Consider the following 55822-nt stretch of genomic DNA (forward strand, 5'->3'; position numbering starts at 1 on the left):
AAAGATAAAATATCACCAAAATTCCGTGCTTTTTGTATGTGGATGGTTGCACTTGGAACAAATATTTCCGCGCTTTGGATTATCACAGCAAATGGTTTCATGCAAAATCCTGTTGGTTATGTAGTACGCAATGGTCGTGCTGAATTAGATAATTTCTGGGCTCTCGTTACAAACCCATATGCATGGCATATGTTTTTCCATACAGTTGTTGGTTGTTATATCGTTGGTTCTTTCTTTGTTATGGCAATTAGCGCATATCATTTATTACGTAAAAACGATGTAGACTTCTTTAAAAAATCATTTAAATTCGGGCTTATTTTAGGTTTGTTTGCAGCAACTGCAACACCTTTCATTGGCCATCAATCCGGTGCTTATGCAGCAAAAATGCAACCTGCAAAAGGTGCGGCAATGGAAGCTGTTTGGGAAACTGGAAAAGGACAAGGATTCTCTATCGTTCAAATTCCTGATGTAGAAAATGAAAAGAACTTTGAATTATTCACAATCCCGAAACTTGGAAGCTTCTTCTATACAAATTCATTTGATGGGGAAATTGTTGGCCTAAAAGATATCCCAAAAGAAGATCGTCCAAACGTAAACCTTGTTTACTATAGTTTCCGCTTAATGGTTGCACTTGGCGTATTCTTTATGGCATTAACTTGGTTTGGTTTCTATTTAAATCGAAAAGGAAAATTAGAAAACTCAAAACGATTCTTAAAGATTACAATGTGGTCTGTCTTACTTCCATATGTTGCAATTAACGCTGGATGGATTGTTGCTGAAGCAGGCCGTCAACCGTGGACAGTATATAAATTAATGCGGACAGCCGAAGCTGTTTCTCCAATTTCTGTACCACAAATTTGGTTCTCACTTCTTAGCTTAGTTTTATTCTATACATTACTTTTAATTGCCGATGTATACTTGATGTTGAAATTTGCTAAGAAAGGGCCAGCTGCGTTAGAAGAACCTGTTACTAAGGGAGGTGCAGCTCATGTCTCATGATATGCTTGCAGTGATTTGGTTCGGTTTATGGGGCGTGATTTGGACTGTTTACTTTATTCTCGATGGCTATGCACTTGGAAACGGCATGATCTTCCCTTTCGTTACAAAAGATCGAAAAGAACGCAACCAAATGCAAGAAGCAATCGGGCCTTTCTGGGGTGGCAATGAAGTTTGGTTAATTACAGCCGGAGGAGCAACTTTTGCTGCCTTCCCAATCACTTATGCAAATATGTTTAGCTACTTATATACACCGTTATTTTTAGTATTACTTGCTCTTTTCGCTCGTGCAGCGGGGCTTGAATTTATGCATAAAGATGATTCACCAGTTTGGCAAAGCGCTTGTAAATGGGCTTTTACCATCGGTAGCTTCCTTATCACTTTCTTATTTGGTGTTACATTCGCTAACTTATACTACGGATTACAAATTGGTAAGGATGGTTATGAAGGAACGTTATTTAGTTTACTAAATCATTACGGTATTTTAGGCGGTCTCTTCTTCACGGCAATCTTCGTTGTATCTGGATCGCTTTGGGTTATGATTAAAACGTCTGGCGAAGTATCAGATCGCGCTTATAAAATTGCAAAACCATTTTCAATGACAGCTGCTATTTTACTAGCAATCTTCTATGTAGCAACTGCAAATCGGACAAACTTGTTCCAAAACTTCACGGAATATCCCGTACTATTCATTGTCCCAGCTCTTGCTATGGTATTAAGCGTTGTAACAATTGCGATGGTATACAAACATAAAATTGGTTTTGCCTTTACAACGGTTTGTTTAACAATTGCAACGTTTATGGCAACTGGCTTTATCGGCATGTTCCCGCGCATGTTACCATCGCGCATTAATGACGCATACAGCACAACGCTATATAAAGCAGCTGGAAGTGAATTAAACTTAAAAATTATGTTTTTCGTCGCTTTAATCATGGTACCAATTGTTATTGGATATCAACTTTGGAGCTATAGTATCTTTAAAGAAAAAATCCATAAAGACTCTGCCAAAGGATATCACTAAAATATGAAAAAGACACTCTTTTTAGAGTGTCTTTTTCTGCCTACACGTATGATTTTCGATTAGAAGTTATGTGTTAAAACCTAACAACTATGACAAAGAAAATTACCAGCAGCTCTCATTATGATTATATCATACACAATCCTTATCAATTCTATGCAATTTTACATATTTAGATTGCAAAAATAAACTGCATTCCTTAATCAGTGCAGTACGAGTTCTATTATTTTCCTGCTTTCTTTCGTTCACAAGCAATGCCATCACCATCTCGGTCTAAATGCTTACCGTAATATGGGCTTTCTTTCGTAATATCATAAATACCAGCAGCGTTTGCTTCTTTACAGTTCGCAAAGCGGTTCGGCTTTGTTTCTGGCTTTACGACTTGATTTGCAACTGGTCTTTTTTCAAAAGGTAATGTCGCATTATATAAAAATTGCACATATTGCTCACGACTTACATGCATTTTTGGTGCGTACATCCCATTCCCTGTTCCACTAGTAATACGATTGGACTGCACAGCACTAATTGCATCATTTGCCCATGATTTTCTATCTACGTCTGAAAAAGTATGTTCTGACCTTACTTCTAATTGAAACGCCCTTGTTAAAATTTGCGCCATTTCTTCACGAGTTAGTGAGTCTTTTGGCCTAAACATTCCTTTTTCATCTCCTGCAAAAATACCCATTTCTGTTAAAGCTAAAATTTCTTTTTTAAACATAGTTGAATGGTTGCTCACATCTTTATACGGGTTATGATAATATTCTTTTTCCGCTGGTTTGAAATGACGGAACATAAGCGCTGCAACTTGTTCACGCGTTACATCATCTCCCAATCCAAAACTTCCATCTCCATATCCAAGAACAATATTTTTATTTGCTAATTCGATAATCGCTTTGTACGCCCAATGATGATTCGGAAGATCTTTAAAAGTAATTTGCGCTTGTGCGTTTCCAATAGACGTGAATGTCGTCGTAGCAACAATTGCACCTGTCATCAATATTTTTTTGAAGTTCATTTCTATGTCTCCTTTACTAAAAAGTACTATTATATCTCTTTAACATAATAACAAGTTATATATATGTTTTTTGTCATATGTTGTCGAAAAAACAAAAGAGGAATCATATGACTCCTCTTTTGTTAAGGCATAAATGACAAGTATGGAGACAGCTAACTTTTTCAAAAGTTTGTTAGGGGTAGTAATTTGAAAAAGAAAGTCTTTTCAGATTCAATGTAACATCAATGGAAGATATAGTAAATTGATAATATTTATACGGAAGATTGCTAATGTTTAGTATAGATATTTATTCCTATTCTTACAGTGAAAACCAATAGCATCCTTAATCTGAAATTAAAAAAAGCCCCTCTTATCGAGATGCTCCTTTCTCTATTTGTACCTCGTCCTATAAAACAGAATAAGTTGGCAAGAGACCTAAGCTAACTAACCTATCAAGAACCACTCTGCTTTATCGTGCATCTACAAATCCAAGTTTTTTCTCTTCCTCCCATTTTTCACTTAAAATAAAGTGAAACTTTAATCAGTGGGGGCTTTCTTCATCCCCCACTGATTATGAACCCTCACCAATCTTCCTTGCTTCTCTCTGGATCTTGAAGTGGGAGTCTTATTGCCTTAAAATAGCAAGATAAACAATATCATTTCCGCGATATAAATAGAAAAGACACTCCGTAGAGTGTCCCAAACCATTTTACTTTTAATATATCGCTTTGAATACATTATATCATATTATTCCATACTATTTGTTGAGAAAATTCTAAATCCTCTTTTTTCTAAGAACTCTCTTTTTTATCATGTAATATAATTCTTGTGATAAAGTGAAGCTTTAATTAGTAGTGGAGCTTTCTTCCTCCTCACTGATTATGTTCCTCTCATCAATGAGGATTGCCATGAAATAGCGGATCAATTCACACAAAGATTATAAAAAAATTGAGGTGTATATTACTTGATTATTTTTGGGATGATTCCTCTTATTTTATTCATTATTTTTCTTTATTCTTATTTAAAAGATCCAAGAAAAATAATCAATGGCTTTTTATTTAATACGTTTTTCTGTTCATTTCTCGTTTTTTGTCTTATTGTCACTTTTCAGTTTGATAATGAAAACATACAGTGGATTATTTTGATACCTTTTTTAGCTTTTATACTGATGATCCCTTTCGGAATAGTTGCTTTAGTAATAGGATTATTTCTTAATGCAAAAACATTAATGAAAAAAGAAGGACGACGCTTTTCTAATTGTTTAACACTCTTTTTAGGTATATTCATTTTACTATGGATACTACTGGCTATTTTTGATCCAACAAGCTTATTTTCTTCTCATTTTCAACCTATATTCGGCGCAATTTCGCTTATTATTCTATACTTTTTTATACATGTTTTAAATTTCTTCACTGCCTATCTTCTTTATCAATTTAATAGGCCAAAACGCAATCAAGATTTCATTATCGTTCTCGGCAGTGGTTTAATTCGTGATAAAGTTCCACCACTACTAGCAAGCCGTATTCATAAAGCAATTGATTTCTATCATAAGCAGGCTGCAGTTGCTTCACCACCTACAATTATTTTTTCCGGTGGACAAGGACCTGATGAAAACCTTCCTGAAGCTGAAGCAATGCAAAAATATGCTGTGGAACAAGGAATTCCGATTGAACATACCGTGCAAGAAAACCGATCAGTTAATACGTACCAAAACATGCTGTTCTCCAAACAAATTATGGATTCATTAAAACCAGCTGGAAATTACAACAGCATCTTTGCAACAAATAACTTCCACCTATTTCGCGCTGGTTTATATGCCAAACAAGCTGGTCTAAATAGCCAAGGAATTGGTTCAAAAACGGCATTCTATTATTGGCCAAACGCAATGATTCGTGAATATATCGCAATTGTTGTCATGGGGAAAAAACGCCATATAAAAGTTGTAGGGGGTATTTTAGGAATTGCGATATTCTTAACTGTTCTAAGGTTTATATTTAATTAATATACAGCCAAGGCCATTCTTAAAAGCATAAGAATAGCCTTGGCTTCTTTATTGCTATGAAATAATCGATAATTGATTACACGCAAAAAAAGCCTCAATTATCGGTACTCTTTCTTTAAAAGCTAAATGAATATGACGATATTGTTTCTGCCTTAATCTTTTTATTTCAATGTCTTTATGCGATTTAAAAAACAACTCAGGACCCATTGTAATTCCAATATTTTGTGAAACCATATTCACAATCGTTTCACAATTTAGTACTTCTAATACAATATTTGGATGTACTTGATAATCATCTAAATTTTTTATCACTAATGACTGATATGGCCCTTTCGGCATTATAAAGTCCATTCCATCGATTTGTTGAATATCTACTATTTTTTCATTCATCAACGAATGATTCTTCGGTAATCCTAATACAATTTCGTCTTTGCTAACTGGAATTGATTGAATTTGTTTATTTACATTTGATTCTAAAACGAACCCTATGTCCACTGTTCCATTATCAATCCATTCTCTAACTTCCTCATATGTACCCTCAAATAATAAAATTTTAATACCAGGGAAACTTTGTTTAAGCTGCAATAACATAGACGGTAATATTTGTGCTGCCGCGCTTGTAAACGCCCCAATTTTGAGTGTACCTGTCAACCTCTTATTTTGCATAGATACTTCTTGCTTAATTGCCGATTCACTCTTTAATACATTTTGAATATGTGGAAAAATACGATTTGCAAACTCCGTTCTTCTAATTTCAGCTTGCTTATTTCTATGTAATAAAGGATGACCAAACTCTTTTTCTAAACTAGCAATCGCATGACTTACAGCTGATTGTGTCATATTTAATTGCTCTGCTGCTCTCGTGAAATTTCCTAACTCCACTACTTTTTGAAACACTTCATATCTCGCTATCGTCATGAGTTTTACTCATACCTCCTATTCAAAATATGAATTTCACTAATCTCATTATATCTTTTACGATAACAATAGAGCAATTTACCAAAAGGAGGAGTCACTTTGAATAAAATATTGTTATTAACACTTGGAATGTTTGCATTAGGAATAGATGCTTATATAATGGCAGGTATTTTACCACAAATTGCGAATGATTTTCATATTTCCATTGGAACAGCTGGGCAAACCGTCAGCATATTCACAATCTGCTATGCCTTTACTGCACCTCTATTCGCTACATTTATGAAAAAGACAAATGTAAAACGCACATTATTAGCCGCTTTATTTCTTTTTACAATTGCTAACTTTATAACCGCTGTAACTCATCATTTTATCATTCTAATCATTTCTAGAGGTCTAGCAGGAATAGGTGCTGGTCTATATTCACCATTAGCATCATCTGCTGCTGTTACATTCGTTTCTGAAAAAAGAAGAGGAAGAGCTTTAAGCACTGTTTTACTTGGAATGAGCGCTGGCACTGTAATTGGTGTTCCACTTAGTATCTATATTGCTTCCTTGTATGGATGGCGCCTAGCAATCTGGCTTATTGTTATCATTGGAATGATTGGGATATGTGCTCTCTTCACAAAATTTCCTATAGTAGAATCCAGCCCTTTGCCAACATTAAAAGAGCGACTAAGTATGTTCAAAAACAAACAAGTTTCTCTTGTCATGCTGATTACAATGATCTTGAGCTTTTGTAGTTTAGGTTTGTATACGTACTTATATTCCATCATTACAGCATATGGTTTCCACAATTTTATCGTATTTATTTGGATGTGGGGAATCGGCGGAATTGCCGGAAGTTTTCTCATCGGGTTTATCATAGATTTCTATAGAAAGCCAAAGGTCCTATTACTGTATGTAATAGGAATTATGTTTCTCTCATTTATATGCATGGGGATTTTCCATAAATCTGCATTATTAGTAGCTATCTGCTTAATTCTTTGGGGGAGTACAGGATGGGCAACACTCGCTATCCAACAAAAAACGCTTGTAGAAATTAGCCCAAAACACGCTATCATTTCAATTGCTTTGCTTAGCTCTATTAATTATTTTTCTGGTTCGATCGGGACAATGGTAAACGGAATTCTTTTAGAAAAAGGAATTTCCCCTATTACCTTACCTTATGTAACAGCTGTTATGTTGCTGTTAGCTATAGGGGGACAGATTTTTTTTATCAGCAAGAGAACTGTACTCGCGCATCAGTCTCACTGAATTATTTTTCCGAAACAAAAGCCCTATCTTCTAAGAGAAGTACTTTTCTCTATCCCGCATGCCTCTAATATAAAAATTCCGCTTCAATATTCGAAGCTATCGTTATATTTATAAAGTGAAATTCCCCTAAAATAGCGGGATAAACAAGCTACTGAATAATCCAAGAAATAAAACGAAATCTTTTATAAATAGTAATTGACCGCTTCCTCCTTATACAAAAAAGCCCAAGAAGTTGATAACACTCTTCTTGGGCCTTTCTCACTATCTTCTTTTCGTAATTTTCCCTGCACCACCAACCCGTGTTTTAGGGGGAGATGTATTCTTTGGCGGAGTTTTAATGGATGATTTTGGCTTCACATCTGAGCTATTACCGCCTGGCGATTTTGTAATTGTTCCTTTCTTTCCTGTAGATGGTGGAACTTTCTTACTCTCTTTTTTCGTAATACTTCCTTGATCTCCTACAGATGGTTTGGAATCAATTTTATCACTTCTTTTAATAATCGATCCTTTTCCCTCTTTTGTAATAGGCGGTGGTGTTTTCTTTTCCTCTTTTGTAGGTGGTCTTTCCGGGATAACTGGCTTATGATTTTGTCTATCATTATATCCGCGATAATCACCACGCGACGATTTATACGAACCAAATATATCATTTAAAATACTTCCGACAATATACCCTTGTAAAAAAGATGGTTGATAATTTTGGCGAACAAATTCTTTATTGCTAATTTCAACTAGTGTATCCGATGGTTTTTCTTTATCTTTTTGAAGGTTATAAAGCTTATCAGAATACACAAGAAACATTTGATTTTCGTCTTCTTTTGACACTTGCTTTGGCTCTTTTTCATCCATCAATTCCTTTGCAACTTGAGGAACTGTTTTATTGGCAGCCCTGTATACATATGATTCTTGCTTACCATCTTTTGCAACTGATTCTAATGGGTAGCGGTCTTGAATGGACTGTTCATTTCCCGCTCCCAATAATATGTAGCCAGCAACTATAAGTATTCCAATAATTACAAAAGTAGCAATACCGAGCGATTTAATCATGGTAAACAATCGGTTTGACATGATTACCGCCTCCTTATGTTGCCCTTATAATTTGTACATCCGCAGAAAGAATCACTTCTCCCTCATACATCATTGTGCGTCCATCTTGCCATTCGATACGAAGTAATTTTCGATTATCCGATTGAAATTCCCATACATATTGCTCATCTGAAACAGCAAACGGTGTTTTTCCCATGACAACAACACGTCCACTATAGCGCTCTTCTAGATGATACTCGATACCATCCATTTCAATTGTTGTTGGAATCTCATCTATCGAATCTAAACGTCCATCAATCGGTGTATATAATTTATAATGCGTACTTTCACGATTTTCAATTTTTAAATAACGAATTGTTTTCCCATCTTGCAAAGTTAGTACAATTTCATTACGAGAATGCATGCTTGTTTTTCCAATTAACTCATACATCATTAATGAAACTTCAATCATATCTCCAGGTGCTAACGTTAATAACGATCGTTCTGGTTTAGCAGGCTCTGGACTTTTTATTATATTTTTAATTCGTTTAAATAAACTCATACTTTCTTCCTCCTCTTTCCGTTATAGACATGCTGCTAAAATAAGTGCGCCAACAATATGTAATGAACCCGCTAATAAAGCATGCGCAACATGCCCTTGCTTTGTTCCTTCTTCTAAATCTAATCCGATTATTTTTCTTAAAATGAATTCAATCAACATTTCTACAACTAATAAAATGACAAATGATACAACTGAGGCTAAAAGCGCTTGCCATAAATCATTCGATTTTGTAATCGATTGTGACAAAATATATCCTTGTGCAAATAATTTCATAATAAAGCGTGTTGTCACAGCTATATTTCCTTTTTTCATTTCTGCTACATCGTTATATTTTGTAAAAATAGAATCAATCCACATCAGTACAAATAAAAGAATAGCGCTTGCACCTGTCCAAACAAACATCGCTAACACATTCATCCACGTCATACAAAAACCTCCTCTAAGAACATAATAAGAAAACCGACATGATTACTTTTCATGTCATGTCGGTTCTTTTATCTTTATATCTATGTTCATTCCCTGTATCGAAATACAAATAAAATAAATTACTTTTTTACAGCATGAAATGCTGCGTCTATATAAAGCTAAACCTCTTTCTCCTAAAAAAGAAAAATTTTTCTTCTGTATTATTTCTCGTACTGCTTCATGATACGCGCTAATTCGTCCTCTACAGCTGAGTTTTTATTTAAAGCTGCAAATTCCTCATCTAGCGACTTTTCTTTTTTATAAATTTCACCGCTTGCCTCTGCTTCTGCTTCTAATTGAAGAGCTTTTTCTTCCATGCGGTTAAGCCCTGCCTTTGCAGTATTAGCATCGAATCCAGACATTGCTTGATTGATACTTTTTTGTGCTTTTGCTGCATTTACACGCGCAACAAGTGTTTCACGTTTATTTTTCAATTCTGTTAATTGCTTGCGCATTTCTTCTAATTTAGCACGAAGGTTATCCGCAGCCGCTTTATTTTGTTCATAACTTGCTTTATATTCATTCATTTTTTGCTCTGCATTTTGCTTCTCTTCTAAAGCGCGACGCGCAAGGTCAATATTATTTGCTTGAACAGCCATATGCGCTTGTTCTTCACGTTTTTTAACAAGTGCTTCTTGCTCTTCAAATAATAATTTAAACTTTTTCTCAAGCGCAATTTGAGCTGCTACACTTTTCTCAGCTTCTTGTACATCCTCTTGCATATCGCGTAAATATTGATCCGTCATCTTAACTGGATCTTCCGCTTTCTCAATGAGTGCATACACGTTTGACATCGTTAAATCTCTTAATCGCTTAAATAAAGACATTTCAATTCCTCCTATATATGAAACCATATTTCAAATCCCCTACTTAGAAACCTTAAAAATCTCCCTTTACAGTAAAAATATTCATTTTTATAACCTTGTGTACATTATATCAAACTCACTATGCCCTTACATCTTATTTTTTAAATATACGAGTAATAATCTGACATTCTTATTACAACATATGTATACAATCCATTATGTTTGATTCCCCTTCTTTTTGTTACTTCATTACATATTTGTCATGTTGCTGTAAGAAAAACCGATCGTTCATATAAAGTTATTCTTATAAAATGAAACCAGAAGTTCAGATTACATTTCAAAGAGCAGTTTGCTTCTTATCATTAGGACTTTATACAATGGATTTTTATTTTTCTACAATCACATCATATTTAGTATAAAAAGGAGATAGGAAACATGAAAAAATTAATCGGAATTGGATTGGCCGCAGCAATATCTTTTGGAGCATTATCAGGTTGTTCATTATTGGGAGAAAAAGCAAATGGTTTCGTATTATATGGTACTGAACAACAAGTTCAACAAATAGCAGACAAAAATAAAAAAGATGTAACAGAAAAAGATGTTTATAAAATGAAACTTGTAACATTAGAAGGAAAGAAAGTACTTGTAATGGATAAAAAAACGGGTGAAGCGCTAGTAAAAAAAGAATTGCTAAAGAAAGTTGAAAAAGATGATGAAACAAAGGCACTTGATACATTACCAACTGTAACGGCAGAACAAGGTGTATTATTTGCGAAAGAAAAGATAGAGAATACGAGCATTGATCATATAAAACTAAAATATGAAGGAAACACAATTATTGGCGATGGCCGTAGCTATGCAGATATGTTTGCAATTGTAGAGAATGCTGCATATGACAACATAAAAGGGGAAGAAAAAACTGTAGGTGTGCTGAAATTTGATAAAGACCCTAGCAAAGAGTTTCCAGGAAGAAACGGAGTAGACGCGGCACAGCTTGTTAAAATAAAAGAATAAATAAAAAGCTTTGCAAATTTCGCAAAGCTTTTTATTTATTCACAGTATGATTCATATTCGGACTACAAGTTTTCGACTGACAAGATTGATTTAAGGAACATGCCGCACATTTTCCTTTTTTACTTCTCTTTACAAAATGAAATAACGTATATACTGCATAACCAAAAATGACAGCACCAATAACAATATTGACTATCATTATTATACATCTCCTTCTAGAATCCGAGTAACGACCCAACTTGATATATGACAAATGTTAATACATAAGCAACAATAAGTGGATACACAACAGAGAAAATCGTCCATTTTATCGACCCTGTTTCCCGGCGAATAACAGCTACCGTTGCAAGACATGGAACGTACAACAAAAGAAAGAACATAAATGCATATGCGGATAAAGCTGTATAGTGCGCTCCCATAATATTTCCTAATACATCTTCTTTTACTGCATAAATAATTGCCATGGTCGAAACAACGACCTCTTTTGCTAAAAATCCTGTTAACAGTGATGCTGCTGCTTGCCACGTTCCAAAACCGAGAGGTGCTAACAGCGGTGCAACGACTCCACCAATCATCGCTAAGAAACTCTCTCCCATCTCAACGTCAAACCCAGATGGACCAGCATAATTTAATAACCAAATCATAACTGATCCACCAAAAATAAACGTACCCGCTTTACGGACAAAGCCTTTTCCTTTTTCCCATGTGCTAAGCCATAATGTTTTCGCTTGCGGCATGCGATAAGGCGGCAATTCCACAACAAAAATAGATTTTTCTTCTTTTAAGATTGTCATAGACATGATTTTTGTAACAAGTAAGGCAAGTACAATCCCAGTGATGTATAACGAAAACACAACAGTCGCCTGGCTATAAGGAAAGAAGACCCCTGCAAATAATGCATATACAGGTAGACGTGCTGAACAAGACATAAATGGTGTTACGAAGACCGTTAATAGTCGTTCTTTTTCTTGTTCAATTGTTCTTGCAGCCATAATTCCTGGAACGTTACAACCGAAACCAATAATCATTGGAATAAACGCTTTCCCATTCAAACCAAAAAACTCCATAATTCTATCCATAACAACTGCGATTCGCGCCATATATCCAGAGTCTTCTAATAATGAAATAAAAAAGAATAAAGCAAAGATTTGCGGGACGAATACTAATACAGCACCAACGCCAGCAATAATTCCTTCCGTAATAAGCGCTTGAATAAAAGCAGAAGCTCCTATATGAACCAGTCCAGCCGTAACCCAATCTGTAAGTTGTCCACTAAAAAATTCATCGAGCATATCCGATAGTGGTGTGCCAATCCACGTAAACGTAACCTGAAAAATGAAAAACATAACTGCTAAAAAGATTGGAAGTCCAAAAATTTTATGTGTAATCAACTTGTCTATTTTTTCTGAAAAAGGAATTTTCCCTTCCTGTTTATGTTGAATGACACTTGTTTTTAACTTTTCAATATACGTTGCACGTGTATTATAAATATGTTTTTCTAACGTACAATCCAGTTTTTTCTCTAACTGAGAGCGTATTGTTATTAATTCATGATAAATGGACAATCCCATTATCTCTTGTTCCACTACTTCGTTATTGCTTAAAAATTGAAGCGCTAGCCATCTTGAATGCTCATAATTTTCTTTCATAAAAAGTGTCATTATATTTGCAATTGCTGCCTCTACTTGTTCACCATATGAAAGAATAAATGAGTTCATTTCCTTCCTATTATTTTCATGAAGAGTAGCTAGTAATTCATCACAGCCTTTCCCACTTCTTGCAACAACAGGAACAACTGTTACTCCTAATATTTCTGATAATCTTTTTACATCAATCACAATTCCGCGTTGCTTCGCCACATCAATCATATTTAAACCAATAGAAACGGGCTTACCAAATTCTAAAAGCTGTAATGTTAAATGCATATTACGCTCAAATTGAGAAGAATCAACAATATTTAACATATAATGAAATTCCTCTGTTAATAAAAAGTGAGTAACTACTCCCTCATCTCGAGAAACAGGATTTAAATCATATACACCTGGTAGATCAATTAATGTTCCTTGTTTATCTTTCAATTTCCCAATCTTTTTTTCTACCGTTACCCCGCTCCAGTTTCCTACATATTCATAAGAACCTGTTAACGCATTAAATAATGATGTTTTTCCTGTATTTGGATTTCCTAGCAATGCAACTTTATTCACACTAATTCCACCTTTATCATTTTCGCATCGCAATGACGAATACTAATGAATTGTCCGCGGCACTCTAGTGTAAACGGCCCTTTGAACATCGCCTTTTGTTTCACACGCAATTCACTTCCTTCCGAAAGACCAAACGCAGCTAATCTCCGTTTTAACAATTTATCTAATGCCTGCATACTTTTCACTAATACTTTTTCACCGACTTGAATATCAACCAAACTCATAATCTTCCTCCTCAAAAGAGAATGATAATTATTTTCAACGAAATTATAGCATACTGTATAAATCGTACACTATAGCTTTTTCTATTCTATTTGTTAACATTTTCGCACACTTATATTGAAATAATGGCAATACAAGATTCATTTGCCATCCTCATCCATTTCGATTAAAATGAATCTAACAAATAAAGAATTTCGTTATCACAGGGGGAGCTATATTGCTGAGAGGGAACAATTTGTTCCGACCCTTAGAACCTGTTAGTTAATGCTAATGTAGGAATTGTGCAAACGTTAAAATACATATCCTCTTCTTCATTACGTATTTTATATCTCCCTATGGTACATAATTCTTTTTTGTGCAACTTGGATTTAGGGGGAATGCCAACATGCGTAATACCAATTTACAAGCGATGATTGAATCTGCAATTCTTGCAGCCTTCGCCTTAATCATCGACATTTTACCATTATCAATTAAAATCCCAACAGGCGGTTCTGTTTCATTTGCTATGATTCCTATTTTTATTATTGCTTATCGCTGGGGATTCAAAATGGCTTTTTTAGGAGGGCTTATTTGGGGATTATTACAAATTGTCGTCGGGGATGCCTATATTTTAACGCCAATACAAGCATGTATTGAATACTTCATTGCTTTTGCTTTTATTGGATTTGCTGGTTTATTTCATCGCCCAATTCAAAAAGCCATTTCAAATAACCACTATGTAGCTGAAGCAAAAGATGATGTTGGGAGTCGCAAAGAAAAAGTAACAGAAAAAAATAACCAAGGAAAAAAAGCTCTCTTGTATATAATCCTAGGGACATTTATCGGCAGTTTTGCACGCTATTTCTGTCATTTTATTGCGGGAATTATTTTCTGGGGGCAATACGCACCAAAAGGACAATCAGCCTTTCTGTACTCTTTCATTGTAAATGGTAGTACAATGCTTGCTTCTTTTGCATTATGTACCGTATTGCTATTGCTTCTATATACAACTTCACCACGTTTATTCCAAAGCATTCGTGCGTATCATATCAATTCAAAAAATAAGAGTGCCTAAATGATATTCTTTAGGTTGTAGGGAAAGCATTCTCTACAACCTTTTTTATTAACAAAATGGAAAAGGCACTGTAGATTTTCTCTATAGTGCCTTTTCGTGTCTCAGTACTTAATTGTTACTTTCACGCGATTCTAGAGTAGGAGAATCCGAAGAAAATTGTCTCGGCTCAGTTTTCTTTAAGTGATTTTTGACGTTACACTTATGATATTGAACACTCCATGCTTCAATCGGGTTAGTAAAGATGAGTCTTTGCTCTTGATTAGGGGTCCCTTCTTCCAAATTACAATGTTCGCCCCATTTACACCATCTCATTGTAAATGTTGAAGAAGTTTCATTATCTGATTGATCAAATAAGTGAGAAAGAGTCATCTCTCCATCTAGTATGATAGTATTACTAGTAGATAGAAAAGCAAAGTTTGTCCAACGTTTCTTCATTCCCCCCTACTCCTTTTCGCATAGAATACCTAAAACTACATTTACCTAAAATGTGTTTGTGTTTGTCTTTTTCTTTACACTTTCTATGGTACCTGAAATAATATCACTCAACTATCGATTATTCTTACAAATCACCTTACATTTTTGTAAGAAATGAAAAAACCTCCATCTCTTATAAATGAAGGCTTTACATTATACTTTATTTTTTATTATCATGTAATCCCGCTTCATATAATTGACGCATCATTCCATGAGAAATAGCTCCAAGAATTAAAGTCATTCCAATTAATGAAACTCGAAGCACAGGAATATCAATTATATAAGCTAACAACCCAAGAACAATTGTTAGAAATAATGCTTTTATAAATGTAACACTTGTGTACTGTTTCTTTTTCATGACTCTCACCTTTTATGAAAACGTTTTCTTTGTCATCATTATATCATATCATCAGACCTTTTGTGGAGGATTTTGTTAAAAAATATTGAATTTTCACTTCTCATTATCATTTTTTGACTTTTCTTTCTCTATCCTTTACAGTCGAAATGTTCATAAGTTTTATAACGCAGGAGGATTCTCATGAATATTAAAATAAAAGATACATTAATCTCCGAAGAAACACTGCAAGCAAAAGTCAAAGAATTGGCACATCAAATCGAGCGTGATTTTGCTGGGGAAGAAATCATTATTATTGCTGTATTAAAAGGTTCTTTCGTCTTTGCCGCTGATTTAATTCGTCATATTAAAAACGATGTAACCATTGATTTCATCTCTGCCTCTAGCTATGGTAACCAAACTGAAACAACCGGGAAAGTTAAATTACTAAAAGATATCGATGTCAATATTACCGAAAAAAATGTCATCGTTGTAGAAGATATTATTGATTCTGGTTTAACACTTCATTTCTTAAAAGATCATTTCTTCATGCATAAACCAAAAACATTGAAATTCTGTACATTGTTGGATAAACCAGAACGTCGTAAAGTAGACTTACAAGCAGAATATGTAGGATTCCAAATCCCTGATGAATTCATCGTTGGATATGGTATTGACTGCGCAGAAAAATATCGTAACTTGCCATATATCGCTTCAGTTGTAACAGAGAAGTAAGTTGACACTTCCATGAAGTGTATTTCTATCATGCATTATTACTAAAGAAGCAAAGGGAGAGATACAAATGAATAAGACAAAGTTTGAAAAAGTTCTACTCATTGTCAATCCAAAAGCAGGACAAGGGGATTTACATACAAATCTAGAAAAAATTGTCCCGCCGCTAGCAGCCACTTTTCTCGACTTACGGATCCTTCATACAAAAGAGCAAGGAGATGCGACGAAATATTGTAGAGAATTTGCAAGTGAAGTTGATTTAATCATTGTCTTTGGCGGTGATGGAACCGTTTTTGAATGTACAAATGGCCTAGCTCCTCTTGAAATAAGACCAACTCTTGCCATTATTCCAGGAGGAACTTGTAACGACTTCTCTCGTACACTTGGCATTCCGCAAAATATTGCTCATGCAGCAAATATGATTGTAAAAGGGGATACAAAGCCAGTTGATGTTGCAAAAGCAAATGACCAATACTTCTTAAACTTTTGGGGAATTGGACTTGTTTCTGAAGTATCTCATAACATTGATGCAGAGGAAAAAGCAAAGCTTGGGAAAATTGGTTACTATTTAAGTACACTTCGTACAGTTAAAAATGCTGATACTTTCTCTGTCAAGATTACGTATGATGGACAAGTATACGAGGATGAAGCTGTCTTAGTAATGATAGGAAATGGAGAATATCTTGGTGGAATTCCTTCCTTCATTCCGAATGTACAATGCGATGATGGTTCCCTTGATATCTTCGCTGTAAAATCAACAGGTTTCCAAGCATTTAGAGATTATATTAACAAGAAACTCTTTGAAGACACTGATGAAAATGATATTTTTCATGTAAAAGCAAAATCTATTCGCATTGAAACGAAAGAGGAAAAAGAAGTTGATACAGATGGAGAAAGTGCCCTGCACACACCATGCCATATTGAAATGTTACCTGGACATTTTACAATGATATATAACCCTAATACAGTGCGATAAAGTGAAACTTTTATCAGTGGGGATTTTCTTTATTCCCCACTCATTATGAACCCTCATCAATCGGACTGTTACGAGCAGCAAGACGCCCACCTATCTTCTTATCTTGAGGTGGGCGTCTCATTCCTATTTATTTACTACCGTACTTTTTTTCTGTATGCACAAATACGAAATACTAGCAATGATAAACATGATACCACTAAAATAGATTCCATACTTCGTCGCCATTTCTACAATTGTTTCAATATGTTTTCCAAACAAAGAACCCAGTATAAAGTAAAATAGTGTCCAAACAAATCCTGTCGTATAAGAATATAAGACATATATTTTAAATGGCATATGATTCATCCCAACTAAATAAGGTACGATATGTCTAACAACAGGTATAAAATAACTTATTACTAATGCATAATGTCCATACCTTCCAACCATGTCTTTTGATCGGAAAATGTATTTCGTTTTTTTCTTTTTCAAGAACTTATCAAGTACTTTTGTGCCAAATATCTTTCCTAGCACATACCCTAAAGAAAGGCCCGAAACAACGCCTAAATAGGTTATCAAAAAAGCAGAAATGATATGTAATATCCCCAGTGACGATGCAAACCCACCGCTCATCACGATCATTTCGTCTGGAATCGGCATTCCAACAATCCCAAGCCATAAACAAAAGAAAAGCGCCACATAACCATACTGCTCTATATAAGATATGAATTCATGTAACTCCATGACTTGTTTCCCCCCTCATTCTCTTTCGACAATTGAAAACATGAGCTGGCGGAAGATTTAGCCAAACTTTTTTAAATGAGATTTCTTGAAAAAAGTGTTGAATAAATGCTTTCTTTGCAAGTGAATATTGGAATGTTATAAACTCACCATCCTCACGTAACGATTCCATTACACTTGATAAAATGCGAGATGACACATCTATTGGTAAAGACGTAAAGGGCAATCCTGATAATATATAATCAACTTTCTCTATTTGTAACTCCTTAATATATTTTTTTATATTTTCAGCTGATCCATGTATAACGAAAACATTTGAATCATTCTTAAATTGCTTTTGTAAATTTTCATAAAAGACTTCATTAATTTCAATCAAAATAAATATAGTATGTTCTTTTTTTCGTTTTATAATCTCCTTCGTAAATGCACCTGTCCCAGGCCCTAGTTCTAGAATGTACTTAGCTTCTTCAAAATTAATTGTACCTACCATCTTTTTAGCTAATCTATTTGAGCTAGGTGCAATTGCTCCAACATTTTTCGGATGCTTCACAAATTCGGTTAAGAATGTAATAAATTTCATTTTCAACCTCTCCCGTTCCTTCAATATCATTTCATATAGCCAAAGTGTATCAATCATTTTTTAAAAAATAGCATCGAAAATTCTTAAGATTTTATGAAGAAGTAAAAAAGACTTTGCGCACATCCGCAAAGTCTTTCTCCATTTATAAACCAAATATTTAATTGTATGAATCAACTAAATAGAAATGGAATGATCATTCAAATGGGCATATATTTGTCTATTCCTTTAACTTTCCGCTATATGTTAGATTACGCTAGCTAATATCACGGGCCGCTCCTCCAGAAATAGCAGACATTACATCTACAACTTGTTGGAAAAATTGTTTACGTTCTAACTCACCACGGTGTAATTCTTTATATAATTGTCCATCCTTCATGAAGATAACACGTTTACAGTAACTTGCCGCAAAGGCATCATGCGTCACCATTAAAATTGTTGCATGATCATATTCATTCAATGATTTCATACTTTCTAATAAATCAGTCGCTGATTTTGAATCAAGCGCCCCTGTTGGCTCATCACCCAAAATCATACTTGGATTTGTAACAATGGCACGAGAGGCTGCGCAGCGTTGCTTTTGTCCGCCAGATATTTGATAAGGAAATTGATTTAAAATATGATTGATTCCAAACTTCTTCGCAATTTCAAGTACGCGTCGGTCAATTTCACTTGCTTTTATCTTCGATAATGCAAGTGGTAACGCAATATTCTCTTTTACCGTTAACGAATCTAGTAAATTGTACTCTTGGAAAATGAAACCTAAATGATTGCGGCGAAATAAAGCCAATGTATCATCATTCATCTTCACAATATCATTTCCATCAATGAAAATCTCACCGCTCGTCGCATGATCAATTGTAGAAAGAACATTTAAAAGAGTCGTCTTACCGGAACCAGATGGTCCCATAATGCCAACGAACTCACCTTCTTTTACTTCCAAATGAATACCCTTTAACACTTCAAATTGATTTCCACCTGTATCATATATTTTTTTTATATTTCTCGCTTCTAGCACTGTTTTCATCTAGCATCCCTCGTTTCTTCTATTCTTTCTTTCTACTCTATCTACTCTCTACTTTTGCCACTATCGATGTTTCGTACAAAAAGAGGTCAGTTATGTAACGGCTTTTAGTAGAAGAAAACGAAATGTAACTTTGTAAAATGACTACTTTACCACTGTAACATCAGGGATCAGGAACCATCCATTCATTCTTCTTACAGGAACATTACATTTCTGTAAGATTAAAAAGTACCTATACTTTTAAGACACCTTTACAAGGATGTTAGCGAATAAAATGAAAGATACAGCAGAAACATACTCAGATTAGTATGTTTCTCCACAGCCTGTTTTTGTGTCTGAACCTCGTTTGATTTGTCAACACTGATAAAAAAGAGGAGAAGGAGAGGTTTCTTATGATGGGTGCCTTAAAAAATCATCGTGATGAGCGTGTCACAGTTTCTGTAGAAGAGCTTGTTCCAAAAGATCATTTTCTTCGTACCATTGAATCTACAATTAGCTTTGATTTTATTGAAGAAAAGTTACGTCCTTACTACTGCGAAAACAACGGTCGTCCTTCTATTCATCCGATTGTTTTATTTAAAATGATGTTTATCGGTTATTTTTACGGGATTCGATCGGAACGTCAGTTAGAGAAAGAGATTAAAACCAATATTGCTTACCGTTGGTTTTTAGGATTTTCTTTATCAAATACGATTCCAGATCATTCTACGATTAGCTGGAATCGTCGTACTCAATTTCTTCATACCAATATTTTTGAAGAAATCTTTAATGAAATTGTGCGTCAAGCGATGGAACATCGTATGGTGGGAGGACGCGCGTTGATGACAGATTCTACTCATGTGAAGGCGAATGCAAATAAAAATAAATTTGTCAAAAAGATAAAACAAGAACGTCCGAAAGTATATATGGAAGAATTAGAGGCAGCCGTAACAGAAGATCGTGAGAACCACGGAAAAAAGGATTAAGCCCAAGAAAGGAACGTGATACCCCAAACAAAGAAATATGTATTAGTACAACAGACCCAGATAGTGGATTTTTAATGAGAGATGGGAAACCAAATGGTTTTCATTTCTTAGATCATCGTACGACAGATGCCAAATATAATATTATTACAGATACTTTTATTACGGCTGGAAATATAGCAGATTCCGAGCCGTATTTGTCACGCCTACAAACTCAGATTGAGAAATTTGGATTTGAAGTAGAAGCGGTGGCGCTGGATGCAGGTTATTTTACAGGCTACATTTGTAAGAAACTATCTGAACAAAATATATTTATGGTGATGGGGTATCGCCGATTTGGAAAACGAAACAAAGATGTACCAAAAAGTCAATTTCAATATGAAAGTGAAACGGATGTATTTTCTTGTCCAATAGGATGCATATTAGAATACGCAACAACAGATTGGGAAGGATATCGGCACTATAAGTCAAATCCAGAAGACTGTGCGGTTTGTCCGTTACGTGACAAATGTTTTTCAGCGAAACAAAAACAAAAGTTCTTACTCATCATATTGGGGAAGAATATAAAGATATTGCAAGAGAGAACAAACGAACAAGGACAGGAAAAAATTGTACAAAGTAAGATGTTCTACGATTGAACGGAGTTTTGCGGATGCCAAAGAACTTCATGGCTATCGATACGCTCGGTTTCGAGGGCTGAAGTCTGTCCAAATGCAGGCATATCTCACCGCATCCTGCCAAAAAAGGGTTATTTTCTGATTTCTATTGTTTTTTCTTGTTTTTCACACATAAAACCTTCAATTCTTACCAGAGTGTCGGAAACCCTAAAGGGTTTCTCAACACTCTGAACGATATAGTAAAAATCGTTATTTCTGTTTTCTATTTACAAATTTTCAAATATATCTTTATGCAGCTTTAAATATATTAACTTTATAATTATGCAACACCTAATATTTTACTTACTATTTGAACAAGTAAACCACTCGCAGTATTTTGAAAGAGTTCAGATAAGAATTCTTTATTATATTTTTTAATAATTGATTCAAAAAGAGAAATATCTTCTTTTTTACTCGCAGCAAGAGCTTCAATACTTGCTTTTTTTACATCTGAATCGATTTTGATAGAAGATATCACTTTTTCTAAATCAGAAATAATTTCTTCCCAATTAAAATTAGAGGGAATGCTACTGGTATTTAAATTGTTATTGTTACCGAAAATCGCTCCTTGTATAGAAGTACCTTTAATATCTCTAATGTTTACAGAATTATCTTCATTATGTTTATTAAAACTTTTTGCATTATGTGAATTTACATTAGAGTTTTCTTGAATAGTTGCATCAAAAACATTATTATTTCCGCTTACTTGATAATCATTTCCATAAATTATTTTTTGTTCTTTTATATTTACTGTAGATTCCATATGTTTATTGTTAAAAGCTTTCTCTACAACAGATTTGGCTTCTTCTAAAAAAGACTTATCTGAAAAATAAATTCGATAATATTTTCCCGAATTCATTTGAAAATTTAAGTATTGTCTATTACTTGAATATGATTGATACATTAACCATATATATACACCAGAAAGTCCACATCCAATTAATCCAACCATTAAAAATTCAAATAATATAAATAAAGAAATTAAAAAAATAAAAATAGCGATAAATGGCACTTTAAATTTCTTTTTACCTGCATATAAAAGTGCTATATTACTTAAATTTAAAGTAATATCATTAAATTTTAAAATGTTATCTTTTATAGTAAAAGACTCAGTTATAATTTCCTTATCATCAGAATTGATGAATGTTTGAAAATTTTTCTCCATATTAATTAGCTCCTTAATAAATATTAATTTTGTATTATCGTTTCGAGAAATTTGTACATTTAGACACATTTTAAACATTTACTGCACATTAAGAGATATCTGTCCAGAAAATCTTATATTTATAAAGTATATAAACAAATCAATGAGCCATTAAACTTAGATTATTATTTTTCTGAACATGTTTGTAATGATAAAAGTTTGTAGTCCTTATCATACGAATTTCCCATAATGATATAGTGATTCCTCTTACTAAACCGAGATAAACAATCCAACCTTTTTTTCCATTATATCGATAATTCAACAAAATAACTAAAGAAAAATTACTTTATTACTTAAGCAATATACTCTTAACAAATCCCAAAACCGTATCCAATTAATCATTACATTATAATGATAAAACGATATTTTTTCGTTATTTAATACTTAAGGTAACAGAATCTCTATTAATAAATAATATTAAGATGTTAATTTTTTTACCCATTTAATAGCTAACTCATCATTTAAATAAAACTTAACTTTTCATATAAAATTTAATCAGATTAGCAATTTAAGAAAAGATGTTCTTACCATTTTAGCTTCTATTCAAATCTATCGATTTTATAATTTTTATTCTAGATTCTTTTATATAATTTTTTTATTCACTAATGTTGCATTAAAATATCTTTGAGTTTAAAAGTACTCAAAATCTTCGATATTTTTTTGTGCACAAAAAAGTCCTTTATAAATGAATAAAGTCAGCTGGTATCCTGTCCAAATCCATTAAAAAGGAACAAACTCATGAACAAGATTACACGAAAAACATCCTTTGGGCAATGGTTTTCGCCAATAAATTTCTCATTATTTGAAGAAAACATGAAAACAATGAAATTAGACCACTATACGAAAAAATTAATGATAGATTCGTTTCTAAAATTACTGCTTTTTGCGCAACTACATGAAACGGAAAGCTTGCACGCACTAAGCGATTGTTTATTTGATGACCAACTTCAAGAGGAAATACGATTAGATTCAATTAGTGTTTCACAGCTATCACGCCGATTAAACGGAATGAATCCTGATATATTTCAACAGTTATTTCTGAATTTAGTTACTCAAATTCATTAAAAAATGCGTGATTCAAAAATGAATATGCCTGTAAAGATTATGGATTCGAGCACACTACCGCTTAATTTAACACATCATAAATGGGCGAAATTTCGGAAAACAAAAGCCGGTGTGAAGCTCCCCTTACGTCTCCTGTTCATGGAAAAAGGCGAGCCATACTCAGAAAAAGCCGTGCTCACAAATACGAAGGAACATGATCGCGGTCAGCTTGAAGTGATGGTAGACGACAAATCATGCATGTACGTGTTTGACCGTGGTTACTTAGATTACGAGCGGTTCGATTGCATGACAGATGACAGCTATTTTTTCTTAACCAGACTGCGAAAAAATGCGGTGCTACAGAAAGTTTACGATTTTACAGTTCCCGAAGGTTCCTCTGTTCTCTCTGATCAAATGGGACTCATCGGTACGACACAAAATCGGGCGAAAAACTTTTTCCGCCTACTGAAAGTCATCGATTCAAAAGGAAATATGCTTCATTTATTAACGAGCTGTTTTGATTTAGAAACCGAATAAATTTCGGATATGTACAAATCACGGTGGGCCATTGAGCTGTTGTTCAAATGGATCAAACAACATTTATACATAACGAATTGTATTATTGAGTGCGACACCTAAAAAAACAAAAAGCCCCCTCCTCGCTTTGAACTGTTCCCCGAATTGTGGACACTAAAAAAGTTCATGATTCGGGGGACTGTTCAAAAAGGAAAAACAGCTTTTCATTTGTCCCGCTATTTTAGAGCAGTAACAGCCCGATTAATGAAAACTAATAATCAGTGGGGATTGAACCCCACTGATTAAAGTTTCACTTTATATTTTTTCAACTTCTCTTTTATATACAACATAAGAATATCCCATTGTTAGTACCACTGCTCCGATAATAATCCCAAGCATCAAGAACGATTTCCAGGCCACCGGTGCGAAAACGCTGATTATCATGATAAGTCCTAATATAACAAATACCTTTCCACTAAAACGATGTGTCTTTCTCCATACTTCTTCATTATTTAATGTCCACGGTGTTCTTATACCTACAAAGTAATTTGGTTTGCATTGTGGTAAATAGTTGCCGATGACTATAAATAAAACACCCACTAATAATTCTGGAACTCGATTAATAAATATGTTATATCCTAGTCCACTTGTGATAATATCTATATTCCCCACAAATAGTAGCAAAAGTATTCCGTTATTCATTATCATAAAAGCTTTAGAAAATTTCTCGTAATTTGCTTTCCTTGGATCAATCTTTGGTATCACATTTAAAAAAATATATAATGCAATCATAATTCCAACCATGGAAATCATGCCATACCATTTAGAAGAATATCCATCCACCTTCCCACCGCTCCAGTGCGTAGCAATTGTATTCGGTAAATGTGGCCAAGCAAATGCCCATGCTAAACAAGCAGTAACAATCAATATAACAGCAAACCAGTGCTTTTTCATTTTCCCTCTCCCCCTTTATTCGTAAACGTAAACACCCACGCTAATAAATCTTGAAATACAGTCGTGTTTAAAGAATAAACAACAAATTGTCCCCTTTTTTCATCTTGAATCAGTTCCGCATTTTTAAGCGCATTTAAGTGATGCGAAATACTTGGTTTTGTCATATTGAAGTGTTCGGCAATTTCCCCAGCTGTTAAATCACTTTCTTTTAATAAGTCTAATATTTTTCGTCTTGTTGGATCTGCTAATGCTTTAAATGCTTGGTTCAATGTCTTTCTTCCTTTCACTAGTTAGACATTTAGATATTTATCTAAATATTAAACCGAAACTAAATGATTGTCAATTATTTACATGCGAATTTTTACTTTTTCCACTTTTGCCCTATACTGTTTATTGGCGCTCGTTGCAACATAATGAAAAGACAAGAAACACATGTTACACTATAGCTACAATGGCTTTTCGAGGAGGAGTATACATATGTATAAAGTTTTAATCGTTGAAGACGATCCAAATATTTCATCTTTGCTTCAATCTCATATTCAAAAATACGGTTATGAAGCTGTTATTGCGGAAAATTTCGATGATATTCTAGAATCATTTAACGCTGTCAATCCACATCTTGTCTTACTTGATGTTAATTTGCCAAAGTTCGATGGTTTTTACTGGTGTCGTCAAATTCGTCATGAATCAACCTGTCCTATTATTTTCATCTCTGCTCGTGCAGGTGAGATGGAACAAATTATGGCAATTGAAAGCGGTGCGGATGATTACATTACGAAACCATTCCATTATGACGTTGTGATGGCAAAAATAAAGGGACAATTACGACGGATTTATGGCGATTATGCACCAAATATTTCTGAGCGAATCGTTGAAGTAGAAGGATTAAAATTATTCCCTGAACGACCAGAAATGCACTTTAAAGCTGAGCAAGTTCTTCTTACAAAAAAAGAAGCCATTTTAGCAGAAATGCTTCTAGCGAAGTTCCCACGCACAGCAAGCCGTGAGGATTTACTAGCTGCACTTTGGGATGATGAAAGCTTCGTAGAAGAAAATACATTAAATGTAAATATTACACGCCTTCGTAAGAAATTTAATGAACTTGGCATTGAAAATGGAATTGAAACTGTGCGCGGATTAGGATATCGCTTAAATGCAACTTGGAGTGAATAAACATGAAGTTATTTTTACGTGATCATTTTGCATTTTTTCTACTATATGCTTTAAATTTCGGTATCATTTTCATATTATATGATGCTGTCGATGGATTTCAAAATAACAAATTTTATTTTATCGTATTAAGTTTATATTTATTTATTTGCTTCCTTGCTTATCGCTATGTTCGCAATCGGAGAATGTATCACCGTTTAAGTGAACCACCCGATAAAATGGAAGATGCATTTATTGAAAGAGCAACAGCTCCTATGCCTCATAGTGTAAACGAGCTTGTTCGCACACAATATCGTTTGTTTCAAAAAGAACTGCAAACGTATGAAGTAAAACAACAGGAACATCAATTATTTATTAATCACTGGGTACATCAAATGAAAACGCCCGTTTCTGTTATGCAGCTTATGGTTCTGGAAATGGAAGATGAGCACTTAATTCCTAAGTTTAAACAAGAACTCGATAGATTAAATCAAGGGCTTGATATGGCTTTATATATGGCAAGATTAAATAACTTCCACGAAGACTTCCATGTTGAAACAATATCATTGAAAGAGCTTGTAACAAAAAATATTAATGGATTAAAAGAGCTATTTATTCGCAATGGAGTCTTCCCTGTGTTAGAAGTGCACTCTGAGCTTAAAGTTGCTTCTGACGCGAAATGGCTGAATTTCATCATTTATCAATTAATGACAAACGCTGTCCGCTATTCGGGCGAGCGGGGAAAAAAAGTTTTCTTATCTGCCTACCCAAATGGAACAGACATTGTTTTAGAAGTGCGCGATGAAGGTGTCGGTATTCCAAAAGAAGATGTTCGCAGGGTATTTGAACCATTTTATACCGGAAAAAATGGTCGCACATTCGGAGAATCTACCGGTATGGGCCTTTATATTGTAAGCAAAATTTGTGATTATTTAGGCCACTCTGTAACGCTCGATTCTGAAGTAGGCAAAGGCACTTCTATTAAAATCATTTTCCATCATGCTGGAAATATCGTATCTGATGAAAACGAGACGGTGATGAGTACATGACAATAGCATATTTCACAAAAATGTATGAGGACTCATTCTCATACATTTTTTACAGCAAGATGGTTTGTTCTTTTATTAGGAGGTATACAGCATGACATTTTGGCAATTCGCATTAAAAAATGTAACGCGTAACTCAAGAGCTTATTTCGCTTATTTTGTAAGCAGTGCGTTTTCCATTGCCACTTTCTTTTCATTTGCAGTGTATTTATTTCATCCTCGATTACAAAATGTGAGTACATCAGATGCAGTGATAGCTTTAATGATTTTATCAGAAGTGATTATTGTCGGTTTCTCATTTTTATTCCTGCTTTATTCAATCGGTACTTTTTTAAAAGTTCGCAAGAAACAGTTTGGTATTTTAACCGTCTTAGGAATCTCCCAAAAACAATTAAAGCGGCTTGTATTTATGGAAAATATGCTAATTGGAGTATTGTCTATCTTTTTTGGGATACAATTCGGACTCGTTTTTTCACAATTTTTCTTGCTTGTAACAGCTAAAATCACACACTCATCTGGGCTATATTTATATTGGCCCACCGGTGCGATTCTTTTAACAATAATAATCTTTCTTGGTCTCTTTATTGTTGTCTCAGCTTTTACTCCTATGCTTATTCGAACAAGAAAAGCAGTACGCTTACTAAAAGAAGGAAATATGAAGCAGAAGGAACGTAAGCCTTCTATATTTATTTCTCTTTTTGGTATTACTTGTTTACTTTTCGGATATATATTAGCTGGCAATCCAAAATACTTTCTATCACTTAGCTTAGAAATCGGGACCATATATATTGCTTCTAGCATTTTTGTTATTCCAGCACTCGTTACGATGGGAACATATCTTTTCTTTTCTCAAATTAGTTTCCTGCTAATTCGCATATTAAAAAAACAAAGAACATTTTATATGAAACGGATTAATATGCTGTGGATTTCTGATTTAGCAAGTCGTATTCGAACAAATATTAATATGCTCTTTATTGTAGCAATGCTCTCTACTCTTGCATTTACAATGATTACATTCATATATGGATTAGGAAAATTTATGAAATTTGATGTAGCAAATAATAAACCATTTCCTTTTACCTATATTTCATATGATGCCAATCCATTTGTCTCACAGCATATGAATTGGTTAGAAAAACGACTTCGTGAAGAACAATTTTCCTATAAGAAATTGAAAACGGATCTATATGAAATTTCATTGCAAAAAGACGAAACCATCCCATACGACCGGCACGCATATGTTCTAAAAGAAAGTGATTATAATAAACTGGCAGATGCTTTAGGCTTGAAACATCTTTTTGTAAAAGACAATGAAACATATATACTACCTGGATATGGTTATCAAAATGTACTCCGCCCTCTGCAAGAAGAGCTCAAGCAAAAAAACGTTACGCTGTCCCAGGCTTCACTTACATTACAAATAAAAGGATATAAAAATTTCAATGTAATACCTACTGGATTAACATCACAATTACTCATTTTATCTGATGATACGGTACATGCCTTATCCACCCGTATAAAGCATATGACACTATACAACTTTACTGTACAAGATTGGGAAAGGACACACATAATTGCCGGGGAATATCTTAATAAATTAAGAGCAGATCGAAAAAGTATTGCATCAGAAGAGCCTTTATATAAGATGGAAGAAGCAAGTGATACATTATATCAAATTAAATTAGGTGCTGCTTCCTTCTTCTTAATTGGTACGTTCCTTGGTGTCATTTTCTTTATTGGAGCTGGAAGTGTTCTTTATTTCCGTATGTACAACGACTTAGCAAATGAACAAGAAAAATATATTACCATTACCAAAATTGGTCTAACCGAATTAGAGATGCAGCAATCGGCCACGATTCAACTTGCTATCTTGTTTTTTGTTCCTTATATTATGGCTTCCATTCATACAATGTTTGCAGCGAAAATGCTACAAGAAGTGATAAACTTATCATTATTTACTGAAGTTATAGTTGTGCTCATTATATTTGGAACGGTCGAAGTTCTCTTTTTCTTCTTAATTCGTTCCTTGTATGTGCAAAAATTATCGCAGCACATTAAGCTTTAAAAAAATAGAAAGGTGAATTCTTATGGAAGAAGTATTGCATATAAAAAATGTCTCAAAAGTGTATGAGGGTAAAGTCCCTCATACTGCTTTAAAAAATATTAATTTACATGTAGATAAAGGAGAATTTGTTGCCATTATGGGGCCTTCTGGGAGTGGAAAGTCCACTTTCTTAAATGTAATTTCAACGATTGATTCCCCTACTGCTGGTGAAGTATTTATTAATGGCAAACAGCCGCATACGTTCCGGCGTGAAAAGCTTGCTGTATTCCGCCGTCAAGAATTAGGTTTTGTCTTTCAAAACTTTAATCTTCTAGACACATTAACAATTGGAGAAAATATTGTCTTACCATTAACACTAGACAATGTTCCTTTAAAAGAAATGGATGAAAAACTTGATAGTATTTCAAAGAAACTTGGAATTGATCATATTTTAAATAAACGAATTTTTGAGGTTTCTGGTGGACAAGCACAGCGAACCGCAGTAGCGCGTGCGGTCATTCATCATCCATCTCTTCTACTTGCAGATGAACCGACGGGAAACTTAGATTCAAAAGCAGCCATCGATGTTATGGAATTGTTTACAAAACTCAATAGAGAAGAGAAGGCTACGATTTTAATGGTAACGCACGATCCTTTTGCAGCAAGTTATTGTAATCGCGTTATCTTCATTAAAGACGGAGAGCTTTATAATGAATTACATCGCGGATTGTATCGCGAGAAGTTCTATCAAGAAATATTAGATGTATTAGCATTACTTGGAGGAAGACGTAGATGACGTTTTTGCAATTTGCATTTAAAAATGTAACGCGCAATTCGAGAGCTTATTTTGCTTACTTTGTAAGCAGTGCATTTTCCATTGCGATTTTCTTTTCATTTGCTGTGTATTTATTTCATCCAAAGCTTAAAAATAGTGAACTCAATCACGCTCTTAACGCCTTGATTGCTATTTCCGAGGTCGTCATTGTCTTCTTTTCCTTTTTCTTTTTACTATATTCTATTGGTACCTTTTTAAAAGTTCGCAAGAAACAATTTGGTATCTTAACTGTTTTAGGCATATCACAAAAACAATTAAAACGGCTTATATTTATGGAAAATATGTTGATTGGTGCTTTATCTATTTTTTTCGGAATGCAATTAGGACTTGTGTTTTCACAATTCTTTTTATTACTTACTTCTAAAATTACTCATATACCAGGTCTTTATTTATATTGGCCAACGAAGGCTATTATGTTAACTATAATCGTTTTCCTTGTCCTCTTTATCATTGTATCGTCTTTTACGCCGATGTTAATTCGCACAAGGAAAGTGATACGATTATTAAAAGAAGGAACTATTAAACAAAGAGAACGAAAACCGTCCATACTCATTTCTTTATTCGGTGCCTATTGTTTGCTGTCTGGATATGCTTTAGCTGTAAGTTCTAAAGTCTTTATATCTTTCGGTGATTTTGTTGTGATTTTTTATATTATTTCTAGCATTTTCATCATTCCACCACTTGTTGCAATCGGAACCTATTTTTTCTTTTCACAAATTAGCTTCTTACTAATTCGCATTTTAAAAAGTAGACGGAAGTTTTATATGAAACGAATTAACATGCTATGGATATCTGATTTAGCAAGCCGTATACGGGCAAATATTAATATGCTCTTTATTGTAACGATGCTCTCTACTCTTGCATTCACAATGATTACCTTTTTATATGGATATGGAAAATTTAATAAGTTTCATGTTGTACAGAAAGATCCATTTCCATTTTCATATTTATCACACGATGAAAATACGTTCTCTTCCCAACATTTAAAATGGTTGGAACAACGACTACATGAAGAACAATTTCAGTATCAAAAGTTTACAGTACATTTATTTGAAGTATTTGAGAACGGACAAGAATCCACCCCTTATTACGCTATAAAGCAAAGTGAATATAACAAACTCGCTACTGCACTCGGACGAGAAAATTTATTTGTCGACCATAATGAAGCGTATATGTTTTTAGGATATTTACGGGAAGGAATTTTGGGGACGATTGATGAAAGATTAAAACGAAAGACCATTACACTCACCCAAAACTCATTACACTTGCAAGTAAAGGGTTACAAAAGTGATAATGTAACACCATCTAGTCTCATTCCGTATGTAATTGTGTTATCTGAACAAGATGTATCTCATTTATCAAAAAATACAAAGCATATGACATTGTATAGTTATCGCGTTCAAAATTGGGAAAAAGCTAACAATATTGGAGCTGCATACATAAGAAACGTCCAGCGTGATCTCGAATCAGTCCAGACAGAGCATCCTCCATTTCATGCTACTGAGGCTAGCAATTCACTGTATCAAAGCAAATTAGGAGTTGCCTCTTTTTTCTTAATTGGTACATTCCTTGGTGTGATCTTTTTCATCGGTGCTGGAAGTGTTCTTTATTTCCGTATGTACACCGATTTAGCAACTGAACATGAAAAATATATTACCATTACCAAAATCGGTTTAACAGAATACGAGATGAAACAATCTGCTACCATTCAGCTTGCCATCCTATTCTTTGTTCCATATATTATGGCTTCTATTCATACATTTTTTGCAACGAAGATGCTGCAAGACATATTACTCTTATCCTTATCTGTCGAAATTACAGTTGTGCTAACGATTTTTGGATTGGTCGAAATTCTCTTTTTCTTTTTAATTCGCTCTCTATATATGCAAAAATTATCACATCATATTAGATTATGAATAAAATAGCCTTGTGCGTCACACACAAGGCTATTTTTAATAGTTTTTGTTAGCAGCCGTAACCATATCCACCATATCCATAGCCGCCATATCCACAATAACCACCGTAGCCACCACCGCCGAAGCAGCTAGCTCCGATAATAATTAATAGGATAAACAATACAATTAGAAGCGCAAAGCCGCCTCCGCAACCATGATGTCCATGACCATGTCCATGTCCATGTCTGTTATCGCACTTTTCACTCATTTGCTCTATTCCTCCTTTAATATCATTCGTAGCAAGATCTCCAATCTTGCTCTAAATGAGGGGATTCAATTTATATTATGTTTTTGGGGCAAATGGGAAGCTTGTTTGGTACAAAAACGGGCTTGTACTCTTATATATAAAGAAAAAGAGGATCCGCTACAATGAATCCTCTTTTTATCTCTTATATATAATATGTTGCTTTGTTATTTCCTCTAATCTCTCGCGGTTCACAGCATATCCAAACCCAGCAGCTTTCGGAACGATCACTTTTCCATTCTGAAGCGTTACTTCTGGCAAAATAATATCCTTCTCCCAATGTCTATTAGAAGCAGAAATATCCCCTGGAATCGTAAAGTTTGCAAGCGATGCTAGTGCAATATTTTGCGCGCGTGAAATTCCCATTTCAACCATACCCCCGCACCAAACTGGAATGTTGTGCTTCATACAATAATCATGAATTTGAATGGATTCCGTAAGCCCTCCAACTCGGCCCGGTTTAATATTCATAATGCGACAACTTCCAAGTGTAATTGCTACTCTTGCATCTTCCAAGCTATGAATACTTTCATCTAAACAAATTGGGGTTTCCATTTGTTTTTGAAGCTTAGCGTGATCTAGAAAATCGTTATCCGCTAACGGCTGCTCAATCATCATTAATTGAAATTCATCAAGCCTTTTTAACCGCTCAATATCCGCTAACGTATACGCAGAATTCGCATCTACCATGAGTGGTATCTTTGGAAAAGCTCTTCGTATTTCCTTTAGCAATTCATAATCAAGTTCCGGCTTAATTTTCACTTTAAAGCGCTGATACCCTTCTTCTGCGTACATTTCAATTCGTTTTAACATATTGGGAACTATATCTAATCCGACTACAACCCCTACTTCAATTTCTGACTGTGTTCCTCCAAGTAAAGTTGCTAATGACTGATTATGGCGTTTCGCATATAAGTCCCATACAGCCCCTTCTATTCCCGCTTTCGCCATATGGTTCCGTTTTATATGTTGAAAGAGGCTAGGAATTTCATTTGGATGCATAATTTCAAGCTTTAGCAAATCTGGCAATAAAAAATCTCGAAGCATATGAAGTGCTGTTGTTATTGTTTCTTCCGTGTACCATGGTTCTGAAAAGGCAACAACCTCTCCAAAACCGATATATCCGTCCGTATCCTCCAGTTCAACTACAATACTTTCCCGTCTTTCATATGTGCCATAACTCGCAGCAAAAGGAATAACAAGCGGCATTTCTGTTACATAGAGCGTTGCCTTGTTAATTCTCATTTATCTCTCCTCCAAAAGCTGCCTTAGTTCACGTCTTAATAATTTCTTTGAAGCATTACGCGGTAGCTCATGTAAAAAACAAACCGCTTTTGGCACCTTATACCTTGCCAATTTCTCTTCACAAAAACGAATAATTTCTTCCTCGGTAACATGCCCCCCTTTTACAACAAATGCAGCTGGTACTTGTCCCCACTTTTCATCAGACTTTCCAACAACACCTGCTTCTAAAACGAGCGGATGAGAAAGTAATACCTCTTCAATTTGCGCTGGATAAATGTTTTCTCCGCCTGAAATAATTAAATCACTGCGGCGATCTAATACATATAAAAATCCTTCTTCGTCTAAATAACCAAGATCACCCGTATGAAGCCAGCCATCTACAATTGTTTCACGCGTTGCATCTTTACGTTTAAAATATCCTCGCGTGACGTTAGGACCTTTCACAACAATTTCTCCTTCTACATTTGCAGGCATAACCTTACCATCCTTCTCAATACGAAGTTGACACGGGAAAAGAGGTTTCCCTGCAGACCCAACTTTTGTTAACATATAATCAGCAGAAAGCGTACAAATTTGTGAAGATGTTTCTGTCATTCCATATGTTTGATATACGGGAATTTCCTTCTCTACACATGCTTCTAAAAGGGGCTTTGGTGCTGGTCCCCCGCCTAATAACATGCAGCGTAAAGAGCTTGGATATGTTTCATTTCCTAGTCTCTCTAACAAATCTGTCAACATCTTTGCAACAACTGATATAATTGTTACCCCTTTTGTTTGAATGGCTTGATGAATAAAATCCGGGTCATATTTTGGAACTAGCAATACTCGCATACCGTACATAATGTTTTTCATTAAAAGAGATAATCCGCCTACATGAAACATTGGCATACATGCTAACCAACAATCATCATCGCGAAGCCCTAAATTCAGCGAAGAGCCTACAGCACTTGCCCAATGGTTCCCATATGTTAAAATAACTCCTTTTGGCTTGCCAGTTGTTCCAGATGTATAAATGATTGTCATTGCCTCAGCTAAAGAAAATTCCTCTTGAATCACCACAGATTGCTTTGGTCCGTTCTTCACTTCCTCAAATGTGTAGACAGGTACCTGCTCTGTTTCAAATGTTTGGTCTGTTAATAAGCAAATCACTTCAGCATCTTCCATTTGCCAAAGTAGCTCTTCTCTTGAAAGACGTGTATTTAGTAATACAGCTACAGCTCCTATATAAGATAGCGCATGAATTACCGCAATCATTTCCATACCATTTTTCATCAGAACAGCCACTTTTTGACCTTTTTTTATTTGTAAGTAAGCAAGATTTTCACAAACAGATACTACTTTTTCATGTAATGCGAAGAAAGTAATTTTCTCCTCTTTTGTTTCAATTGCGATGCGATCAGGTGTTAAAAATGCACGTTGCATTAGCCAATTGGGCATTGTCTCCATTTCCTATTCTCCTTCCATGAAAGAAAGAGACTTGATGTGTATCAAGTCTCTTGTTCTGAACGAGCTGCTTCCGCATGAGAAAGTAACAATCACTTGCTGCGCGAAAGAATCTTAGCCGTCAGGAATAAACAGTCGGCTCCGCTTTTGATCAAGGGAAACGAGGGAATTGACCGAAGTCTGGACGGCGTTTTTCTTTGAACGCGTCGCGACCTTCTTTTGCTTCGTCAGTTGTGTAATACAATAACGTTGCGTCTCCCGCTAGTTGTTGAATACCAGCTAGGCCATCTGTGTCTGCGTTGAATGCAGCTTTTAAGAAACGTAATGCCATTGGGCTCTTTTCTAAAATTTCTTCTGCCCATTTTACTGTTTCTTCTTCTAATTGATCTAATGGTACAACTGTATTAATTAAGCCCATATCAAGCGCTTCTTGTGCATTATATTGGCGACATAGGTACCAAATTTCACGAGCTTTCTTATGACCTACCATGCGAGCTAAATAACCAGCACCGTATCCACCATCAAAGCTTCCTACTTTTGGACCAGTTTGTCCAAATACTGCGTTGTCTGCTGCAATTGTTAAGTCACATACGATATGAAGTACGTGTCCACCACCAATTGCATAACCTGCTACCATTGCAATAACTGGTTTCGGAATTGCACGGATTAAACGTTGTAAATCTAATACGTTTAAGCGAGGGATTTTGTCTCCTCCTACATATCCACCATGACCGCGAACTTTTTGGTCGCCGCCAGAACAGAATGCACGTCCACCTTCACCAGTTAAAATGATAACGCCGACATTTTCATCATCACGCGCATGTGCAAAAGCATCGATTAACTCCATTACCGTTTCAGGACGGAATGCGTTATGTACTTCAGGGCGATTAATCGAAATCTTTGCGATACCATTGTATGTGGAATAAATAATATCTTCGTAATTGCCTTCTTTTATCCATTCGATAGCCATTACTCTTACCTCCTTTTTATTATGCTAATGATTATATTAGCCACTTTATAAGTTCAACTTTCTCTAAAAAAAGAAAGCATCACTGTATGGTTTTTAGAAATCCCTCTACTATTGTACCAAACTTTTGCGGTTGTTCCACATGAATTGCATGACCTGCTTTATCAATTTTGACAAATTTCGCGTTTTGGATGCGTTTTTGCATATTTTTTAAGATCCAAAAAAACTTTTTGTCATATTCTCCACTTAGTAACAGAACAGGCATCTTCAGTCCTACCAGTTCATTCCACCAAGAAGGCTGAGCGCCTGTCCCCATACCTCTTAAACTATTCGCAAGCCCCCTCGGATGATTTAGGAGCCGCTCTTTTCTTACTGCCTGCTTTATACATTGTGGCAATATTTTTTGCGTTTCAAATAAAGGTATGTTTTCCCAATGATTTACAAAGGCTTCGATTCCATCTAATTCAATTCTCTCTGCCAATTGTTCATCCTTCATACGGCGCGCTTTTCTGTCCGCCTCTGTTTCAAGTCCAGCTGTACAGTTTTCTAATATAAGCGATTTGACGCGCTCCGGATACAAACACGACATTGTAATGGCAAGTCTTCCGCCCATTGAATATCCAAGTATATGTGCCTTTTCAATTTGCAAGTAATCGAGCAACTTTATCATCTGCACCGCCACATTTTGAATGTCATAATGAACTAGGTTTTCAGGGCTTTCCGTTTTCCCATGTCCTACAATATCAACAGTAATCACTTGAAATTGTTTGCTCCATGAAGGAAGAAATGAACGCCACGTTTCCATGCTTCCTGTAAAACCATGAAGGAGCAATAATGGCTCTCCACTTCCAGCTACTTCATATTCATACGCCACACCTTCTAGCATTACTTTCATTCCGCGTCACCTTGCAACATGTCTTTGACTTCTATTGCGGATTTTGCCCACAATTTACGATGCAACTGTAAGTTTTCTTCTCGATTCGTACAAATTTCCACAACATGTAATCCTCTTTCTATTGTTCCTTTTTGTACTTCCTCACGAAATGCTTCCCAGCCACTTACGCGAACAAATGAACCACCATACATTTTTACAACATGCTCATAATCAAGGCCAAGCGGTGTTCCAAATAGCGATTCAAAATGCTCTTTTGACTCATATTGTGGTAAAAATGAAAAAATGCCACCACCATCATTATTCACAACAACAATAGTTATATTTAAATCATGTAATTTCGCTGCTAAAAGACCATTTAAATCGTGGTAAAATGATAAGTCACCAATCACTAATACAAGCGGTTCACAAACAGTGCTTGCCCCTAATGCTGTGGAAATAATTCCATCAATACCATTCACACCACGATTTGCCATCACATGAATTTTTTTATCGTTTGTAAATAAAAATGTATCGGTATCACGAATTGGCATACTGTTACTTGCAAATAATGTTGTACCTTCTGGCAATACACGAACAATATCTGTAATCACTTTTCCTTCAAAAGCAGTTTCATATGTTTCAACTTCACGAAGTGTTTCCTTTGTTTTATCGTTTATATGTTTCCATTTTTTGAACCAATCATTCTGTTCTCGTTTTTGCATAGGTTCTATCATCGCTTTGCAAAATGCCACATCGCTTGCACAAACAACTTCTGTTGCCATTAAAGCTGGGTCTCGCCAAGTTCCAGATTCATCTACAATAATATGAACAGCAGACTCTTGTTTTTTTATATATTGCGTTAATGCTTTTGATACAGGCATACCACCAAAACGGATGATGATATCTGGCTTCCACGTATCTTTTAACAATTCATTTCGCAAAAAGGTGTCATAGCAATCGATAATCATTGTTTGATCATGGCTTCCAGTCCGAAGATTTGAAAGTGGGTCCGCTAAAACTGGGTATCCTGTTTTCTCCGCAAACTCCGCAATCACTTCCACAAGCTCTGGGTGACTATCGTCTCCACAAACAATAAGCCCCTTTTCTATATGTGAAAGGCGCTTGATCAGAGAACGGATATATTCACTCGTTAGCGTCATGCTTCCTTGTTGAGCCCTATTCATATATTCTCCGCGTCCTCGTTCCCACAATCCATCTAATGAAAAGTCTGGAATGAGAGGTTCGCGAAGTGGGAAATTCATATGGACAGGTCCCATTGGTGCAAAAGATGCACTTGCCACAGCACGTCCAGCTGCCATGCGAACATATTGATACATTGGATCTCTTGCCTCTGGAAGTGCCATTTCCATAAATTGTTTCACAAACGAACCGTATAAATTAAATTGATTCATTGCCTGCGGTGCTCCTACACCTCTCAATTCATGCGGTCTATCTGCAGTTAAAACGAGTAAGGGTACTCTTGCATGATATGCTTCACAAACAGCTGGATAATAATTCGCTGCAGCTGTTCCCGACGTACATAATATCGCTACAGGCTGTTTTTTCGCTTTCGCCATACCGAGCGCGAAAAAGGCAGCGGACCGTTCATCTACATGTAAATACGTTTTTATTTGTTCATGCTGCTCCATTAATAAGGCTAGCGGTGTTGATCGCGAACCTGGACTAATGACAACATCACATACATTTAGACGCGCTAGTTCGTCAACAAACGCGCCTAAATAATATGATAATGCTTCTATATGATTATTCATTTCATCAATTCCTCCAAAGCACCAAGCATCGGTCTAAACTTCAAACTTGTCTCTTCATATTCCAGCTGTGGGACAGAAACCATTACAATGCCACAGCCTGCAAATAAGGATGCCTTTTCACCATTTAATAATCCACAGCGCAATGCCACTGCAAATTCTCCGTTCCCTTGCTCATCCATCCAGCCGATTGGCGCCCCGTACAACCCTCTATCTAACAGTTCGACATCACGAATTAATTTCATCGCTACGTGACGAGGTGTGCCACCAAGAGCTGGCGTTGGATGTAATTCTTCTACCAATGTTAAAAGGGAAGCATCCCCCTCCGCTTCAACAGGCGTATATAAATGAATTAAATTTTTCGTTGTTAACAATCCTGGACTCTCTGGAATATTAACAACTTCGCAATGTTCCTGTAATACATTGCGGATCATATTTACTACATAACCATGCTCCACTAAATTCTTTTCATCATGAAGGAGCATTTCGCCATTTTTTTCACTCTCTTCTATAGAACTCCCCTGTCCGATTGATCCAGCAAGGCACATAGAAGTAAACTTATTCCCTTCTTTACGGATTAATCGTTCCGGTGTCGCTCCTAAGAAGCACGCTCCTTTATAATCAAAAGAAAATACATAGCAATCCGGCTGCCCAATACGAAGTGCTTCTAGCACGCGAGCAGAATCAATTTGTTGGTCCATTTCTAATTTAAGTTCTCGCGCTAATACAACTTTCTGTACGTTTCCTTTTCGCATTTCCTCTTGCACTTTTTCAATTGCATGCATCCATCCTTGCGGGTCTACTTCCACTTTAGAAGCAACCACTAATCGCGATTCTTCAAGCGGATATTCACTTTCTTGTAAAATTCTTTCCTCGAAAGAAGAAATTTCTTCATATTTCTTATCCGCAGAATCTTTAGCCGAAACAAAAGTATTTATCGTAAGCCATGCTTTTTCATTTTTTACTGTTAATAAAAAGGCTGGTAATGAAAATGTTGTATCTTTAAATTCCTTCCAAAGTTCCGTTTGTTCCTTTTCTGGATCAAATGAAAAACCGCCAAATAAAAGCGGACCTGTCCCAAATTCATACGCTTCTCTTTGAATAACCGCCTTCTCTTGTACTCTGTTCCACTGCTGACGAGCATCTTGAAAGCGTTCATTTGAAGAATTTGCTATAGTGAAAACAGAACCAATCCCCGCAAATATAACGCGCTCTGCTGGATCTGCAAAATAACATCTATGCTCGGATGCAATCCTTTTTCCTGCCACATAAAACAGCAACGGATCTATCCAATCTATTTGTTTTACAAAACTAACCAATGTTTGTTCATCTGTACTCTTTTCAATTGCTGTAGCGAGTACTTCTTGCAAGTCTTTTTGTTTTGTTTGAATCACAAAGTCTCCCCCCTATGGGCGAAAAATAGTCATAAATACGCTTGATTTTAAGATACACCTCAAACGAAAGTCATGTCAACGATTAGCATTTCTGAGAAATTCGTCTTCTCTTCCTAAAAAATAAACGTTGACACTATATGATGCTTTTTTCTACACTTAAGTGTGTATATTATGTGACCAAGGAGGAATCAACATGGAAATGAAAGTCGAAACGAATTCCTCTCCTATGGCGCCAAAACCAAACAAACAGACAGGTTGGCGCATTTGGTGGAGTTTATTACGTCCTCATACATTAACTGCTGCGTTTGTTCCTGTTTTTATCGGAACAGCTTATGCAATGCAAGTCGGCGGTATAAATCAAATACACCTTCCTCTTTTCTTTATCATGCTTCTTGCTTGTCTTCTCATTCAAGCAGCAACAAACATGTTTAATGAATACTTTGATTACAAAAGAGGTTTGGATCATGAAGGTTCAGTTGGGATTGGTGGAGCAATTGTCCGCGACGGTATTAAACCAAAAACGGTATTGAACTTAGCCTTTGGATTTTTTGGTATTTCCATTCTATTAGGCGTTTATATTTGTATGAATTCTAGCTGGTGGCTTGCTGCAATCGGTCTTATTTGTATGGTTGTTGCCTACCTTTATACAGGAGGCCCACTTCCAATTGCGTACACACCATTTGGGGAATTAACAGCTGGATTATTTATGGGCGTTATTATTATTGGAATTTCATTCTTTATTCAAACTGGGACTGTAACATCAGAAGTTGTTCTCTTATCTATCCCAAATGCGATATTAATTGGTGCTATTTTACTTTCAAACAATATTCGCGATTTAGACGGAGATAAAGAAAACGGTCGTAACACATTAGCAATTATCGTAGGACGTGAAAAAGCAATTGGTGTTCTCGCTTCGATGTTTATCGTTTCTTACATTTGGACAGTTGCACTGATCATCGTTGGAATCGTATCTCCATGGATGCTCATTGTATTCTTAAGTGCCCCGAAAGCATTTCAAGCAACAAAAGGCTTTATTGGAAAGAGCATCCCAATGGAAATGGTACCGGCAATGGTAGCAACAGCGAAAACAAATACAATTTTCGGCTTCTTAATGGGGATCGGATTGCTACTTGGATATTTCTTATAAAAAATGAGCTGCTTATGCGGCTCATTTTTTATTTATCGGCGGTTCACTACCTCTTATCGGCGATTCGACACGACTTATCGACCAACCGACAAATTTCAACATAAAAATCCACCTCATAATTCCTACATGCAAGGCTCATACTACATAAGGAAACCGAATTGTAGGAAGGTGGATACGATGTTAACTCCACAACAAATCAATCATTTTAGAGGCATATTAGAAAAGCAAAAACAAGAATTAGAACAGACGTTGCAAAATCATGAAAATGAAGATCGCGCTTCTGAGCGGGAATCAGTTGGCGAACTATCCGCTTATGATAATCATCCAGGGGATATGGCAACAGAATTGTATGAACGTGAAAAAGATTTTGGACTCATTGAATTTTGGAACAAACAGCTCCAAGATACAAATCATGCTCTAGAAAAAATCGAAGCAGGCACATATGGTATTTGCGAAGTCTCGGGCGAATCTATTCCGCTTGAAAGGCTAGAAGCAATGCCTACTGCCACAACATGCATCGAGCACACAACAAATCAATTCAATACAAGAACGCGGCCAGTTGAAGAAGAAATTCTAAAACCATCATTTAGTAGACACGACAAAGATCGTTCTGTCCAATACGACGCGGAAGATGCTTGGCAAGATGTCGCCAATTATGGAACATCAGAAACACCTGCTGATTTAGAAAGACGCGATTCCAAAAACTATAATGAAATGTACATCAATGGCGAAGAACACGTCGGATATGTCGAGGATTTCGAAAACTTTATCGGGACGGATATATATGGAAAAAACCCACAAGTTTTTGCGACAGAAGAACATGAAGAATATGAACAGATGCTGGATGATTTTGAAGAGCGTACTTTTAAAGGTGAATTATCTGTTAATGAATCGAGCTCTAAAGAATAATTAAAAAAGCATTCCGAAAGTCGGAATGCTTTTCTTCGCTAGCTAATTAGTTTTTTGTAACGTTAGCAGCTTGTGGTCCACGGTTACCTTCAACGATTTCGAAAGATACTTCTTGACCTTCTTCTAAAGTTTTGAAGCCTTCGCCTTGGATCGCTGAGAAGTGAACGAATACATCGTCTCCACCTTCAACTTCGATAAAACCGAAACCTTTTTCGCTGTTAAACCATTTAACTTTACCAGTTTGCATGTTCATGTACCTCCTAATTAAAAATGAAACTATGAATCCACATGAAAAGGTGGATATAAAGGACATGAATGCATAACAAGCGTAAAGCTAGAATTCCACGTGCTTTATTTCCGTACCACATTATGTAGCTCAATAGTGATTTCACTATATCACGCTATACCGAAAACGTCAAATGACAACACTTTCATTCTCAAACTTTTTTATACATTCCGCAGCACATTACTCCGTGCAAGTGTATATTTTCTATAAATTTACAAAATATTTATTTTATTATCGACTTATTTTTTTGTCCAATAATACTATCCATTACATATGAGGTGAAAAAAATGAGAGCTCATGAAATTGAGTATAAACTATACGGCGATGATATGCAGTTTGTAGAAATTGAATTAGATCCAAAAGAAAGCGTCATTGCAGAAGCTGGCGCAATGATGATGATGGAAGATCACATTGAAATGGAAACAATTTTCGGTGATGGTTCCGGCCCTTCTCACGGTCTATTCGACAAACTAATGGGCGCTGGTAAACGTCTTATTACAGGTGAAAGCATGTTCATGACTGTGTTCACCAATACTGGTCATGGTAAGCGTCACGTATCATTTGCTGCACCATATCCCGGAAAAATCATCCCTGTCGATTTAACAGAATATCAAGGGAAAATAATTTGTCAAAAAGATGCGTTTCTTTGTGCAGCGAAAGGCGTTTCCATTGGAATTGAATTTACAAAAAAACTAGGAAGCGGTTTCTTCGGTGGCGAAGGTTTCATCATGCAAAAACTTGAAGGTGATGGCCTAGCTTTCATGCATGCAGGGGGGACAATCTATAAGCGAGAGTTACAGCCTGGTGAAAGATTACGTATTGATACAGGTTGCCTTGTTGCAATGACAAAAGATATTCATTATGATATTGAATTTGTTGGTAACGTAAAAACAGCACTATTTGGTGGAGAAGGTCTATTCTTCGCAACGCTAGAAGGCCCAGGAACAGTTTGGATTCAATCTTTAACACTTAGCCGCTTAGCAGGACGAATTGCAAGCCCTGCGGCTCAAAGCAGCGGTGAAGGTAGCGTTTTAGGTGGATTAGGTCGACTTTTAGATGGAAAAGAGTAAACATAGGAGCCCGCCAAAAGTATAACTTTTGGACGGGCTCTTCTTCTATTTTTTTTAGTAGCTGCGAAACAAAAAATTTGTTAATTAGTCAACACATTGCTTCATTTGTTTTTATCCCGCTATTTTAGGCAGTAACAGCCTGATCATCAGTAGGGACGAAGAAAACCCTACTGATGAAAGTTTCACTTTATCTTAAAGCACGCAAAGAATGATTTCCTTCTCCCTCTCATATATTGAATTATACTTCTTCTTAAGGAGGGCTTCTTACATGCGAGCTCCTTTATCCTTCGACAAAGATACTGCTATATTGCTAGCCTCTTGCTGTGAGCTAGCATATGAGCAATATAAATATAATGGGATTTTCAAAATACCTGACGGGTTTCAATATGTACAAGGCATTCAAGCAAAAGCGCTTCAAACGACAGAATGGTTCGGCTTTATAATAGAGTCTGAAGATACGATTATCGTGGCATTCCGAGGGACACAAACAGAAACAGATTGGATTACAGACTCACTTGTCCACCAAAAACCATATCCATATGCGCTAAATAGTGGCCATGTTCATCATGGTTTCTTGACTACTTATGAATCTTGCCGCGACACGATTATGGATATGCTTGTTTCCTTACCGGCACATAAAAAACTTCTCGCTACAGGGCATAGCCTAGGAGCAGCACTTGCTACACTACACATATTAGACGCACGCATGAACACTGCTTTTTCCCAGTACGGTCTCTATAGCTTTGCCTCACCAAAAATTGGTGATATGACCTTTCGCAACTACTATAAATTACAAGTCGCTAGCAGCTTTCGATTCGTAAATTTATTTGATGTAGTCCCTCTTCTTCCCCCACGAAAAGTACATTTTAATGAACAAGATTGGGAATATACACACGTTCATCACAATATGACATTTACTAAAAATACAAAATCCATTACAAATAACCACTCTATTACAACATACAAAACTTGTCTGACTTCTCATTTTTAACCAGGTGATAATTGGAAATGATAGCTCAGTATATTATAATAATATATGTAACTACTTTTGGATGAGGGGATCACGCATGGTTAAATATTTCTTTGCACTTTTTCTAATCGTCATTTTTGTTGTTACAGGTTTCTTTACATTCTCATATTTTGCTACAGAGGAATATAGTGGTACTGGTATATTATATTCTATAGTAAACAACACAAAACCAGCTTTGTAACTCTAAAGCTGGTTTTATTTATCATTTATAAGAACGAATCAAACGATTAAAGTGTACTCAAATAGTAAAGTACAAGTATCATATACTTCTTATGATTGCGTTACTTTATCCCCTATTCCCCAAATCTCCTTACTATACTGTAAAATGGTACGGTCACTTGCAAAATGCCCTGATTGTGCAATATTCATAATCGACATTTCAAGCCATTTTCTTCTATTTTCATACGCTTTTCCAACATCTTCTTGTCTTTCAGCATACGGGCTAAAATCACGAAGAACAAAATATTCATCATTTTGGATGATGAGAGAGTCGTAAATCACTTCGAATTCTGCTCCAGCTTTTGCAAAGAAACCATTTGTTAACTGATCGACTACCTTTTTAATATGCATGTTATGATGATAATAATCGTTCGCACGATATCCACCATTTTGGTAATAATGAAGCACCTCTTCTGCTGTTAACCCAAAAATAAAGCACGCCTCATCACCAACACGATCTCTTATCTCAATATTGGCACCATCTAACGTTCCGATTGTAATCGCACCATTCATCATAAACTTCATATTCCCTGTTCCTGATGCTTCTTTACTCGCCGTAGAAATTTGTTCACTTACATCTGCTGCTGGAAATATGTCTTCTGCTAAGGAAACTCGATAGTTTTCTAGAAAAATAACTTTCATATATCGACTAACATAAGGATCATCATTTACTTTTCTAGCAAGTTCATTTATTAATTTAATAATCTTTTTTGCATAGTAATAACCTGGTGATGCTTTTGCTCCAAATATAAATGTACGCGGATAAAATGAAAAACCAGAATCTTCCTTTAAACGATTATATAGATATAAAATATGTAAAACGTTTAAAAGCTGCCTTTTATATGCATGTAATCGTTTCACTTGCACATCAAAAATAGAATATGGATCAACAGGAATCCCCATTTTATTTTGAATACGTTCTGCCAAAATATTTTTACGCTGCTGCTTAACTGCATGTAATTTTTCTTGAAAAACAGTATTATTTTTAAAGCTTTGTAATGCTTCTAACCGAACCGGTTCTTTTTTCCATCCTGTTCCAATCGCTTCTGAAATAAGGGTAGTCAGCTCTGGATTTGCTTTCATAAGCCAGCGCCGATGTGTAATCCCATTTGTCTTATTATTAAACTTATCCGGGTAAAACTCATAAAACAAACGCATTTCACGCCTTTTTAAAATTTCCGTATGAAGTTTAGCTACACCGTTTATACTATAACTTCCGACAATCGCTAAATGAGCCATCTTGACAAGATCATGCGCAATAATCGCCATATTTTCAATCCGCTTCCATTCATATGGATATCGCTCCCAAAGTTCGTGACAAAAACGCTCATTAATTTCTGCAATAATCATATAAATCCGTGGTAATAGTGGCTTAAAAATATGGACAGGCCATTTCTCAAGTGCCTCTGATAATGTCGTGTGATTCGTATAAGAAATAGTATGCGTTGTAATATACCATGCCTCTTCCCAAGAAAGCTTTTCCTCATCTAGCAGTATACGCATAAGCTCTGGAATTGCTAAAACTGGATGCGTGTCATTAATATGAATTGCAATTTTTTCATGTAAATTCTGCAGCGTTCCATTGCGTTCCCTATGCATGCGAATAATGTTTTGTAAACTGGCGGATACTAAAAAATATTGCTGTTTCAAACGCAATATTTTCCCCTCATCATGAGTATCATCGGGATATAAAAATTCTGAGACAACCTCAGTATCACGCTTATACTTTAAAACATCTTTACAATGTTGCGGAAACGGAACTGGCTCTGCATTCCAAAGCCGCAGTGTATTTACTGTATCTGTTTCATATCCTACAACCGGAACATCATAAGGAACAGCCATAATTACTTCAGCACCTGTATGCCGAAACTCGAGACGACCATTTTGTTCTATCGGCTCTACATGTCCAAAATAACTCACTTCTACTGCTTGATCATACCTTCTTACTTCCCATACATTCTCATGAAGAAGCCATTGTTCTGGTAATTCCACTTGGTAACCATCGACAATTTTTTGATCAAATAAACCATGCTTATACCTGATGCCACATCCATGTCCTGGAAGATTTAACGATGCTAATGAATCAAGAAAACAAGCGGCAAGGCGTCCTAATCCTCCATTTCCTAACCCTGCATCTGCTTCACTTTCTTCTAACTCCTTTAATGAAATCCCAAGTTCCTTAAGTCCTTGTTCACATATATTACGGATGCCTAGATTAAGTATATTACTTCCAAGTAAGCGTCCCAAAAGAAATTCAATAGACAAATAGTACACTTGCTTTTGATTTGCTGCTCGATATTTTTCATTCGTCGCAATCCATTGCTGATTCATATACTCACGTACCATGTGACCAAGTGTATGATATTGATCTCGACTTGTAGAATCTTTAAAACTTTTTCCGTACATCGTTTCTAGTTTTTCTAAAAAAGCTGCCTTAAAGCTTTCTACATGAGTAAACATGTTTTCACCACCTAAGAAAGTTTCAGCAAACGATTATATAAATCCTTATAGGCAAGAGCTGATGTTTTCCAGCTATGGTCTTCTGTCATCGCTTGCTTAACAAGCTGATTCCATACTGCTTGATCCTCGTAATACCTCAGTGCACGCCTCACTGTATACAACATGTCATGTGCGTTAAAGTTTGTAAACGTGAAACCATTCCCAGATTTCGTCTCCACATGATACGACTTGACAGTATCATTTAATCCCCCTGTCTCCCGCACAATTGGAATGACACCATATGCTAATGCAATAAGTTGTCCAAGCCCACATGGTTCGAATAACGAAGGCATTAAAAATAAATCACTGCCTGCATATACTTGATGTGCTAATTCTTCATTAAATCCGATGTACACCTTTACCTTTTCTGGATATTCATACGCCATCCACTCAAAAAATTGCTCGTATTCTAAGTCTCCTGATCCTAAAATAATGCACTGCACATCTTCTTTCATGATTTCTTGAAAAACAGCGCGTACTAAATCAAGGCCTTTTTGCTTTGTCAGCCGCGTTACCATTGAAATAATCGGTGTATCCTCTTTTTCTGGCAAACCGAAATAACGCTGTAATGCCCATTTATTTTCCTGTTTGGCATATAATGTATCCACATCATAGGTGGCTGTAATATAAGGATCTAGACGTGGATTATATACACTCGTATCAATTCCATTTACAATGCCACTCAATTTATCATTGTATTTACGCAATAAACCATCTAACTTTTCACCAAAAAATTCATATTGAATCTCTTCCTTATATGTTGGACTAACTGCTGTAATATGGTCCGTTGCAATAATGCCGCCTTTCATAAAATTAATATTCCCATAAAACTCTAGCTGTTCACTATTGAAATATTCATCACCAAGCTCTAATAAATCATGGATCACTTCCCGCGGAAACACCCCTTGGAATTGTAAGTTATGGATGGTATACACTGTTTTGATTTTTTCATATAACGGGTTATCTCTATACTTTTCATACAGTAAGAAATTGACCATCGCAGTATGCCAATCATGACTATGAATAAGATCCACTTCAAAATCAAGATATGGAATACTTTCTAATACAGCTTTTGAAAAGAAAGAAAACCGCTCTCCATCATCGTAATGACCATAGAGAGAATCTCTTTTAAAATAGTATTCGTTGTCGATTAAATAATACGTAATCCCGTCTTGTTCCCCTTTTAAAATACCGCAATATTGATTTCGCCACCCAAGCGGCACATTGATAACTTTATGAAGTTTGAAAGATTCTCGTAAGTTTGCAGGGATAAGACTATAATTTGGAAGCATAATCCGAACATTTACTCCAAGCTTCTTTAATTCTTTTGGGAGCGCACCTGCAACATCTGCTAATCCTCCCGATTTAATAAACGGTACACATTCTGATACTGCAAATAAAATATTCACGTATTATCCACTGCCAAAAAGCGTATATTTATTCCGCCCTTCTAGCAGCTTCCTCCCTTCACATTTTCATTCCATTCTTTATGAGCAAGTAAATCCCTATTTCATAGGGATTTACTTGCTAGAATATTTACGAATAGCTCTTCATTGTTTGACTTCTTATTTGTCCCTTCTCTACAACAAGCGGAGAATCAGACGCCCCTGTCAGTACTACACCATCATCGATTTTAACATCCTTATCAATAATAACCCCATCTAATATACAGTTATCTCCAATTTGACTCTTTTGCATAATAATACTATTACGAATGATTGAACCTTTTCCAATCTTTACAGAACGAAATACGACACTATTCGCAATTTCTCCTTCAATCATGCTGCCATTTGCAATCATTGTATTTTTCACTTTCGCTCCCTTTAAATAACGTGTTGGCGGTTCATCTTTTACCTTAGTAAAGATTGGAGCTTCCTTTGTGAATAATTGTTTCCAAATAGCAGGCTGCAAAATTTCTAAACTATGTTTATAATAACTTTCAATTGAATCAATTATCGCGACATACCCAGTATGCTCATATGTAGCGATATATAATGATTTTCCTCGTTTCTCTTTCACTACATCAAATAAACTATAATGTTCTTTATCTTTATATGTCTCAAATAAATCTACTAATAACTGTTTCTTCAGCACGTAAGTTTGCAAAGAAATACCTTCGTGGCATACTTCAGTAATATCTGCCCCTATATGTATATGCCTCTCTAACACTGCTTGAAAATTGAAAGACGTAACAAGATGACTATTTGTAATCACCACATATTCTTGTCTACTGCGTAAAAAATAATCAATATGTCTCCGAAAATGTGCAAAAGATCCAAATTCCTCTTGATCACATTGGCAATTCGGGGGAAATAAAAATAAGCCGTCACGTTTTCTATCTAAATCCCATTGTTTCCCTGATCCGAGATGATCCATTAAGGAACGATTTTTATGACTTGTAAAAATCGCTACACTATGGATATGGGAATTAACCATATTAGAAAGCATAAAATCAATCAGACGATAACGTCCTCCAAACGGTAATGCTGCAAGCGAACGATGCCCTGTCACGTTCCTTAAAGAAGGAAAGCTTCCTGTTGCATTAATAATTCCTAACATTGTTTCTCCCATCCATCTCATCCCCCTTATCTATATTCCTTCTGCAATCAATACAACATCATCGATATTTTTCTCTGATCGAATCACCTCTCCATCTTCAATGACCATACCGGGCCCAACAATTGCTTTTTCAATGACAACATTTTTACCGATATGAGCCCCAGGCATAACAACTGAATCGATTACTTTGCTTCCTTCGTCTACTGTTACACCTTGAAAAAGCACAGAATGCCTCACTATCCCCTCAATCACACACCCTTCATTAATCAATGATTCTTCTACTTCGGCTGTCTCAGAAATGAACTGCGGTGGTTCATTTGGGTTAACAGAATATACGCGCCATTCATGATCATTTAACTGTAATAAAGACTCATCACGAAGTAAGTCCATATTTGCTTCCCATAGGCTCTTTACTGTACCAACATCCTTCCAATATCCTTGAAATGGATACGCAATTAATTTTTTCCCTTCCTCCAATAAAAGTGGCAGTACGTCTTTTCCAAAATCATTACTAGAGTCCGGGTTTCGTGCGTCCATCTCTAAATATTCTTTTAAAATGGCCCAATTAAAAATATAAATGCCCATTGAAGCTAAATTACTTCTCGGAAATTGTGGTTTTTCTTCAAACTCCACAATTTCCATCTCCTCGTTTGTATTCATAATACCGAAACGACTCGCTTCATCCCATGGCACTTCAATAACAGAAATCGAAACATCCGCTTCTTTCGCAATATGGTAATCTAGCATTTTGCTATAATCCATCTTATAAATATGATCCCCTGATAAAATCAAAACATATTCAGGATTATATTGCCGTAAGAAATTCAAATTTTGATAAATGGCACTCGCTGTGCCCGTATACCATTTCACCCCAGATGATTCTGCGTACGGAGGCAAAACCGTTACTCCGCCATTCACTCGGTCTAAGTCCCATGCATTTCCAATCCCTATATAATTGTGTAGCTCTAATGGTTGATATTGCGTCAAAATCCCCACTGTTTCAATTCCAGAGTTGGAGCAATTACTTAATGTAAAGTCAATAATTCTGTACTTACCACCAAAAGGAACAGCTGGCTTTGCTAAGTTTTTTGTTAATGCACTTAAACGACTACCTTTTCCTCCTGCTAGTAGCATTGCTACGCAATTCTGCTTTTTTACCATCTTGTTTTTTGCTCCCCTTTCTCGTTTTCACTGGTCTTAAAATGGATACGCCAAATGGTGGAATGGTAATTTCTACATGAGCAGTTTGATTATGATATGGCTCTGAAATGCTTTTTAAACGCTTTTTGTTTATTCTTCCTGAACCACCGTATGCTATCGCATCACTATTTAAAATCTCGTTATAATATTGAAACTCTGGTACGCCAACCTTATACTTTTCATACACAATGTTAGTAAAATTACATATCACAATTAGAACATCATCTTCTCTATCTCCTTTCCGAATAAACGAGAAAATACTTTGCTCTTTATTATCAGCATCAATCCATTGGAAGCCTTCACGGGAATAATCGAGCTGCCAAAGTGGTTTAGAACGCTTATACAATGCTATGAGTTCTTTAAAGTAATCATGCATATTACGATGCATTTCAAATTCATGTAAATTCCAATCTAAATCTTCAAGATCTTTCCACTCATCAAATTGACCAAATTCGCCTCCCATAAACAATAATTTCTTTCCTGGATGTGTAAAAAAATATCCATATAATAAGCGAAGCTGTGCAAACTTCTCCCAATAGTTCCCTGGCATTTTGTTCAACAATGATTTCTTTCCATGAACGACCTCATCATGCGAAAGAGGTAAAATAAAATTTTCTGAGTAAGCATATAATAAAGAAAATGTCATTTTTTCATGAATATATTTTCGATACTCTGGGGCACACTCCATATATTTCAAAACATCATTCATCCACCCCATATTCCACTTATAATTAAATCCTAATCCCCCTTCATAAGTTGGAGCAGTTACAAGGGGCCAAGCTGTTGAATCTTCAGCAGTCATAAGAAATTCCCCATCTTCTGCAAATATTGCTTCATTTAATTCACGCAAAAAAGAAACTGCATATTCATTACTCTGTGTTTTTCCCTCTTTCTCCCAATACAGCATATTCGCAACTGCATCAACACGAAAACCATCGATATGATAATATTTCATCCAAAATAGTGCATTTGAAATTAAAAAATTCCTTACCTCTCGCTTTCCTAAATCAAAGTTTACCGTTCCCCAAACACGATTTTCTTGTACGTCTAAGTCTCTATATTCATAGGTTGGTCTTCCATCGAATAAATATAAGCCATGAGCATCTTTGCAAAAATGTCCCGGTACCCAATCTAAAATGACACCGATTCCATATTTATGACATTCATCGACAAAATACATAAAATCATGCGGCATGCCAAAACGACTTGTCACTGCATAGTATCCCGTCCCTTGATATCCCCATGACCGATCATACGGATGTTCAACAAGCGGCATAATCTCAATATGAGTAAAATGATGATTTACCATATAAGGAATCAATTCCTCTGCCATTTCACGATATGAGTATAAAGAACCATCTTCTTTCTTTTTCCATGATCCAAAATGCAATTCATAAATTGCCATTGCTTCTTTATAAATTGATTTTTTTTTCTTTTTACGAAACCAATTTTTATCATTCCATTCGTATCCCTCTATATCAAAAATAACAGATGCCGTATTTGGTCTTACTTCTGCATATGTTGCATAGGGATCTGCTTTCAGAATCACTTCACTATTGACGGTCTCAATAGCATATTTATATATTTCTTTTTTTTCTATTTGAGGAATAAATAGCGACCAAATCCCCGCTTCTGTCACTTTTTGCATTCCATGTTGCTTTTCATTCCATTCATTAAAATCTCCAACAACACTTACATTTTTAGCATGAGGAGCCCATACAGTAAAACGTACACCTTGCACTCCATTTTCTGCTGCGAGATGTGCTCCAAATATTTTATAACTCTCATAACTTTTCTCTGTATGAAATTGTTCTAAACTTTCTTCTAAACAATGTATGACACGCAATATGTTCACCTCACTAAGATGACAGAATTTTTCAATACCTTCAACATTCGCTACATAACTGAAATATCCTTGTTCCTTTTGAAATAAATATCCGTTTTTTCATAATAATTGAGAGAAAAAATGACCATGATATATCGGCAATTTCAACAATTTTCGTTACTTGGCTACCACTCAAAAAAGAGTCCGCCCAAAAGTTATACTTTTGGGCGGACTCTTTTTCATCCTTCTCCAGCAAAAAGGGGGTATATTTTAGGGATATACAATGAGAACTAGAAAAGGAATTTATATGAAAATTTAGAAGCCGGAAGCAGTCCCCCGCTTCTAAATCATTTATGAACTATCTTATAATACTGGTGCCATTGTTTCTTTTAATACTTTTACAGAATGAGCGAATTTTGCTTTTTCTTCTTCATTCAGCTCAAGCTCAACAATTTCACGTACACCTTGACGATTAATAATAGCTGGAACACCTACATAAGCATCTTTCTCACCGTATTGGCCTTCAAGGTATGCAGATACAGTTAATACGCTGTTCTCGTTGTTTAAAATTGCTTTCGTTACACGAAGTAGTGACATACCGATTCCGTAGTAAGTTGCGCCTTTACGCTCGATGATATGATAAGCAGCATCACGAACATTGACAAAGATATCTTCTAAATCTTTTTGGCAATATTTCTCTTTGTTATCAGCCATAATTTTTTTAATCTTTTGAACGCCTACTGTCGCATGGCTCCAAACTGGAAGTTCAGTATCACCGTGTTCCCCAATGATATATGCATGAACATTGCGTGGGTCCACATCGAAGTAATCGCCTAACATGTAGCGGAAACGAGCAGAGTCAAGAGTTGTACCAGAACCAATTACACGCTCTTTTGGTAATCCAGATTCTTTCCAAGTTACATAAGTTAAAATATCAACTGGGTTAGTTGCGATTAAGAAAATACCATCAAAACCAGTATCCATAATACTACGAACAATCTGCTTAAAGATTTTTGCATTTTTCTCCACTAAATCTAAACGAGTTTCACCTGGTTTTTGTGGTAATCCAGCTGTGATACAAACAATGTCAGCATCCTTACAATCTTCATAGCTACCTTTCCAAACCTTTGTTGGTGATGGAGCAAATGGTACCGCATGGCTTAAGTCCATCGCTTCTCCTTCTGCCTTTGCTTCATTCACATCTACAAGTACGAATTCTTCAGCTACACCTTGGTTAATCATGGAATAAGCGTAACTACAACCTACAGCTCCTGTTCCTACTAATACTACACGATTAATACCTTTTTTCATTGTGAATTCCCCTCTCTATGATTAACATTTATTATTGTTGTTTAACTAATTAATTAAAGTACTAATTTAATGTTGTTTAACTTCCTTACACTCATATTGTAGCATAAGTATTTGTGAAATCATTCACAAATTATGACCTATTTGTGAACTTTTTCACACATAGTAGAAAATTATACTATTACCTATGAAATCAATTTCATTTTTCAATCTTCCTGTTAATTGTAAAAAAACAATTAGTATATACATATACTTCTTTTTCTATTTGCTTGCAATATCTCGATACCTTCCTCTACTATGACATGGAAATGAAGGCTTATGTTCTTTATGGAACACCCACTTTCAATTATCTACAAACAAAAAAGAAACTGCACTTTCTTCCATATTAGATCTGATATAATAAAAATGAGGTGAAATAATGAGGGATTCGCGAGAGAGCAAAAAAATAGCTATTCCTATTCTTTGGAGTATTTCTTTAATCACCGCTACATTTCTAATATTTTCCACAACAAGATTAGTACCAAATGTAAATTTATGGACTTTAATTATTTTATTTTCTATAATCGATGCTGGATTTATTATCGCTTTCATATTAGGAGTTAAGAGCAAAAAACTTAGCATCATGATCTTCAGTATTATATTAAATAGTATATGTTTTATACTATTATCCATTATTATATTTTTACTACTGGTCGCTAATGGCATTTCAGAAACATGAAAAAAGAGATAGCATAATTGCTATCTCTTTAAATATGACCCGTACGGGATTCGAACCCGTGTTACCGCCGTGAAAGGGCGGTGTCTTAACCACTTGACCAACGGGCCAAATTTCTGGCAGAGAAGAAGGGATTCGAACCCTCGCGCCGCGTTAGCGACCTACTCCCTTAGCAGGGGAGCCCCTTGAGCCTCTTGGGTACTTCTCTATATAATGGCTCCGCAGGTAGGACTCGAACCTACGACCGATCGGTTAACAGCCGATAGCTCTACCACTGAGCTACTGCGGAATAATGGTGGGCCTAAATGGACTCGAACCATCGACCTCACGCTTATCAGGCGTGCGCTCTAACCAGCTGAGCTATAGGCCCACAGAAGAAAAAGCGGGTGAAGAGAATCGAACTCTCGACCAGAGCTTGGAAGGCTCTTGTTTTACCACTAAACTACACCCGCATAAAATTGTAAATGGTGAGCCATGAAGGACTCGAACCTTCGACCCTCTGATTAAAAGTCAGATGCTCTACCAACTGAGCTAATGGCTCATTTTGAAAATGGTGCCGGCTAGAGGACTTGAACCCCCAACCTACTGATTACAAGTCAGTTGCTCTACCAATTGAGCTAAGCCGGCTTGCTATTTCAAAATGGTGGCTCGGGACGGAATCGAACCGCCGACACGAGGATTTTCAGTCCTCTGCTCTACCGACTGAGCTACCGAGCCTTTATATAATGGCGGTCCCGACCGGGGTCGAACCGGCGATCTCCTGCGTGACAGGCAGGCATGTTAACCACTACACCACGGGACCTTGGTTGCGGGGACAGGATTTGAACCTGCGACCTTCGGGTTATGAGCCCGACGAGCTACCAGACTGCTCCACCCCGCGATGATATATGATATTAAAATGGAGGAGGTAGAGGGATTCGAACCCCCGCGCGACTCTCGCCGCCTGTCGGTTTTCAAGACCGATCCCTTCAGCCAGACTTGGGTATACCTCCATATAATTTACTTTAAATGGTGGACCTTGTAGGACTCGAACCTACGACCGGACGGTTATGAGCCGTCTGCTCTAACCAGCTGAGCTAAAGGTCCTTTATGGTAGCGGCGGAGGGGATCGAACCCCCGACCTCACGGGTATGAACCGTACGCTCTAGCCAGCTGAGCTACACCGCCATAAAAATCATATAAAGTGGAGCCTAGCGGGATCGAACCGCTGACCTCCTGCGTGCAAGGCAGGCGCTCTCCCAGCTGAGCTAAGGCCCCATGTTTTTTAAGTATCGGGAAGACAGGATTTGAACCTGCGACCCCCTGGTCCCAAACCAGGTGCTCTACCAAGCTGAGCCACTTCCCGTTAATGGCGCGCCCGAGAGGAGTCGAACCCCTAACCT

General features: G+C 36.0%; 50 protein-coding genes, 15 tRNA genes, 2 pseudogenes and 1 riboswitch (1 of these 68 only partly in view). Of the genes and pseudogenes, 20 read left to right on the plus strand and 47 right to left on the minus strand.

Translation table 11 applies throughout. The features are described 5' to 3' along the window. Together MR058_RS12045 and cydB are read left to right on the plus strand one after the other, a co-directional pair. A protein-coding gene (locus tag MR058_RS12045) for a cytochrome ubiquinol oxidase subunit I (RefSeq protein WP_242144242.1) crosses the window boundary here: on the plus strand, nucleotides 1-999 show its 3' portion. 351 nt of this gene lie to the left of the window's left edge; only the last 999 of its 1350 coding nucleotides appear in the window; the start codon falls outside the window, past its left edge; it ends in the stop codon at nucleotides 997-999. Beyond that, entirely contained in the window at nucleotides 989-2017 is a 1029-nt protein-coding gene (gene cydB / locus MR058_RS12050) for a cytochrome d ubiquinol oxidase subunit II (protein ID WP_242144243.1), read from the plus strand. Before MR058_RS12045 ends, cydB begins: the two co-directional genes overlap by 11 nt. Nucleotides 2018-2237: 220 nt before the next feature. Here the strand turns inward: cydB and MR058_RS12055 are convergent, their stop codons facing one another. Beyond that, nucleotides 2238-3029 (minus strand): S-layer homology domain-containing protein, encoded by a 792-nt coding sequence (locus tag MR058_RS12055; protein ID WP_242144244.1) that lies wholly within the window; start codon nucleotides 3027-3029, stop codon nucleotides 2238-2240. Nucleotides 3030-3972: 943 nt separating this feature from the next. On the opposite strand from MR058_RS12055, the gene MR058_RS12060 reads away from it, so the two are divergent. Then, nucleotides 3973-5010: a YdcF family protein gene (locus MR058_RS12060; protein ID WP_242144245.1), complete on the plus strand. Its 1038-nt coding sequence runs from the start codon at nucleotides 3973-3975 to the stop codon at nucleotides 5008-5010. Between the two features lie 54 nt (nucleotides 5011-5064). Here the strand turns inward: MR058_RS12060 and MR058_RS12065 are convergent, their stop codons facing one another. Next, entirely contained in the window at nucleotides 5065-5928 is an 864-nt protein-coding gene (locus tag MR058_RS12065) for a LysR family transcriptional regulator (RefSeq protein WP_242144246.1), read from the minus strand. Between the two features lie 99 nt (nucleotides 5929-6027). Between MR058_RS12065 and MR058_RS12070 the strand changes: the two genes are divergently transcribed. After that, the gene (locus tag MR058_RS12070) at nucleotides 6028-7182 is read left to right on the plus strand and encodes an MFS transporter (protein WP_242144247.1); all 1155 of its coding nucleotides are present in this window, start codon (nucleotides 6028-6030) and stop codon (nucleotides 7180-7182) included. Nucleotides 7183-7443: 261 nt separating this feature from the next. On the opposite strand, the gene MR058_RS12075 is transcribed toward MR058_RS12070, so the two are convergent. From MR058_RS12075 to MR058_RS12090, 4 genes are all read right to left on the minus strand, one after another. Then, complete coding sequence (locus MR058_RS12075) at nucleotides 7444-8250, minus strand: DUF4247 domain-containing protein (protein ID WP_242144248.1); 807 nt, start codon at nucleotides 8248-8250, stop codon at nucleotides 7444-7446. Nucleotides 8251-8263: 13 nt separating this feature from the next. Further along, a complete protein-coding gene (locus tag MR058_RS12080; RefSeq protein WP_242144249.1) occupies nucleotides 8264-8770 on the minus strand; it encodes a DUF4178 domain-containing protein in 507 nt (168 codons plus the stop codon). A 21-nt stretch (nucleotides 8771-8791) separates the two neighbouring features. Further along, entirely contained in the window at nucleotides 8792-9196 is a 405-nt protein-coding gene (locus MR058_RS12085) for a DUF350 domain-containing protein (RefSeq protein WP_242144250.1), read from the minus strand. Between the two features lie 200 nt (nucleotides 9197-9396). Further along, complete coding sequence (locus MR058_RS12090; protein WP_242144251.1) at nucleotides 9397-10062, minus strand: PspA/IM30 family protein; 666 nt, start codon at nucleotides 10060-10062, stop codon at nucleotides 9397-9399. A 414-nt stretch (nucleotides 10063-10476) separates the two neighbouring features. Between MR058_RS12090 and MR058_RS12095 the strand changes: the two genes are divergently transcribed. Further along, nucleotides 10477-11055, plus strand: a complete 579-nt coding sequence (locus MR058_RS12095) for a lipoprotein BA_5634 family protein (protein ID WP_242144252.1) — start codon at nucleotides 10477-10479, stop codon at nucleotides 11053-11055. 31 nt (nucleotides 11056-11086) lie between these two features. Here the strand turns inward: MR058_RS12095 and MR058_RS12100 are convergent, their stop codons facing one another. The 3 genes from MR058_RS12100 to MR058_RS12110 are packed head-to-tail and all read right to left on the minus strand — an operon-like array spanning nucleotide 11087 to nucleotide 13483. Then, on the minus strand, nucleotides 11087-11254 hold the full coding sequence (locus MR058_RS12100; RefSeq protein ID WP_242144253.1) for a FeoB-associated Cys-rich membrane protein: 168 nt from the start codon (nucleotides 11252-11254) through the stop codon (nucleotides 11087-11089). A 16-nt stretch (nucleotides 11255-11270) separates the two neighbouring features. After that, nucleotides 11271-13259, minus strand: a complete 1989-nt coding sequence (gene feoB, locus MR058_RS12105; RefSeq protein WP_242144254.1) for a ferrous iron transport protein B — start codon at nucleotides 13257-13259, stop codon at nucleotides 11271-11273. Next, on the minus strand, nucleotides 13256-13483 hold the full coding sequence (locus tag MR058_RS12110) for a FeoA family protein (protein ID WP_242144255.1): 228 nt from the start codon (nucleotides 13481-13483) through the stop codon (nucleotides 13256-13258). The genes feoB and MR058_RS12110 overlap by 4 nt, the downstream gene beginning before the upstream one ends. A 193-nt stretch (nucleotides 13484-13676) precedes the next feature. Continuing rightward, nucleotides 13677-13778: riboswitch (TPP riboswitch) on the plus strand. 88 nt (nucleotides 13779-13866) lie between these two features. Between MR058_RS12110 and thiT the strand changes: the two genes are divergently transcribed. Next, a complete protein-coding gene (gene thiT, locus MR058_RS12115; protein WP_242144256.1) occupies nucleotides 13867-14535 on the plus strand; it encodes an energy-coupled thiamine transporter ThiT in 669 nt (222 codons plus the stop codon). 108 nt (nucleotides 14536-14643) lie between these two features. Here thiT and MR058_RS12120 read toward each other — a convergent pair whose 3' ends face one another. Continuing rightward, entirely contained in the window at nucleotides 14644-14970 is a 327-nt protein-coding gene (locus MR058_RS12120; protein WP_242144257.1) for a hypothetical protein, read from the minus strand. A 199-nt stretch (nucleotides 14971-15169) separates the two neighbouring features. Further along, entirely contained in the window at nucleotides 15170-15367 is a 198-nt protein-coding gene (locus MR058_RS12125) for a hypothetical protein (protein WP_242144258.1), read from the minus strand. 180 nt (nucleotides 15368-15547) lie between these two features. Between MR058_RS12125 and hpt the strand changes: the two genes are divergently transcribed. Next, nucleotides 15548-16078 (plus strand): hypoxanthine phosphoribosyltransferase, encoded by a 531-nt coding sequence (hpt, locus tag MR058_RS12130; RefSeq protein ID WP_242144259.1) that lies wholly within the window; start codon nucleotides 15548-15550, stop codon nucleotides 16076-16078. Nucleotides 16079-16145: 67 nt separating this feature from the next. Further along, nucleotides 16146-17051 (plus strand): diacylglycerol/lipid kinase family protein, encoded by a 906-nt coding sequence (locus tag MR058_RS12135; RefSeq protein ID WP_242144260.1) that lies wholly within the window; start codon nucleotides 16146-16148, stop codon nucleotides 17049-17051. A gap of 123 nt (nucleotides 17052-17174) precedes the next feature. On the opposite strand, the gene MR058_RS12140 is transcribed toward MR058_RS12135, so the two are convergent. The 3 genes from MR058_RS12140 to MR058_RS12150 all read right to left on the minus strand — a co-directional run bounded on the left by MR058_RS12140 (nucleotide 17175) and on the right by MR058_RS12150 (nucleotide 19375). Continuing rightward, entirely contained in the window at nucleotides 17175-17774 is a 600-nt protein-coding gene (locus MR058_RS12140) for a DedA family protein (protein ID WP_242144261.1), read from the minus strand. Further along, on the minus strand, nucleotides 17761-18351 hold the full coding sequence (locus tag MR058_RS12145; RefSeq protein ID WP_242144262.1) for a class I SAM-dependent methyltransferase: 591 nt from the start codon (nucleotides 18349-18351) through the stop codon (nucleotides 17761-17763). The genes MR058_RS12140 and MR058_RS12145 overlap by 14 nt, the downstream gene beginning before the upstream one ends. Before the next feature lie 253 nt (nucleotides 18352-18604). Further along, nucleotides 18605-19375 (minus strand): ABC transporter ATP-binding protein, encoded by a 771-nt coding sequence (locus MR058_RS12150; protein WP_242144263.1) that lies wholly within the window; start codon nucleotides 19373-19375, stop codon nucleotides 18605-18607. A gap of 389 nt (nucleotides 19376-19764) precedes the next feature. On the opposite strand from MR058_RS12150, the pseudogene MR058_RS12155 reads away from it, so the two are divergent. Further along, a pseudogene (locus tag MR058_RS12155) lies at nucleotides 19765-21093 on the plus strand (IS1182 family transposase). 177 nt (nucleotides 21094-21270) lie between these two features. Here the strand turns inward: MR058_RS12155 and MR058_RS12160 are convergent. Continuing rightward, a complete protein-coding gene (locus MR058_RS12160; protein ID WP_242144264.1) occupies nucleotides 21271-22155 on the minus strand; it encodes a hypothetical protein in 885 nt (294 codons plus the stop codon). A gap of 777 nt (nucleotides 22156-22932) precedes the next feature. On the opposite strand from MR058_RS12160, the pseudogene MR058_RS12165 reads away from it, so the two are divergent. Next, nucleotides 22933-23847: pseudogene (locus MR058_RS12165) on the plus strand (IS4 family transposase); the annotation flags it as partial. Between the two features lie 222 nt (nucleotides 23848-24069). On the opposite strand, the gene MR058_RS12170 reads toward MR058_RS12165, so the two are convergent. Next, nucleotides 24070-24708 (minus strand): SdpI family protein, encoded by a 639-nt coding sequence (locus MR058_RS12170; protein ID WP_242144265.1) that lies wholly within the window; start codon nucleotides 24706-24708, stop codon nucleotides 24070-24072. Beyond that, nucleotides 24705-24977 (minus strand): autorepressor SdpR family transcription factor, encoded by a 273-nt coding sequence (locus MR058_RS12175; protein WP_242144266.1) that lies wholly within the window; start codon nucleotides 24975-24977, stop codon nucleotides 24705-24707. Before MR058_RS12175 ends, MR058_RS12170 begins: the two co-directional genes overlap by 4 nt. Before the next feature lie 208 nt (nucleotides 24978-25185). On the opposite strand from MR058_RS12175, the gene MR058_RS12180 reads away from it, so the two are divergent. The 5 genes from MR058_RS12180 (at nucleotide 25186) to MR058_RS12200 (ending at nucleotide 31698) form a co-directional block, all read left to right on the plus strand. After that, nucleotides 25186-25881: a response regulator transcription factor gene (locus tag MR058_RS12180; protein ID WP_242144267.1), complete on the plus strand. Its 696-nt coding sequence runs from the start codon at nucleotides 25186-25188 to the stop codon at nucleotides 25879-25881. A gap of 2 nt (nucleotides 25882-25883) precedes the next feature. Continuing rightward, entirely contained in the window at nucleotides 25884-26906 is a 1023-nt protein-coding gene (locus MR058_RS12185; protein ID WP_242144268.1) for a sensor histidine kinase, read from the plus strand. 91 nt (nucleotides 26907-26997) lie between these two features. Further along, on the plus strand, nucleotides 26998-28968 hold the full coding sequence (locus MR058_RS12190) for an FtsX-like permease family protein (RefSeq protein WP_242144269.1): 1971 nt from the start codon (nucleotides 26998-27000) through the stop codon (nucleotides 28966-28968). 22 nt (nucleotides 28969-28990) lie between these two features. Next, the gene (locus MR058_RS12195; RefSeq protein WP_242144270.1) at nucleotides 28991-29743 is read left to right on the plus strand and encodes an ABC transporter ATP-binding protein; all 753 of its coding nucleotides are present in this window, start codon (nucleotides 28991-28993) and stop codon (nucleotides 29741-29743) included. After that, complete coding sequence (locus tag MR058_RS12200) at nucleotides 29740-31698, plus strand: FtsX-like permease family protein (RefSeq protein ID WP_242144271.1); 1959 nt, start codon at nucleotides 29740-29742, stop codon at nucleotides 31696-31698. Before MR058_RS12195 ends, MR058_RS12200 begins: the two co-directional genes overlap by 4 nt. Before the next feature lie 49 nt (nucleotides 31699-31747). Here the strand turns inward: MR058_RS12200 and MR058_RS12205 are convergent, their stop codons facing one another. The 7 genes from MR058_RS12205 to MR058_RS12235 form a co-directional block, all read right to left on the minus strand. Then, complete coding sequence (locus MR058_RS12205; RefSeq protein WP_242144272.1) at nucleotides 31748-31945, minus strand: YjcZ family sporulation protein; 198 nt, start codon at nucleotides 31943-31945, stop codon at nucleotides 31748-31750. A 174-nt stretch (nucleotides 31946-32119) separates the two neighbouring features. Continuing rightward, complete coding sequence (menC, locus tag MR058_RS12210; RefSeq protein ID WP_242144273.1) at nucleotides 32120-33226, minus strand: o-succinylbenzoate synthase; 1107 nt, start codon at nucleotides 33224-33226, stop codon at nucleotides 32120-32122. After that, nucleotides 33227-34672 (minus strand): o-succinylbenzoate--CoA ligase, encoded by a 1446-nt coding sequence (locus MR058_RS12215; RefSeq protein WP_242144274.1) that lies wholly within the window; start codon nucleotides 34670-34672, stop codon nucleotides 33227-33229. A 148-nt stretch (nucleotides 34673-34820) separates the two neighbouring features. Then, nucleotides 34821-35639: a 1,4-dihydroxy-2-naphthoyl-CoA synthase gene (menB, locus tag MR058_RS12220; RefSeq protein WP_242144275.1), complete on the minus strand. Its 819-nt coding sequence runs from the start codon at nucleotides 35637-35639 to the stop codon at nucleotides 34821-34823. Nucleotides 35640-35718: 79 nt separating this feature from the next. Then, nucleotides 35719-36531 (minus strand): 2-succinyl-6-hydroxy-2,4-cyclohexadiene-1-carboxylate synthase, encoded by an 813-nt coding sequence (menH, locus tag MR058_RS12225; protein ID WP_242144276.1) that lies wholly within the window; start codon nucleotides 36529-36531, stop codon nucleotides 35719-35721. Further along, on the minus strand, nucleotides 36528-38282 hold the full coding sequence (gene menD / locus MR058_RS12230) for a 2-succinyl-5-enolpyruvyl-6-hydroxy-3-cyclohexene-1-carboxylic-acid synthase (protein ID WP_242144277.1): 1755 nt from the start codon (nucleotides 38280-38282) through the stop codon (nucleotides 36528-36530). The genes menH and menD overlap by 4 nt, the downstream gene beginning before the upstream one ends. After that, a complete protein-coding gene (locus tag MR058_RS12235; protein WP_242144278.1) occupies nucleotides 38279-39673 on the minus strand; it encodes an isochorismate synthase in 1395 nt (464 codons plus the stop codon). Before MR058_RS12235 ends, menD begins: the two co-directional genes overlap by 4 nt. Nucleotides 39674-39866: 193 nt before the next feature. Here MR058_RS12235 and MR058_RS12240 point away from each other — a divergent pair, with 193 nt between their 5' ends. Next, nucleotides 39867-40820 carry a 1,4-dihydroxy-2-naphthoate polyprenyltransferase gene (locus tag MR058_RS12240; protein WP_242144279.1) on the plus strand — a complete coding sequence of 318 codons (954 nt, stop codon included), beginning with the start codon at nucleotides 39867-39869 and terminating at the stop codon, nucleotides 40818-40820. 177 nt (nucleotides 40821-40997) lie between these two features. After that, complete coding sequence (locus MR058_RS12245; RefSeq protein WP_242144280.1) at nucleotides 40998-41729, plus strand: yteA family sporulation protein; 732 nt, start codon at nucleotides 40998-41000, stop codon at nucleotides 41727-41729. Nucleotides 41730-41775: 46 nt separating this feature from the next. Here MR058_RS12245 and cspD read toward each other — a convergent pair whose 3' ends face one another. Next, nucleotides 41776-41976 carry a cold-shock protein CspD gene (gene cspD, locus MR058_RS12250; RefSeq protein WP_242144281.1) on the minus strand — a complete coding sequence of 67 codons (201 nt, stop codon included), beginning with the start codon at nucleotides 41974-41976 and terminating at the stop codon, nucleotides 41776-41778. 326 nt (nucleotides 41977-42302) lie between these two features. Between cspD and MR058_RS12255 the strand changes: the two genes are divergently transcribed. From MR058_RS12255 to MR058_RS12265, 3 genes are all read left to right on the plus strand, one after another. Continuing rightward, a complete protein-coding gene (locus tag MR058_RS12255) occupies nucleotides 42303-43085 on the plus strand; it encodes a TIGR00266 family protein (RefSeq protein WP_242144282.1) in 783 nt (260 codons plus the stop codon). Nucleotides 43086-43353: 268 nt separating this feature from the next. Continuing rightward, nucleotides 43354-44076, plus strand: a complete 723-nt coding sequence (locus MR058_RS12260; protein WP_242144283.1) for a lipase family protein — start codon at nucleotides 43354-43356, stop codon at nucleotides 44074-44076. 76 nt (nucleotides 44077-44152) lie between these two features. After that, a complete protein-coding gene (locus tag MR058_RS12265; protein WP_242144284.1) occupies nucleotides 44153-44296 on the plus strand; it encodes a hypothetical protein in 144 nt (47 codons plus the stop codon). 89 nt (nucleotides 44297-44385) lie between these two features. Here the strand turns inward: MR058_RS12265 and MR058_RS12270 are convergent, their stop codons facing one another. The 22 genes from MR058_RS12270 to MR058_RS12375 all read right to left on the minus strand — a co-directional run bounded on the left by MR058_RS12270 (nucleotide 44386) and on the right by MR058_RS12375 (nucleotide 55785). Then, entirely contained in the window at nucleotides 44386-46794 is a 2409-nt protein-coding gene (locus MR058_RS12270; RefSeq protein WP_242144285.1) for a glycogen/starch/alpha-glucan phosphorylase, read from the minus strand. A gap of 11 nt (nucleotides 46795-46805) precedes the next feature. Further along, on the minus strand, nucleotides 46806-48242 hold the full coding sequence (glgA, locus tag MR058_RS12275; protein WP_242144286.1) for a glycogen synthase GlgA: 1437 nt from the start codon (nucleotides 48240-48242) through the stop codon (nucleotides 46806-46808). A 127-nt stretch (nucleotides 48243-48369) separates the two neighbouring features. After that, nucleotides 48370-49404 (minus strand): GlgC family sugar phosphate nucleotidyltransferase, encoded by a 1035-nt coding sequence (locus MR058_RS12280; RefSeq protein ID WP_242144287.1) that lies wholly within the window; start codon nucleotides 49402-49404, stop codon nucleotides 48370-48372. An 18-nt stretch (nucleotides 49405-49422) separates the two neighbouring features. After that, nucleotides 49423-50553 (minus strand): glucose-1-phosphate adenylyltransferase, encoded by a 1131-nt coding sequence (locus MR058_RS12285; RefSeq protein WP_242144288.1) that lies wholly within the window; start codon nucleotides 50551-50553, stop codon nucleotides 49423-49425. Continuing rightward, a complete protein-coding gene (gene glgB, locus MR058_RS12290; protein ID WP_242144289.1) occupies nucleotides 50501-52438 on the minus strand; it encodes a 1,4-alpha-glucan branching protein GlgB in 1938 nt (645 codons plus the stop codon). The genes MR058_RS12285 and glgB overlap by 53 nt, the downstream gene beginning before the upstream one ends. A 342-nt stretch (nucleotides 52439-52780) precedes the next feature. Further along, a complete protein-coding gene (locus MR058_RS12295; protein WP_242144290.1) occupies nucleotides 52781-53728 on the minus strand; it encodes an L-lactate dehydrogenase in 948 nt (315 codons plus the stop codon). Nucleotides 53729-54067: 339 nt separating this feature from the next. Next, the gene (locus MR058_RS12300) at nucleotides 54068-54430 is read right to left on the minus strand and encodes a hypothetical protein (protein WP_242144291.1); all 363 of its coding nucleotides are present in this window, start codon (nucleotides 54428-54430) and stop codon (nucleotides 54068-54070) included. A gap of 48 nt (nucleotides 54431-54478) precedes the next feature. Beyond that, a tRNA-Glu gene (locus MR058_RS12305) sits at nucleotides 54479-54550 on the minus strand. A gap of 7 nt (nucleotides 54551-54557) precedes the next feature. After that, a tRNA-Ser gene (locus tag MR058_RS12310) sits at nucleotides 54558-54648 on the minus strand. Nucleotides 54649-54654: 6 nt separating this feature from the next. Further along, nucleotides 54655-54729, minus strand: a tRNA-Asn gene (locus MR058_RS12315). Between the two features lie 4 nt (nucleotides 54730-54733). Next, nucleotides 54734-54810, minus strand: a tRNA-Ile gene (locus tag MR058_RS12320). Between the two features lie 11 nt (nucleotides 54811-54821). Then, a tRNA-Gly gene (locus tag MR058_RS12325) sits at nucleotides 54822-54892 on the minus strand. A gap of 13 nt (nucleotides 54893-54905) precedes the next feature. Continuing rightward, nucleotides 54906-54981 (minus strand) — tRNA-Lys (locus tag MR058_RS12330). Between the two features lie 10 nt (nucleotides 54982-54991). Beyond that, nucleotides 54992-55067, minus strand: a tRNA-Thr gene (locus MR058_RS12335). A gap of 14 nt (nucleotides 55068-55081) precedes the next feature. Further along, nucleotides 55082-55157, minus strand: a tRNA-Phe gene (locus MR058_RS12340). Nucleotides 55158-55166: 9 nt separating this feature from the next. After that, a tRNA-Asp gene (locus MR058_RS12345) sits at nucleotides 55167-55242 on the minus strand. 1 nt (nucleotide 55243) lies between these two features. After that, nucleotides 55244-55320, minus strand: a tRNA-Met gene (locus MR058_RS12350). A 19-nt stretch (nucleotides 55321-55339) separates the two neighbouring features. Next, nucleotides 55340-55432: transfer RNA gene (locus MR058_RS12355), tRNA-Ser, on the minus strand. Between the two features lie 17 nt (nucleotides 55433-55449). Beyond that, nucleotides 55450-55526 (minus strand) — tRNA-Ile (locus MR058_RS12360). Between the two features lie 4 nt (nucleotides 55527-55530). Beyond that, nucleotides 55531-55607, minus strand: a tRNA-Met gene (locus MR058_RS12365). A 17-nt stretch (nucleotides 55608-55624) separates the two neighbouring features. Beyond that, nucleotides 55625-55697, minus strand: a tRNA-Ala gene (locus MR058_RS12370). 14 nt (nucleotides 55698-55711) lie between these two features. Continuing rightward, a tRNA-Pro gene (locus MR058_RS12375) sits at nucleotides 55712-55785 on the minus strand. Nucleotides 55786-55822: the final 37 nt, after the last annotated feature.

This window comes from Bacillus cereus group sp. BfR-BA-01430, assembly GCF_022663115.1.
Taxonomy (GTDB): Bacteria; Bacillota; Bacilli; order Bacillales; family Bacillaceae_G; genus Bacillus_A; species Bacillus_A cereus_BD.

Bases quoted from the DNA above. Each gene is read 5' to 3' on its own strand.
- cydB (WP_242144243.1), top strand. From the start codon at position 989: ATGTCTCATGATATGCTTGCAGTGATTTGGTTCGGTTTATGGGGCGTG.
- MR058_RS12055 (WP_242144244.1), bottom strand. From the start codon at position 3,029: ATGAACTTCAAAAAAATATTGATGACAGGTGCAATTGTTGCTACGACG.
- MR058_RS12065 (WP_242144246.1), bottom strand. From the start codon at position 5,928: ATGACGATAGCGAGATATGAAGTGTTTCAAAAAGTAGTGGAGTTAGGA.
- MR058_RS12075 (WP_242144248.1), bottom strand. From the start codon at position 8,250: ATGTCAAACCGATTGTTTACCATGATTAAATCGCTCGGTATTGCTACT.
- MR058_RS12080 (WP_242144249.1), bottom strand. From the start codon at position 8,770: ATGAGTTTATTTAAACGAATTAAAAATATAATAAAAAGTCCAGAGCCT.
- MR058_RS12085 (WP_242144250.1), bottom strand. From the start codon at position 9,196: ATGACGTGGATGAATGTGTTAGCGATGTTTGTTTGGACAGGTGCAAGC.
- MR058_RS12090 (WP_242144251.1), bottom strand. From the start codon at position 10,062: ATGTCTTTATTTAAGCGATTAAGAGATTTAACGATGTCAAACGTGTAT.
- MR058_RS12095 (WP_242144252.1), top strand. From the start codon at position 10,477: ATGAAAAAATTAATCGGAATTGGATTGGCCGCAGCAATATCTTTTGGA.
- MR058_RS12100 (WP_242144253.1), bottom strand. From the start codon at position 11,254: ATGATAGTCAATATTGTTATTGGTGCTGTCATTTTTGGTTATGCAGTA.
- MR058_RS12110 (WP_242144255.1), bottom strand. From the start codon at position 13,483: ATGAGTTTGGTTGATATTCAAGTCGGTGAAAAAGTATTAGTGAAAAGT.
- thiT (WP_242144256.1), top strand. From the start codon at position 13,867: ATGCGTAATACCAATTTACAAGCGATGATTGAATCTGCAATTCTTGCA.
- MR058_RS12120 (WP_242144257.1), bottom strand. From the start codon at position 14,970: ATGAAGAAACGTTGGACAAACTTTGCTTTTCTATCTACTAGTAATACT.
- MR058_RS12125 (WP_242144258.1), bottom strand. From the start codon at position 15,367: ATGAAAAAGAAACAGTACACAAGTGTTACATTTATAAAAGCATTATTT.
- hpt (WP_242144259.1), top strand. From the start codon at position 15,548: ATGAATATTAAAATAAAAGATACATTAATCTCCGAAGAAACACTGCAA.
- MR058_RS12135 (WP_242144260.1), top strand. From the start codon at position 16,146: ATGAATAAGACAAAGTTTGAAAAAGTTCTACTCATTGTCAATCCAAAA.
- MR058_RS12140 (WP_242144261.1), bottom strand. From the start codon at position 17,774: ATGGAGTTACATGAATTCATATCTTATATAGAGCAGTATGGTTATGTG.
- MR058_RS12145 (WP_242144262.1), bottom strand. From the start codon at position 18,351: ATGAAATTTATTACATTCTTAACCGAATTTGTGAAGCATCCGAAAAAT.
- MR058_RS12150 (WP_242144263.1), bottom strand. From the start codon at position 19,375: ATGAAAACAGTGCTAGAAGCGAGAAATATAAAAAAAATATATGATACA.
- MR058_RS12160 (WP_242144264.1), bottom strand. From the start codon at position 22,155: ATGGAGAAAAATTTTCAAACATTCATCAATTCTGATGATAAGGAAATT.
- MR058_RS12170 (WP_242144265.1), bottom strand. From the start codon at position 24,708: ATGAAAAAGCACTGGTTTGCTGTTATATTGATTGTTACTGCTTGTTTA.
- MR058_RS12180 (WP_242144267.1), top strand. From the start codon at position 25,186: ATGTATAAAGTTTTAATCGTTGAAGACGATCCAAATATTTCATCTTTG.
- MR058_RS12185 (WP_242144268.1), top strand. From the start codon at position 25,884: ATGAAGTTATTTTTACGTGATCATTTTGCATTTTTTCTACTATATGCT.
- MR058_RS12190 (WP_242144269.1), top strand. From the start codon at position 26,998: ATGACATTTTGGCAATTCGCATTAAAAAATGTAACGCGTAACTCAAGA.
- MR058_RS12195 (WP_242144270.1), top strand. From the start codon at position 28,991: ATGGAAGAAGTATTGCATATAAAAAATGTCTCAAAAGTGTATGAGGGT.
- MR058_RS12200 (WP_242144271.1), top strand. From the start codon at position 29,740: ATGACGTTTTTGCAATTTGCATTTAAAAATGTAACGCGCAATTCGAGA.
- MR058_RS12205 (WP_242144272.1), bottom strand. From the start codon at position 31,945: ATGAGTGAAAAGTGCGATAACAGACATGGACATGGACATGGTCATGGA.
- menC (WP_242144273.1), bottom strand. From the start codon at position 33,226: ATGAGAATTAACAAGGCAACGCTCTATGTAACAGAAATGCCGCTTGTT.
- MR058_RS12215 (WP_242144274.1), bottom strand. From the start codon at position 34,672: ATGGAGACAATGCCCAATTGGCTAATGCAACGTGCATTTTTAACACCT.
- menB (WP_242144275.1), bottom strand. From the start codon at position 35,639: ATGGCTATCGAATGGATAAAAGAAGGCAATTACGAAGATATTATTTAT.
- menH (WP_242144276.1), bottom strand. From the start codon at position 36,531: ATGAAAGTAATGCTAGAAGGTGTGGCGTATGAATATGAAGTAGCTGGA.
- menD (WP_242144277.1), bottom strand. From the start codon at position 38,282: ATGAATAATCATATAGAAGCATTATCATATTATTTAGGCGCGTTTGTT.
- MR058_RS12240 (WP_242144279.1), top strand. From the start codon at position 39,867: ATGGAAATGAAAGTCGAAACGAATTCCTCTCCTATGGCGCCAAAACCA.
- MR058_RS12245 (WP_242144280.1), top strand. From the start codon at position 40,998: ATGTTAACTCCACAACAAATCAATCATTTTAGAGGCATATTAGAAAAG.
- cspD (WP_242144281.1), bottom strand. From the start codon at position 41,976: ATGCAAACTGGTAAAGTTAAATGGTTTAACAGCGAAAAAGGTTTCGGT.
- MR058_RS12255 (WP_242144282.1), top strand. From the start codon at position 42,303: ATGAGAGCTCATGAAATTGAGTATAAACTATACGGCGATGATATGCAG.
- MR058_RS12260 (WP_242144283.1), top strand. From the start codon at position 43,354: ATGCGAGCTCCTTTATCCTTCGACAAAGATACTGCTATATTGCTAGCC.
- MR058_RS12265 (WP_242144284.1), top strand. From the start codon at position 44,153: ATGGTTAAATATTTCTTTGCACTTTTTCTAATCGTCATTTTTGTTGTT.
- MR058_RS12270 (WP_242144285.1), bottom strand. From the start codon at position 46,794: ATGTTTACTCATGTAGAAAGCTTTAAGGCAGCTTTTTTAGAAAAACTA.
- MR058_RS12280 (WP_242144287.1), bottom strand. From the start codon at position 49,404: ATGGGAGAAACAATGTTAGGAATTATTAATGCAACAGGAAGCTTTCCT.
- MR058_RS12285 (WP_242144288.1), bottom strand. From the start codon at position 50,553: ATGGTAAAAAAGCAGAATTGCGTAGCAATGCTACTAGCAGGAGGAAAA.
- MR058_RS12295 (WP_242144290.1), bottom strand. From the start codon at position 53,728: ATGAAAAAAGGTATTAATCGTGTAGTATTAGTAGGAACAGGAGCTGTA.
- MR058_RS12300 (WP_242144291.1), bottom strand. From the start codon at position 54,430: ATGCCATTAGCGACCAGTAGTAAAAATATAATAATGGATAATAGTATA.